Here is a 57,237-nt window from a genome sequence, read left to right as displayed (position 1 = left end):
TTTCGCTGGCGATAAGCCTGGCCAGAACACCAAGACCCAGTGGCTGCAGGCGAAGCAGATAAAGGTTTTCTACGGCGATTCGGATAACGATATCACCGCCGCCCGCGAAGCGGGCGCCCGTGGCATCCGCGTGCTGCGGGCCGCCAACTCCTCCTATAAGCCGTTGCCGATGGCTGGCGCGCTGGGCGAGGAAGTAATCGTCAATTCCGAATACTGATGACCGCCTGAACGCGATAAACGGCAGCGACGGCGCTGCCGTTTTTTTATGCAAAATCAGGGGTGGAAGGTTTTACCTTTTCACGTATTGCTGCACACTTAGAAGGATTCATTCGCAAAAGGAGTCAATGATGTGGTATCAGCAAACCCTGACGCTTGGGCCAAAATCCCGCGGTTTTCATCTGGTCACCGACGAAATCCTTGGCCAGATCCGCGGGCTGTCCGGGGTGAAGGTTGGCCTGCTGCACCTCCTGCTCCAGCATACTTCCGCTTCCCTGACGCTCAACGAAAACTGCGATCCCACCGTCCGCTACGACATGGAGCAGTATTTTCTCAACGCCGTACCGGACAATGCGCCGTATGAACATGACTATGAAGGCCCTGACGATATGCCGTCGCACATCAAATCATCAATGCTTGGCGTGTCGCTAATGCTGCCGGTCGAGGACGGACGCGTCAGGCTGGGAACCTGGCAGGGCATCTGGCTGGGGGAGCATCGGATACACGGCGGTTCGCGGCGCATCGTTGCGACGCTCATGGGGGAATAAAAGATGACAATTTCGGAGTTATTACAGTACTGCATGGCGAAACCGGGAGCAGAGCAGAGCGTCCACAGCGACTGGAAAGCCACGCAGATTAAGGTCTCAGACGTGCTGTTTGCCATGGTGAAGGAGGTTGAGGACCAGCGGCCGGCGGTCGCGCTGAAGGCGAGTCCGGAGCTGGCTGAGCTGCTGCGTCAGCAGCATCGCGATGTCCGGCCCAGCCAGCATCTCAATAAAGCGCACTGGAGCACCGTCTATCTGGATGGCTCGCTGCCGGATTCGCAAATCTACTACCTGGTCGATGCGTCTTATCAGCAGGCGGTGAAAATGCTGCCGGAGCCGGTCCGGCAGCAGCTTACCCGCTAATTATTTCAGCATGGGCTTGAGGAAGCGCGCGGTGTGCGAGGCTTCGCACTCGGCGACGGTTTCCGGCGTACCGGAGACCAGGATTTCGCCGCCGCCGCTGCCGCCTTCCGGGCCGAGATCGACAATCCAGTCGGCAGTTTTAATCACATCGAGGTTGTGCTCAATCACCACGATGGTATTGCCCTGATCGCGCAGCTGGTGCAGCACTTCCAGCAACTGCTGGATATCGGCGAAGTGCAGACCGGTGGTCGGCTCATCGAGGATATACAGCGTCTGGCCGGTACCGCGCTTGGACAACTCGCGCGCCAGCTTCACGCGCTGCGCCTCGCCGCCGGACAGGGTCGTCGCCGACTGGCCAAGGCGGATATAGGTCAGGCCGACGTCCATCAGGGTTTGCAGCTTACGCGCCAGCGCCGGCACGGCATCAAAGAATTCACGCGCCTCTTCAATGGTCATATCCAGCACTTCGTGGATGGTCTTACCCTTGTACTTAATCTCCAGCGTTTCGCGGTTATAGCGTTTGCCTTTGCACTGGTCGCACGGCACGTAGATATCCGGCAGGAAGTGCATTTCGACCTTGATCACTCCATCGCCCTGGCAGGCTTCGCAGCGCCCACCGCGAACGTTAAAGCTAAAGCGCCCCGGCGTATAGCCGCGTGAGCGAGACTCCGGTACGCCGGCGAACAGCTCGCGCACCGGGGTAAACACACCGGTATAGGTTGCCGGGTTGGAGCGCGGCGTCCGGCCGATCGGGCTCTGGTCGATATCGATCACTTTATCGAAATGTTCCAGCCCCTGGATATCGCGATACGGCGCTGGTTCGGCGATGGTCGCGCCGTTGAGCTGGCGCTGGGCAATCGGGAACAGGGTATCGTTGATCAGCGTGGATTTACCCGAGCCGGAGACGCCGGTGATGCAGGTAAACAGGCCCACTGGCAGGGTCAGCGTTACATCCTTCAGGTTGTTGCCGCGCGCGCCGGTCAGCTTGAGGACTTTCTCCGGGTTGGCGGGCACGCGCTGTTTCGGCACTTCAATTTTGCGTTTACCGCTCATGAACTGGCCGGTCAGGGATTCCGGGACCGCCATAATGGCCTCCAGCGGCCCTTCCGCTACTACCTGGCCGCCGTGAACGCCAGCGCCGGGACCGATATCGATCACATGGTCGGCGGCGCGAATGGCGTCTTCGTCGTGCTCAACGACGATCACCGTGTTGCCTAAATTACGCAGGTGGATCAGGGTGCCGAGCAGGCGTTCGTTATCGCGCTGGTGCAGGCCGATAGAGGGTTCATCCAGCACGTACATCACGCCAACCAGCCCGGCGCCAATCTGGCTTGCCAGACGGATACGCTGGGCTTCGCCGCCGGAGAGCGTTTCCGCCGAGCGGGAGAGCGTCAGGTAGTTGAGGCCGACGTTGACGAGGAATTTCAGACGATCGCCAATCTCTTTCAGCACTTTTTCGGCGATTTTCGCCCGCTGGCCGGAGAGCTTCAGATTGTTGAAGAAATCCATCGCATGGCCGATGCTCATATCGGAGATGGTCGGCAGCGGGGTGTTTTCCACAAACACGTGGCGCGCCTCGCGACGCAGACGCGTGCCGTCGCAGCTGGCGCACGGACGGTTGCTGATGAACTTCGCCAGCTCTTCGCGCACCGCGCTGGATTCCGTCTCTTTGTAACGGCGCTCCATGTTATACAGCACGCCTTCGAACGGATGGCGGCGCACCGAGGTATCCCCGCGGTCGTTCATGTATTTGAATTCAATACTTTCTTTACCTGAACCGTACAGCACCACTTTCTGCACGTTGGCGCTGAGGGTGCCCCATGGCGCTTCGACGTCGAATTTATAGTGCTCCGCCAGCGACTTCAGCATCTGGAAGTAGTAGAAGTTACGCCGATCCCAGCCGCGGATGGCGCCGCCCGCCAGCGACAGCTCGGGATTTTGCACCACGCGATCGGGATCGAAATATTGCTGCACGCCGAGGCCGTCGCAGGTCGGGCAGGCGCCCGCCGGGTTGTTAAAGGAGAACAGACGCGGCTCCAGCTCGCGCATGCTGTAGCCGCAGATCGGGCAGGCGAAGTTGGCGGAAAACAGCAGTTCTTCCGCTTTCTCATCATCCATATTAGCCACAATGGCGGTCCCGCCGGAGAGCTCCAGCGCGGTTTCAAACGACTCGGCCAGGCGCTGCGCCAGATCGTCGCGCACCTTGAAGCGGTCGATGACTACCTCAATGGTGTGCTTCTTCTGCAGCTCCAGCTTCGGCGGATCCGACAGATCGCAGACCTCGCCGTCGATCCGCGCGCGGATGTAGCCCTGACTGGCGAGGTTTTCCAGGGTTTTAGTGTGCTCGCCTTTGCGCTCTTTAATAATGGGCGCCAGCAGCATCAGGCGCAGGCCTTCCGGCTGGGCGAGGACATTATCGACCATCTGACTGACGGTTTGCGCCGCCAGCGGCACGTCATGATCCGGACAGCGCGGTTCGCCTACGCGGGCGTACAGCAGACGCAGATAGTCGTGAATTTCGGTAATAGTACCCACCGTCGAGCGGGGGTTGTGAGAGGTTGATTTCTGTTCGATGGAAATCGCCGGCGACAGCCCTTCGATATGGTCGACGTCCGGCTTCTCCATCAGCGACAGGAACTGTCGCGCATAGGCGGAGAGCGATTCGACGTAGCGACGCTGGCCTTCGGCATACAGGGTGTCGAAAGCGAGTGAAGATTTGCCAGACCCGGAAAGCCCGGTGACGACAATGAGTTTGTCGCGCGGGATAACGAGGTTGATGTTTTTGAGATTATGGGTGCGGGCGCCCCGAACTTCGATCTTATCCATTCACCTTTCCCGGTAGGTAGATACACGGATTGCCTGGTTTGCTTGAAGGACAAACGGCAGAAACGGCTAATTATGACACAATTTAACCTGAATGAATATACAGTATCGGAATGCAAATTCGGGTCCAGTGTGCAACAATGTCGTAGCCGGGTACTATCTCTGGAATCAGCCTCGCAGCTATTAAAATGCTACGTGGAAATGGTACACTCGCGCGTTTACACTATTAAGAAACGTATTCAGGAGACACGAACATGGCCAGCAGAGGCGTAAACAAGGTGATTCTCGTCGGTAATCTGGGGCAGGACCCGGAAGTACGCTACATGCCAAGTGGCGGCGCTGTCGCCAACTTCACGCTGGCAACTTCCGAATCCTGGCGTGACAAGCAGACCGGCGAAATGAAAGAGCAGACCGAGTGGCACCGCGTTGTGCTGTTCGGCAAACTGGCGGAAGTCGCTGGTGAGTATCTTCGTAAAGGCTCACAGGTGTACATTGAAGGCCAGCTGCGTACCCGCAAGTGGACCGATCAATCCGGTCAGGACAAATACACCACCGAAGTGGTGGTGAACGTGGGCGGCACCATGCAGATGCTGGGCGGCCGTCAGGGCGGCGGCGCACCGGCAGGCGGCGGCCAGCAGCAGGGCGGTTGGGGTCAGCCGCAGCAGCCGCAGGGCGGCAACCAGTTCAGCGGCGGCGCGCAGTCCCGTCCGCAGCAGCAGGCCCCGGCAGCGCCTTCCAACGAACCGCCGATGGACTTCGACGACGACATCCCGTTCTAAGGCTTGCCTTAGGCGCACTGTCTGCGCAGTCGAAAACAGAAAGCCCCGGTTTCGCCGGGGCTTTTTCTTTGTTATTCCTGCACCGTCATTTCAGGATGGAATTTGACCTACGGTAACGAGCGATTCAGATGACGGGCACCTGAGCGGTGGCGGCTGTCGCCACGCTGGGCTGCGGTTTGACTGGCTGCGCCACCGGCTCCTGCCGCGGTACGGCCGTCGCTTTCTGTTTGCGGGCCATGTCATCGACGATCAGCCGATAGGCGATGTAATACTTATAGATATTGCTGACGTAGGTTACCGTCTCGGCGCCAATTTTTTCTGCCGCCATATTTTCGACGTTACCGAACCAGACGTTCGGGTCAAATCCTCGCTGTTTAGTCATGGTGCGCAGGCGGGCGATACGCGCCGGACCCGCGTTATAGGAGGCAAAGGTAAACAGCGCTTTATCGAGCCGGGTCATGGGCTCATCGGCATAGTACCGATCCATCATCCAGCGCATGTATTTCACGCCGGCATGGATATTGGGATCCAGCTGTTTAATATCGCCCACCTTCAGCTCTTTTCCAGTGCTGGGCATCACCTGCATAACGCCGATGGCGCCGACGTGGCTCCGTACCGACTGATTCAGCCGCGACTCCTGGTATCCCTGGGCCGCCATCAGCAGCCAGTCGACGTCGTAACGATCGCCGTACTTGCGGAAGACATCTACCATCGCGAGGAATTTGCGTCGTTCCTTACTCGCCGCGGCATTTTTGACATATTTAGCATTTTTCAGGTAACGCAGCAGGAGAGTATTGCCCAGCGTGGTGCCCTGACGATTCTTTTTGACGAAGTTGTTCAGTACCGCCAGCAGCTGCGGGCTGTCTTTGCGTACCGCCCAGGCAATTTCGCCGCCCTCGCGCAGCACCACATTGTCATGGACCTGAATTTTTGGAAACACCTGTTTCCAGAACAACGCTTTATGCTGATCGATGACGATCAGCGGAATCAGCCCGGCGTTGAGCATTTCCAGCAGATCTTCATCCTCCAGCGCTTCCGGCGCCGCCTCCAGTATCACCGGTGGGCGCGACTCACCGGCAAATCGGGCGTTCAGCGCTTGCAGGCTGTCGTAATAGCTGGAGGAGCGGCGAACAAAGACGGTTTGACCAGAGAGTTGCTCCAGGCTGTCGACCTTCGGTGAAGCCGGGCCGGAGATCAGTAATTCTTTCACGTTGCTGTAGAGCGGCTGGGCGAAATCGACCTGTGCTTCCCGCGAGGGCGTGATAGTCAGATTGGCAGCCGCAATATCGCCTTTACCTTCATTAAGCGCGATAAAGAGATTGTCCCGACTGACCGGCACAAAAACGATATGCAGCTTCAGGTGGCGCTGTTTGAGCTTTTTATTCTTCGCTAGCTGTTTATTCAGATCGTTTTCCAGCGCGATAAAAATGTCGTGCGTCGCCCCGCGCTGGGTGCCTTTATCAATAAAAAAGAAGGTCTTGCTGTAGGTGGTTAATACCCGAATGGTACGACGGTCGATCATGCCAGGCAAATCGCCTCTCCATGGCCGTAGCATATCGTCGATATGAATCGACAGCGTGTTGTCTTCGGCTGCTGCCGGCGGCGCTTTTTCCGCCTCTACTGCCGGCAGCAGAGGAGCGAATAACAGTGTCGCGAGGCAGGTGAGCCAGGCGATAAACAGACGTGATAGCGAGTAGGCGTTCATGGAGGAATACTCCGCAGGGGATGTGATTATTTTAGCAGAACGGCCGCCGTTAGCTGGGAACGACAAGGGCGTAAAAAACATAACGATGCCGACAAATAGTTTTCTCCCATTTTATCGCTTACTATTAATGTGTTTTTATCTTTACTTTAACTATGGAGATAATATGGCGGAAATGTGTGTTTTTAATGATAAATAGAAAATAATGATGATGTTTTTATTTTATCTCTCCCCATCTGTTTTGTTGTAACCTTTTGATTGTTAGTGTTTATTTTATTTTTCTCCGATATTGATTATTATCATCTTGATAATGAATCTCATTTTTATTACCGTAACACGGCACATTACTCTAATGACACGCTGTCTGGATTACGCTATCAAAGAATAGCGCGCAGCGCTTTTTCTCTAATGATGAAACAGGGCACTTAATTTTATTATGCCTCACGCTTTTTTTTATTCCCATTAATGCCGGGAAGGCGCTGACCTGCGCCAAAATCTGGCGACGCGCTGAGGCAAGTATTTTATCCCATTGTTTTTTCAATTGGGGAAGGCGTTATGCCCGACAGCAACAGAAAACAGGGCATATTCTATGAAATACACGTCTCACTTCCCGCTGGGGATCGTCATTCCTCTGCTCGCCTGTAGCGTGCCGCTGCAGGCGGCAGAGAACATGACCGAACAATCGACGCCTGACGAGAGCGCCGCCACTGCCGAAAATCACGAGGAGACGATGGTCATAACCGCCGCCAGGCAGAACCTGCAGGCGCCGGGCGTGTCGACCATCACCGCAGAAGAGATCCGCAAACATCCCCCCGCCCGCGATGTGTCGGAGTTAATTCGTACGCAGCCCGGGGTAAACCTGACCGGCAACTCCACCAGCGGGCAGCGCGGCAACAACCGGCAAATTGATATCCGTGGCATGGGGCCCGAGAATACGCTGGTGCTGGTCGATGGTAAACCGGTGACCAGCCGTAACTCGGTGCGGTATGGCTGGCGCGGCGATCGTGACTCCCGCGGCGATACCAGTTGGGTGCCAGCGGAGATGATCGATCATATCGATGTGATCCGCGGCCCGGCGGCGGCGCGCTATGGTAATGGCGCGATGGGCGGGGTCGTCAACATCGTGACCAAACCGACCACGCGAGAATGGCACGGGTCGTGGAATACCTATATGAATGCTCCGCAGCACCGTAAAGAAGGGGCGACGAAACGTACTAACTTTAGCCTCAATGGTCCGCTGTCGGACAGTGTCAGCTTCAATCTCTGGGGTAATCTGAGTAAAACCCAGGCCGATGCACAGGATATTAACGCCGGGCATGAAGCGGAACGTACCGGTTCCTACGCCGGTTCTTATCCCGCCGGACGTGAAGGGGTGGTGAACAAAGATATTCACAGTAAGCTGCGCTGGGAGTTTGCCCCGATGCAGGCCCTGGAGTTTGAGGCCGGTTACAGCCGCCAGGGTAATCTCTATGCCGGCGACACACAAAACACCAATACCAGTACGCTGGTGAAGAGTATGTACGGGAAAGAGACCAACCGTCTCTACCGGCAAACTTACGGCGTAACATGGACCGGCGGCTGGGATAATGGCGTGACCAGCAATAGCTATGCCCAGTACGAACACACCCGTAACTCGCGAATGGATGAAGGGCTGGCGGGCGGTACGGAAGGGATCTTCTCCAGTAGCGAGTTTTCAGATATCGATCTGGCCGATGTCCTGCTACATAGTGAAGTGAATATTCCGTTTACGCTGGGGGTCGATCAGAATCTGACGCTGGGGACAGAATGGAATCAGCAGCGGATGAAAGATGGCGTATCGACAACCCAGGCGCTCTCTTACGGCACTATCGATGGCGTATCGGCTACCGGTCGTAGCCCGTACTCCAGCGCCGAGATCTTCTCGCTGTTTACCGAAGATAATATGGCGCTAACGGACAGCACCATGCTGACACCCGCTCTGCGCTTCGATCACCACAGCATCGTCGGCAATAACTGGAGCCCCTCACTGAACCTGTCTCAGGAGCTGACGGACGACTGGACGCTGAAGCTGGGCATTGCCCGCGCTTACAAGGCGCCTAACCTCTACCAGTTGAACCCGAACTATATTCTCTACAGCAACGGTCAAGGCTGTTACGCCAGTAGTTCCGCCTGCTATCTGATGGGGAATAGCGATCTGAAAGCGGAGACCAGCGTTAATAAAGAGATTGGTCTTGAGTACAAGCATGATGGCTATCAGGCGGGGATCACCTGGTTCCGTAACGACTATCACAATAAGATTGAGTCAGGGTATGCGGCGGTGGGTACCGCCAGCAACGGCACCACCAATATCTATCAGTGGGAAAACGTACCAAAGGCGTTAGTGGAAGGCCTGGAAGGAACGCTGAATCTGCCGGTGGGGGAGGCGGTTAACTGGAGCAATAACCTGACCTGGATGCTGCAGAGCAAGAATAAGACGACCGGCGACCGGCTGTCAGTGATCCCGCAGTTTACCCTGAACTCGACCCTAAGCTGGCAGGTTCGTGAAGATCTCTCCCTGCAGAGCACCTTTACCTGGTATGGCCGACAGAAACCAAAACGCTTCAATTATAAGGGCGAGGCGGTCAGCGGCAGCGAACTAAACGAAGTCAGCCCATACAGCATTGTCGGCCTCAGTGCGACCTGGGATGTGAACAAAAATCTGAGCTTCACCAGCGGGATAGATAACCTGTTTGATATCCGCCACTACCGGGCAGGGAATGCGCAAACGACCGGCAACGCGACGACGGGAGCTTATCTGTATGGCGCGGGTGCCGAGACCTATAACGAATCGGGGCGGACCTTCTTTATGAGCGTTAATACTCATTTCTGATGATCCTGATGAGGAGTAAACCGGGTGCAACGCGACCCGTTTTTTTTATTTCAGATGAGAGCGGAGGTGGCGGTTATAAATCGTGACAAAATCTTCACGCCCTCTATATTATTAGCTCAACATATCCTTTTATACTGATTTCCGTCGCGCAAGGTCGTTGATCCCGACCGGGTTCGATAATAGCATCCTGCTATTTCCCTTCTGTAATATCCCCTGTCCCCCTTCCATTCCCAACCGCAGCGATGCGGAGGAGGGGGACCTCCTTATTTTTGCCGCGTGATCTGATAGCGATACTGAGTGGGCGTGAGCGCATGATATTTTTTGAAGGTACGATTAAACGCACTGAGATCGTCATAACCGACCATCATACAAATATCGACGATTCGGTAACCAGGCGTCGTCAGCAATAAACGGCGACACAGCGACATGCGCTGCTGGCGGATATATTCCATTGGCGAACGATCAAAATAATGACGGAAGAGCCGAAACAAATGCCAGGGGGAATAACCAGAGATATCGCTCAGATCGTCGACGGTCAGTTTCTTATCCAGATTATTATCGATCCACAAGAGCAGGTCGCTTAATACCGATTGCTGGAGCGTTTTGCTACGCATAATTGCGGCCAATCCCATAACGCAGGGCTCCTCAGTGAGGAGCCCTGGGGTTTATTGAACAGTGAGTGTGCCGTGGCGAACCTGATAATTTTTTTGATTATCAGGGCCAATATAGTCGCTGGCGGGTTTTGCCAGCTGCAGATGACCAAAGGCGGTAGTTTGCTCTGCATGATAATTTTCGCCGTCATTCACGTCGCCGCGCCCGTTATAACGGGCAATAGCCGGGAAGGGATACACCGGACGAGTCGCGATAACAGCTGGAGCAGCGTCAGCGTAAGGCTGACTGACTTTCTGCACGCCGTGAAACTGCGTTTGCGCATCTGGTTTTTCTGTCATCGGCGGCAGGTCGGCAGCGGCTGTTGCCCGTTTGCCGGCCATGATCTCCTGCGGCGCGATGCCTTCCTCGGTCCAGCGCATCAGCGGGGTAAGGAGATCAATTTGATCGTAACCTTCGCCATTACCGCAATGGGCTACCCCAGGCAGCAGGAATAACCGCAGGAAGGTATCCGTTGCGGCATGGCCCATCTCTGCTTCTACGCCGCGATAATAGGCGATAGAAAAGGCCGGACTGACGGAGTCATCGGCCAGACCGTGCCAGAGGATAAGCTTGCCGCCGCGCTGTTGATAGGCATGAAGATTGGTATTTGCCGCGTTATAGAGCGGCGCCAGTTGGGCGACGGCGTCAAAATTCTGCTGGTTAAGCGGAAAATCCCGCATCGATTGGATCTTCTGTTTTTCTCCTGGCAGGAGCACGGATTGCAGAGCCGGTAGTACCATCATTTCCGACATTGAGTGGCCGGTCGGCGTCTCGGGCACCGGCCAGCGTAGCTCGGAACCCAGCGGCAGACCGCCCGCGACGAACTGGGCGCCGTGGCTGTCGTAAGCGCCGCGGTAGAGCTTTTTCACCACCTCGATCTCTTCCTGCGTCAGGCAGGTAGAACGATCCCGAGCATCGGCAGGACAGCGGGGGAGCCATGACTCAGAGAACTGACAGGCATACGGATTTTGCAGGATACCATCCTGCACGCCGGAAAGCGTCGGGCAGTGAGCCAGCACGGCCTGGTGAATCAGAGGAAGGCGATTTTTCAGCAGGATAGCGGTACCGTCCGGGCGCTGATTGGCGGCCACATTCCAGCCGTGGAAGAAGGAGTTCTGAAACTGGAAAAAGGCCGCTGGCGCGCCAGCGCTGATACCGTCAAAATCCTGCGGAAAGCGCTGCGCTTCCATCAATGCTTCGCGACCGCCGTCTGAGCAGCCCATAAAGTAGGCATACTTTGGCGGCTGGCGGTAAAGCGTCTGCATCACCGCTTTGGCCAGCACGGCGGTCAGGTGGTTGGCGCGCCAGGCAAAATCGATGCGCTTTTGCGGATCTTCGGCCCATGACGCATCCATCATACTGCCATGGTGCCCCATATCGGTTGCTGCCACCACAAACTCGCCGTTCATTGCCGGCAGGCAGCCGCTGGCATTCGACAGACTCAGGTTAATACTCCCGCACAGTCCGCCACAGCCGACCTGCAAAAAACGTTGACTCCAGCGTTGAGTCGGCAGGGCAATCTGCACGCCAATCTCAGGGGCGATAGTGGCGCTCACCTTGCACCAGCTTCCCTGCGCGGAGGTCTGCATTTCAGTGTGATTGATAGTGACCTTTGCGCCAACGGCCGCGCTGAAGTTGGTATCGCTTAGCGCATCGCATGTCAGCGCGGGAAGAACGATCGGCAGACTGGCGACAGCCTGCGTGGGTGAAGCGAACGATAACCCGAAGAGGGCGCAGAGGATGATGGGCAAGATTGTCTTGAGTAAGCGTGTCATACGCAGTTCCCTGTGGCTGATGATGGGAGGCGGCAGGATGGCTAAACCTATGCCTCACCTTCCCTGGCGAGGCGCCACTGCTTGGCTATTGTAGATAACGATAGACTTTCCTTGATGCCTTGATAAGGCGACCCTACTGTATTCTGCTATTTTGAGGAAAATATGGAGATGTTTGCCAACGGCGTCTGGCGGTGAATTCGGGGTAGAATGTTGTGATATCAGTTGCATAATTTATTCAATTTCTCTTCATTAAATCTGCTGGGTTGCAGGTTATTTTTCTCCCTGTTCCTGGTGATCCCAGAGAGCATCATTCCTAACGAGATCCTTCCCCCTTTCCATTAATAAGAAAGGGGGCTTTTTATTAATAAAACGTTCAGGCAAATCTAAATATAGTACTGGTGTTGGCCATTAGAACCATGCGCTTCAGAAAAAGTTCCATCATTAAATATATTTTTAAAGATGCTTTAACATCCATTTTTTCTCCATTTTGTCGCCATAATTGCATGTAATTCTGCGCCTCGCTCAGGTTATTTTCTGTCGCATATTTTAGAGATGCATCCTGAACAAATAAGCTCAACGCCAGCAGAACACTGCTATTGCTCATTATCTCGTAGACGACACATTCATGTTAAAAAAGACTCATATCATCAGCGGATTATTGATCGCCCCTTTAACGTTATATGCCGCAACATCATATCAAGTTGATGATATCCGTTTTGAAGGGCTACAGCGCGTGACCGTCGGGGCGGCGCTATTAAGTATGCCATTGCACGCGGGAGATGCGGTGACGCCAGAAGATGTCAGCGAGGCAGTGCGCGCGCTGTATGCGAGCGGCAATTTCGAAAATGTGCAGATCCTGCGCGATGGGAAAACGCTGGTGGTGCAGGTTAAGGAACGGCCCACTATTGCCAGCGTCAGTTTTTCCGGGAATAAGGCAGTGAAGGATGATGCGCTAAAGGAAAATCTCACCGCGTCCGGTATTTCTGCAGGTAGCGCACTGGACAGAAATTCGCTTAGCGAAATAGAAAAGGGGTTGCAGGATTTCTATTACAGCGCGGGGAAATACAGTGCGCAGGTTCACGCGGTGGTGACCCCGTTACCGCGTAATCGCGTTGACTTAACGTTCGTCTTTCAGGAAGGCATCGGCTTTGTTGAATAAATCAGATTTCGGGTAAGTCTCCCCCGTAGCGGGTTGTGTTTTCAGGCAATACGCACGCTTTCAGGCATACCTGCTTTCGTCATTTTGTTCAGCGCTCGTACCAGGGCCATAGCCTCCGCAACCTGACCATCGTAGTCACGCAGCGTCAGTGAACCCCCGAACAGCTGTTTTACCCGGTACATCGCCGTTTCCGCTATCGAGCGACGGTTGTAGTCTGTTGTCCATTTCCACCGCGCATTACTCCCGGTCATTCGCTGATTAGCCACTGCACGGTTACGGTCTGCATATTCACCGGGCCAGTAACCCGCACCTTTTCGGGGAGGGACAAGCGCGCTGATTTTCTTACGCCGCAGTTCATCGTGACATAGCCGGGTATCGTAAGCGCCATCGGCGGCGGCTGACCTGATTTTCCGGTGGGTTTGCCGGATTAACCCGGGGAAGGCCTCTGAGTCCGTAACGTTGTTCAGCGACAGGTCAGCGCAGATGATTTCATGTGTTTTACTGTCAACGGCGAGATGCAGCTTACGCCAGATACGGCGGCGTTCCTGGCCATGCTTTTTGACTTTCCACTCGCCTTCACCGAAGACCTTCAGCCCGGTGGAATCAATTACCAGGTGTGCGATTTCACCCCGGGTGGGCGTTTTGAAACTGACATTAACCGACTTTGCCCGCCTGCTGACACAGCTGTAATCCGGGCAGCGTAGCGGAACGTTCATCAGAGAAAAAATGGAATCAATAAAGCCCTGCGCAGCGCGCAGGGTCAGCCTGAATACGCGTTTAATGACCAGCACAGTCGTGATGGCAAGGTCAGAATAGCGCTGAGGTCTGCCTCGTGAAGAAGGCGCTGCCGACTCATACCAGGCCTGAATAGCTTCATCATCCAGCCAGAAAGTTATGGAGCCACGGTTGATGAGGGCTTTATTGTAGGTGGGCCAGTTGGTGATTTTGAACTTTTGCTTTGCCACGGAACGGTCTGCGTTGTCGGGAAGATACGTGATCTGATCCTTCAACTCAGCAAAAGTTCGATTTATTCAACAAAGCCGAAGGCATCTCGGCGAAAATCGCACAAATAAACATTATCGGTAATCAGGCGTTTCGGGAAGAGACGCTCCTGGACCAGCTTCAGCTACGTGATAATGTGCCGTGGTGGAACGTGGTAGCCGATAAAAAATACCAGAAGCAGAAGCTGGAAGCCGATCTGGAAACGCTGCGCAGTTTTTATCTCGATCGCGGCTATGCGCGCTTTGCTATCGAGTCCACGCAGGTCAGTATGACGCCAGATAAAAAATCCCTGTATATCACTATCGCCCTCAATGAAGGCGAACGTTATCGGGTCGACCGAACTCAGGTGACAGGCGATCTGGCTCAGCATGGGCCGGAGATCGAGGCGCTTGCCCAGCCGCTGGCGGGGGCATGGTATAGCGGGGCGCAAGTCACCACGGTTGAAAATGAGATCAAAAAGCATTTTGGTAAGTATGGTTATGCCTGGCCGCAGGTGACGTCCACGCCGGAAATCGATGATGCGCATCACCGCGTGGTGCTGCATATTCAGGTCAACGCGGGCCGCCGCTACTCGGTACGCCAGATCCGCTTTTCCGGTAACGACACCTCCCGGGACGCGGTGCTGCGTCGTGAAATGCGCCAAATGGAAGGGGCGTGGCTCAACAACGAAAAAGTCGATCAAGGGAAGGTACGTCTTGATCGAACGGGTTTTTTTGAGAACGTTGAACAGCAGATCGTTCCGGTCAATGGAACGGCGGATCAGGTCGATGTGGTCTACAAGGTGAAGGAGCGCAACACCGGCTCATTCAATGTGGGCCTGGGATTTGGTACGGACAGCGGCGTGAGCTATCAGCTTGGCGTGACGCAGGATAACTGGCTGGGAACGGGTAATAGCGTTAGCTTCAACGGGACGCGCAACAGCTACCAGTCTTATCTTGAACTGGGGGCGACGAACCCGTGGTTTACCGTAGATGGCATCAGCCTGGGCGGAAAGATTTTTTATAACAGCTATGATGCTTCTGATGCGGATGCCGGGAGCTATAACCAGCAGAGCTATGGTTTAGGTAGTACGCTAGGGTTTCCCATTAGCGAAAATAACTCCCTGAACCTGGGACTGGATTATGTCCATAATCGCCTGACCAATATGGATCCGGAGCTGACGACCTGGCGCTACCTCAGCTCTCGGGGAATCGAGCCCAGCGTGGTGACGAAAGATGGCGACAGCGGCGCAAAATATAGCGCCAACGATTATTTTGTGAGTCTTGGATGGGGCTACAACGATCTCGATCGCGGCTTCTTCCCGCGTGCGGGAAACAAGAGCAGCCTGAGCGGTAAAGTGACGCTCCCCGGTTCGGATAATAGCTACTACAAACTCTCTTTTGACACCGCCCAGTATCTGCCGCTGAGCGAGAACAAGCGCTGGGTCTGGATGGAACGCCTGCGCGCAGGCTATGCCGGCGGGTTAGACGGCAAAAGTGTGCCGTTCTACGATAACTTTTACGCTGGCGGTTCGTCGTCAGTGCGCGGATTTTCTTCTAACACCATTGGGCCTAAAGCGGCCTATTACCGCTGTAACGGTAGCGAAAGCAGCTATAGCGCCTGCCCGCTGGACGCCTCGTCTGATGCGGTCGGCGGGAATGCCATGGCGGTGCTGAACAGCGAATTTATCATTCCAACCCCCTTTGTGAATGACAAATACGCCGATAGTCTGCGAACCTCGCTGTTTGTTGACGCGGGGACGGTCTGGAGTACATCCTGGCACAACACCGCGCAGACGCTGGCGGCAGGGATCCCTGACTACGGCGATCCGAGTCATATTCGTCTCTCCGCGGGGATTGCCGTGCAGTGGATGTCTCCCCTCGGTCCACTGGTCTTCTCCTGGGCAGAGCCGTTTAAAAAGTACGATGGTGATAAAGCAGAACAGTTTCAGTTTAATATCGGCAAAACCTGGTAGGGCTCCAACGGGGCCTGATAGACCGGCGTGGCTATATTCTGTGGACTGTCCTCCGATATAGCGATTGAGCAGAATATACTCAACCGCTATGTCGATATTATCGCTAAGGAATGCGATCTGGCGGGACACCCGCGACATTTACCCGAGCGCGGTCTGCGGGCCTCGCGGACCTGGTGGCGTACGACGAGGTAACCGCGCAATAAATAGCTGCCTGCTACTATCCTCTCTTCTTGCCAAACCGCAGGTAATACTCAGCGCTGCATCATCTAATACCAATGACTGAGGCCTCATCCAGAGGGACTAAGACGTATTGTAAATTAAGTTTATATTATCTTATTTTTTATTATATTTTCTTTTTTAAGGGTAATTTGGCTGTTTTTCATCAGGCCTAACCATAAATTTAGAGAGGGAAATGAAACGTTACTAATAATGGAGTATGTCGTTAGGAATTGCCTTAAATCACATAATTGTCAGGGGTGCTTGCGATTTATAACAATGAATGCTATCACTATATATTGTAATAATTTGTAGCATCTTTATAAGGAAGGAATATGAAATGGACTATTCTTAATACCCTGATCTGCCCGCAATCTGGTATCGCCTTCTCGGCTATATCCAGTCTGCGTTTCTTGAAATTTATCATGTGGTACGAGGCTGATGTAATCCTGTTGCCCGGTGAGTCGATAAGACTCTATTCCTCGAGAGTTTTAATTAATGACCAGTATCATTCATTAAAAATCTATAATATTACGGTGTACGACGAGGCGCAGTGGGAAAAATTACGCGAGCGACCATCGTGCCCGTACCATGCCGGTGGCGAGCGGTCTGACTCCTGTTTTTACCAGTCCTTTTGCACGATTAAGCGTTGCCCGAATAATATTCCCCGCAGTGAACCCTGGCGTTAGCCAGTCCACGCCGCCGGTCAGACACCGACGGCGTGGCGTCATTTCGCCAGCAGGGCGGCCAGTCGAGGCTGGACGCTTGCGCAGCCGGCCAGCACGAGGTTGCCTCGCCGCAGGCCCGCATTGGCGAGAAACGCATTGCACGTTCCGCCCGCCTCCTCAATCAATAGCATGCCTGCCAGCGCATCCCAGCTGTTCATATGCGCTTCATAATAGGCGTGGAGCTGACCGGCGGCGACATGCGCCAGCATCAGGGCGCCCGCGCCAAAACGGCGATACTCCAGACCGGCGTCGAGCAGCGTGTCGATGGCCCGGGCGTAGTCGCTGGCCGGGGCCCGGCTGGAGCGCCCCATGCCGATCACCACCGCATCGGGCTCCGGCTCGCGTAGCGTCAGGCGCCGACCGTTGAGATACGCGCCTTCGCCGCGGGCGGCGAAGAAAAATTCATCGCGATCGGGGGCGTAAATGATGCCGAGCGACAGCTCGCCCTGGCACACTCGCGCCAGTGAGATGCACCAGTAATCCATGCCGAGGATAAAGTTGGTGGTGCCATCGACAGGATCCAGCACCCAGACGGTCTGGTCGTCGCCTTCAAAACCGCTCTCCTCCCCGAGGAAACCCTCCTCGGGAAAGTGGGCCTGCAGCCAGCCTTTAATCTCTTGTTCTACCGTGAGATCCGCCTGCGACACAAAGTCCTGGCGCGCTTTTTTATCGACCTGTAATCCCGCATCGCGCAGCGCCTGGGCGTGGGCGCCTGCCTGGCGAATCAAGGCGCATAATGACTCTCGTTGTGCTTCCGTCATAGTCCTGCTCTCAGATAACAAAGGGCGACGTGCGCCGGTGAATTAAGGTTACCTCCACCCAGGTGGTGCGTGAAGGTTGCGAAGGGTCGGCGGCGCGCTCCAGAAGCCGGGCGAGCGCCTGGCGGGCGATCGCCGCCACATCCTGATGTAGCGTGGTGAGCTGATAGCTATATTGCGCGGTCGTCGGCGTGTTATCAAAACCAATCAGCTGAAAATCCGCCGGAGCCTCTCTGCCGCGCTGGCGCATTCCATCGAGAAAGCCACAGGCAAGCTGGGCGTTGGCGCAGAAGATCCCCTCCAGCGCCTCGTCGGCGAGCGCCGCAGCCTGTAACCCGCCCGCGTAACCTTCTTGCTGACAGGCGAGGATCGCCAGGTGGCGTTCAACGTCCACTCCGCGCGTTTGCAGCGCCCGGCCGAACGCTTCCCCGCGCATGCGGCCGGCCCAGGTGGAAGGATGGTGGTTGAGCCAGCCAAAGCGCTGACAGCCGCTGCGCAGCAGTTGGTCGGCGGCCAGTTCGGCGCCGGCGGCGTTGTCAGAACAAACGTAATCCACGCCGGGGATCGTCGGCTGTCGATTAATGCCCACGACCGGAATATGCTGCTGGACGCAATCGTTCACCAGCGCCTCCGGCGGCTGGCCGGAGGTGACGATAACGCCGGAGACGCGAAACTGAGCGAAACGGCGCAAGGTCTGCGCCAGATCCTGCTCGCTGTGGATCTCGCTCACCAGCGCCTGAAAGCCTTGGCGCTGGATCTCGTTAAGCAGCGCATCAAGCAGGGTACTGCGAAAAGGATCGCTGATGCGCGAGACGATCACGCCGATTAAGTGGCTGCGCTGGCGGTTCAGCCCCTGGGCGAGGAAGTTAACCTGATACCCCAGCTCTTCGGCGGCGCGCAGTACCCGCGCCCGGGCGTCGGGAGAGATGCTGCCGTTGTTGCTCAACGCCCGGGACACCACTGCCCGGGAGACGCCCGCTCGCCGGGCAACATCCTGGGCGGTGACGCTGGGTTTGCGTGGGTTCATAGGAGGTACGTCTCGTCAGTGGGCGTGGGACGCGGCAGCGTTAAGGTGAGTCCATCCCGGGAAACGAATAAGCCCGGCCACGGCTGACAGGCCTGCTTTAGCGCCGACAGAGAAGCATCCTCGCAGTGATAGAGCCCCATCGCCGGGAGCTGCAGCGTTCTGAACAGCATCAGGCAGGAGGGGAAATCGCCATGCGAGGCGTCATCGTCCAGGGCTGCTACCGAGGCGCACTCCTGAAACGCCAGCCCGGCGCCGGCCATCAGGGCTATCGAGTCGGCGGTCGGTCGGCCATCGCCGCTGTAAAACAGCGTCTGCCCGGCAATGGTGATGCGGATGGCACGATTACTCAGCTCATGCTGGGTGGGGGCAGTGCGGATCTGCCAGTCCTGCCACGTCCAGGCTTCGCGGCATTCCTGCCAGTCGATGGTGAAACCAAGGTCCGCCTGCGGCCAGTTCGCCAGCGCGGCCAGCTGCATGAGCACCGGCTGCTGCGCCGGCTGGCAGTAGATAATGACTGGCTTCTGACGGGAATAACTTTTCCAGTGGTTCAGTAGCGCCGTCAGGCCGGTGCAGTGGTCCGGGTGAACGTGGGTGAAGTAGATCGCGTCGATATCGTTGACCTCGCCGCCGCGCTGCCAGAGCGCGCGGGGAACGGTGGGGCCGCAGTCGATTAACCACTGTTTGTTGTCCGCATCGATCACCCGCAGCGCGGAGGTATTTTGCGTGCAGGAAAAGGCGCTCCCGCAGCCAAGCACATCTATTTTCATTTACCCTCGCCAAAATTTTTTGCCGCTTAATTAAATTGTCATAAATACCCGACAAAGTAGGCTCACATCATGTCGATTCAACGTTGCATTTTTTTTACAGCCAAATGAACACGTGTTCACCTTGCTAAAAAAAATGCCGCAGCAGCGCTTTCAGGTAGCGAATATGAGTTATTTACAGATCTCCGGCCTTAAAATTAGTTATGGCGATAAGGTGGTTTTACATAATATCGATCTGGCGGTAGAGCAGGGAGAGATGATTGCTCTACTGGGCGCGTCGGGATGCGGAAAAACCACGCTGCTGAACGCCCTCTGCGGCTTTATTCCGGTGCAAAGCGGCGAGGTGGCTATTGCCAGCCGAACGATCACTCATCTTGCGCCGGAGCAGCGCAATATCACCATGGTATTTCAAAGCTACGCCCTGTGGCCGCACCTGACGGTAGCGCGCAATATCGGCTATGGCCTGAAGCTGCGCAAATGGCGCGGGGCGGATATCGCGCGGCGGGTGGCGGAGCTGCTGCGAATAGTCAATCTCGAAGGGCTTGGCGAGGTGAAAGTGACCGAACTGTCAGGCGGCCAGCGGCAGCGGGTGGCGCTGGCGAGAGCCCTGGCCATAGAGCCCCAGGTGCTGGTGTTGGATGAGCCGTTATCTAATCTGGATGCCAAAGTGCGCCTGAATGTGCGCCATGAAATTAAATCTCTGCAAAAGAGACTGGGGTTCACGTCATTAATTGTCACCCACGATCAGCAGGAAGCCTTAGTGATGGCGGACCGCATTGCGGTATTAAATCAGGGGCGTATTGAACAAACCGGCACGCCGGAAGAAATATATCAACGCCCCGCGACGCCCTTCGTCGCTGATTTTATGGGGGCCGATAATAAAATAATTTCCGGTGAATTATCCGCTGCCGCAATATCCGGTTTATCTGCCGCTCAGCAGGGTGACAACGTTATTTATTTTCGCAGCGCCGATGCCGCGCTCGCTGAATTAACGCAGCCTGCGCCGCAGGAGGGGCTGGCTCTGGAAGGCGTGGTGGAGCAAAGCGCGTTTCTGGGCAATCTGTATCGTCACAGCGTGCGCTGCCATGACCGCCTGCTGCTGGCGGATGCCGCGCAGTGCTGGCCGACAAAAAGCCGCGTTCGGCTCCATGTGCCAACGCCGGCCCTGCATATTTTTCCTTTACCACTATCACAGTGATATCAGCGTGTTCATTCTGGGGACAATCCATGTTGACTAAGACGAAAGCAGCGATCGTAACGACCCTCTTCCTGAGCCTTGGCGCACAGGCCGACACCATTCTCAACGTCGCCACCGCGGGCGATCAGAATATGGTGGATTATGTAAAAACCTGGCTGGGGCCAAAATTTGAAGCCGCTCATCCCGGCGTCAAGGTGCGGGTGATCGGTACCGGCCCCGGCGACGCCGGGTCGAATAAAATTAGCGAGAAGCTAACGGCCCAGCAGGAGAGCGGCGCGCAGCAGTGGGATATCGACGTCGCGGTAGTGCACCAGAAGGCGGGCGGTGAGCAGGTGGCAAAGGGATTGCTGCAAAAATACCGTCAGGATATTCAGACCGGCGGCATGGTAAGTTCGCCGAGCGCCACCCAGGCGCTGGGCGTTAACGTTGACGGATACGTGATGCCGATGTTCTTAAGCCAGACCGCTATCGCCTGGAACAGCGATCTGGTCACTACCCCGCCGACGTCGTATGACGAGCTGGTGGCCTGGACGCAGAAACACCCGCAGGCTTTTGGCTATAACGGCATCAAGAACGGCATGTCCGGCGTCAGCTTTGTGGTGGGCTGGATCTACGCCTACGGGACCGACGCCCAGCGTCTCTCCGCCGGGCCTTATGATAAAAGCGTCGAAAAAGGCTGGCAGCAGGCCTATGAGAAGCTAAAGGCGTTCAATAAAAACGTAACTTTCACCCCGGGCAACGCCGGGACGCTCGATATGCTGAGCCGGGGGGAAATTGCCATGGGCCCGGTGTGGGTCGATATGTTCTATAGCTGGAAAGATCAGGGCAAGCTGCCGCCGTCGATCAAGCTTGCTTTACTGGCGCCGGGCATGCCGGGCCAGCCGATGTATTACGTCATCCCGGCGAAGGCGGCGAATCCGCAGCTGGCGCGCGACTTTATCGCGCTAGCCACCAGCCCGGAAGTGCAGGCGCAGGGGATCGTCAAGCAGTTCAACTGGTATCCGGGCATCGACGCCGGGCAGGTGAAGCCGAAGCTGGATGCGGCGACCTGGCAAAAGCTGTTTGCCGAAATCTCGCCGGAAGCGCTGGCGAAGTATGGCAAAAGCTTCCCGATCGCCCCCTACTTTGACGATATCAAAGAGGGTTACGAAAGCCAGGTGGCTAATTAAACCTTTTCCAGCCCGGGCCGCCGTCCCGGGCGCTTGCTTGTGCTGACGCCAGGTTTATTATGTCCAGTTCATTAAAATATCTGCTGCTGGTTGCCCCGGCGGCGCTGATGATCGCGATCCTGTTTTTGTATCCGCTGGGGTTTTCGCTGGTCTCGGCGTTTACCGCGCCGGGACAGCCGTTCACCCTCGATCACTTCCGCAAGGTCTATGCGCTCTACGCCAGCGATGTGCTCTTTTCGCTGCTTATTGTGCTGATCTCGGTGGCGCTGTTAGCGCTGCTCGCCATTACCCTGTCGGCAGTGATTGCGCTGTCACCCTGCCGACCCGTTGTGCGTCTGCTGGGTTTTTTGTATCGCCTGCCGCTGTTTATTCCTTTTATCGTTGTTGCCCAGATGATGCGCACTTTTCTCGCCAAAAATGGCCTGATGAACAATGCGCTGGTGGCGGCCGACCTGGTCACGCCGCTGGAGACGCTCTCCTGGCTGGGATGGAAAGGGATAGTGATCACCTTTGTCTGGAAGCAACTGGCCTTTGCCACGCTGCTGATCTGCGGGGCGATGGCGGCGCTGGAGTCGTCGCAGATCCTTGCTGCACGTAATCTTGGCGCCTCCCGGCCGCGGATCCTGTTCGATATCATGCTGCCGCAGGTCCTGCCGACTATCGGCGTGGCGCTGGTGCTGTCGACGGTGACCATGATGTCGGTGCTGTCGGTACCGTTGATGATCGGCGTGGGAACCCCGACGATGCTAACCGTGGATATGGCGTTTCGCGTCAATTCCTATGGTGATTACGCGGTGGCGAATGCGCTTGGCGTGGTGTCGCTGGCGATCTGCGGCGCGCTGTCGTGGTTTTACCTGCGCCACAGCCTGCAGCAAAAAGGCGGTGAATCATGAAAGCGCTGGCCCTCGTATCAACCCCGGCATGGTGGGTGAAAGGGCGCCGTAAAGTGCGCGCCAGTCCGGTGCTGCAGACCCTGCTGCTGCTGTTTATGCTGCTGGCGATGTTTGGTCCGCTGCTGAACCTGTTGATCTGGACCGTAGCGGAAAGCTGGTATTTTCCCCATTCGCTGCCCAGCCGGTGGGGGCTGAAGTACTGGTATCAGGTTTTCAATCCATACAGCGATGTCTCCAGCTCGCTGTTAACCAGCGTGCTGATCGCTCTGTTATCGGTGGGGGTCTGTTTGCTGATTTCCGTACCCGCCGGCTATGCGCTTTCCCGGCGGAAAATGCCATTACGGATGCTGTTCATGCTGCTATTTCTTATCCCGCAGGCCTTTCCTAACCTGACGGTATACATGAATGTTGCCCGATTGTTTTATCAGTGGGGATTGAACGGCAGTATCGCAGGGGTGGTGCTGGTGCATAGCGTCCACGGTCTGATGTACTCGGTGTGGATCTGTGTGGCCGCGTTTTCAGCCATCGACCCGCTGCTGGCGCGGGCATCGCATAACCTGGGCGCCGGGCCGGTGTATACCTTCTGGCACATCGTGCTGCCGCAGGCGGCGCCGGGGATCGTTGCCGCCAGCATCTTTGTTTTTCTGGAGTCGCTGGATGAGTTTACCGGCACTTTCTTCGTCGGGGCGCCGGATATCACCACGCTGCCGCTGCTTCTCTATAATGCCAGCATGTCGGGTAACTATCAGGTCTCGTCGATTTCCGCGCTGATTTTGCTGGCCCCGTCGCTGCTCTTTATGGTGGTGATCCATAAATTTATGCGTCCGGAGATGATGGCGAAATTAGGGAAATAAGGGCTGCAGAAAACGAAAAAGCTTCCCGTCGGGAAGCTTTTTAACCTCAGGTCATCATCATTGGCCATTCTGGCGGCGTCTGACTCATGACTTCAATCATCACATCTTTGATATTGCCCCAGATTTTGGCCATATCAAGCAGGGTGATACCGAGCAAACCGGTGGCGAACCAGCAGGCGGCGGCCAGGCCGAGGCAGCTGCAGATCACCGCCAGACCGGCGTAATCGCTTTTGCGAAGCTGAATATTCAGTGAGCTGGCGAGAAACATCAGTACCGCGCTCACCAGGGGCCAGCGCAATAATACGACACTGGTAGTAATGGAAGCCATTAACCTATCCTCAAAGAAAGTCGGGAGCCATGGACGACCTGACGCGACTGACGATGGCATAGCGCTCTGGTCTCAACTGGCGTACTAGAGAGTGATGAAACGCCATTTCTGTTTCATCAACTTGTGTGAACTATATCACACTTGGCGCTTTATTCACCAGTCAAAAAATGAGCTTTTGCTGCGTTTAATAACTATGAAGTTTGTGTGGATATTGGTGAGCAACCCCGGGAAGCATATTTTCATTCACTGCCTAATGATTATTATTCTGCGGGTTTTATTACCTGTTCTTGTTTATTACACGGAGAAACCGAGTCAGATGCGCGTCTATTCTTAATCTTGCCGGAATATCTTCCGAATACCTGATAAATAAGTATTATTCATCACCATCAGAGGTAAAACTGACGCTCGTGAGGGCTGTCGGATGTCAGCTGATGTCTATCGCAATCGCGATTGCTAACGTGTTCGGGCTACCTTAATTAAGGCATATCGCATGGATGTAAGCGTAAATGGGTGACAGTGCGCCGCATAAGGCGCTAAGACTCATCGGAACAGGTTTGGTTATTTTATTGCCAGTGGTGCTGGCATTGTGGTTTGCCCAGCTGCGGGCTAAAGCCGAAACCATTGATCAATTACACTCATTTTCGCAGCTGGCGCTGCAAAAAACGGAAATGGTCATCCGGGAAGCGGATCAGGCTCGGGCTAAAGCCAGCCAGTATCGCGGTGAGTTGTGTTCAGCGGATCACCAGCGTTATTTACTGCATATTGTGCGCGGCCTGCTGTATGTGGAAGATCTGATCTACGCTAACGGCCAGCGCTTTATCTGTTCAACGTCCGTTCATCAGCAAACCGGCTGGCGGATGCCGGCGGCTAATTACACCAAAAAGCCGGATGTCGCGATTTACTATTACCGGGACACGCCGTTTTATCCGGGCTTTGCCATGAATTATATGCAGAAGGGGCCCTATGTTGTGGTGGTTAATCCCTTCTCGTACAGCTCGGTGATCGCCAGCGACCGCGATTTAGCCTATGGCGTTTTCGATACCAAAACCAACCTCTTTTTCTCGGTAAGTAACAATGTCGAGCCCGCGGAACTCCATGCGTTAATTCGCGAAGGCGATACCTTTTTTAATCAGAATGGCCGGGTGTATACGATCGCCCGCTCCGCTATTCGCCCCATCGCCGTCATTATGTCCACCTCGCGGGCCAGCTACTATCACAACTTTTGTGACCAGGCCAGTCTGACGCTGCCGCTGGGGATAATTTGCAGTATTTTACTGGTGCTGGTGTGGTCGCGCACCCGCCGACAGTATCACTCGCCGCGCAATATGCTGCAGCGGGCTCTGAGCTGCCGCCAGCTGCGCCTGCACTACCAGCCGATTATCGATATTAAAAATAACCGCTGCGTTGGGGCGGAAGCGCTGCTGCGCTGGCCTGGGTTTGACGGTCCGGTGATGAACCCGGCGGAGTTTATTCCGCTGGCGGAAAATGAAGGCATGATTGCCCAGGTCACGGACTACGTGGTGGATGAACTGTTTTATGAAATGGGTGAGTTTCTGGCCAGCCATCCACAGTTGTATATAGCCATCAATCTCTCTGCGTCGGATTTCCATTCGGCGCGGCTGATTTCACAGATCAGTGAGAAAGCGCACAGCTACGCGGTCTGTATCGGACAAATCAAAATCGAAGTGACCGAGCGCGGGTTTATCGACGTACCGAAGACCACGCCGGTGATCCAGGCGTTCCGCGAAGCAGGCTATGAAATTGCCATCGACGATTTCGGCACCGGCTACTCGAATCTGCATAATCTGCACGCGCTGAACGTCGATATCCTCAAAATCGATAAAACCTTCGTCGATACGCTCACCACCAACAACACCAGCCACCTGATTGCTGAACATATCATCGAGATGGCGCGCGGGTTGCGGTTAAAGACGATTGCAGAAGGCGTGGAGACGCCGGAGCAGGTAAGCTGGCTCTACAAGCGCGGCGTACAGTATTGCCAGGGCTGGCTGTTTGCGAAAGCGATGCCGGCGCGGGAGTTTATGCAGTGGTTAGCCAATGCTCCCGCGCCCGCGAACGTGCCTCAGCCGCCGCGTCACGCGGAGATCTGATGGCGATAGTCGCTGGGAGTGCGGTCAAACTCGCGGCGGAACACTCGGGAGAAGGTTTGCTGCGAGACGTAGCCCAGATCCATGGCGATATCAAAGATCGGCCGCTGGGTGGTTCGCAACGCTTCCGCCGCCAGCAGCAGGCGGCGCTGGCGAATATAGTCCCCCAGCGTCTGATGCATCACGGTACGGAACATCCGCTGCAGGTACCACTTCGAGTATCCTGACTTTCTGGCGACTATATCAATGTTAAGTGGTTGATCGATATGTTCATCAATCCATTCAATCAAAGTTTGAATAATATCCTGATGGGACATAAAGCGGCCTCTCTCAATTCTCGATTCGTCGTTTTGTCTGCAGGCGAGTATAATTCCTCAAGTTAACTTGAGGTAAAGCGCTTTATGGAAAAGAAATCACCCCGCATCAAAATGCTGTTGACGCCTGGAGAAGTGGCAAAACGAACCGGCGTGGCGGTCTCGGCCCTCCATTTTTATGAGAGTAAAGGATTGATCCACAGTCAGCGGAATGCCGGCAATCAGCGGCGCTACCGGCGTGACGTTCTGCGCGCGGTGGCGATTATCAAAATTGCGCAACGTATTGGCATCCCGCTGGCCACTATCGGCGACGCGTTTGGCGTGCTGCCGGAAGGGCACAATCTCAGCGCAAAAGAGTGGAAGATGCTGTCATCGCAGTGGCGTGAGGAGCTGGATCGGCGCATTCATACCCTGACGGCGCTACGCGACCAGCTCGACGGCTGTATCGGCTGTGGCTGTTTATCGCGACGCGACTGCCCGCTGCGCAACCCGGGCGATAAACTGGGGGAAGAGGGAACCGGCGCCCGGCTGCTGGAAGACGAGTGATAAAACTAAAGCGCCACAACTGGGCGCTTTAGTTGTTTTCCGGTCTTGGTCTTTCGCATTATCTCGCTGGTTCGCGAGAGGGTTTCCCCGACGTCGACGTCCCTCAGTATTGCGCAATCTGTTGATGGAGGTTCCGGTTTGCGTCGACACTTTAACTATGGCATCTGTCGTCGCTTTTTCCTCACTATTTTGCTGAAATTTTCCCGGCAATGAGCGCCTGTTTCTATAGTTAATTTGAACAAACTACGGGAGAGGCTCATGCTGACGGTACATCATCTTAATCAATCACGATCGCAACGCGTACTGTGGGCACTGGAAGAGCTGCAGCTGCCTTATCAGATAGTCCGCTATCAGCGGGAGAAAACGATGCTGGCGCCGGCGGCGCTGAAAAAAATCCATCCGTTGGGAAAATCACCGGTACTGGAAGACAACGGCTATGTGCTGGCGGAGTCCGGGGCGATCCTCGAGTATTTGCAGGAAACCTGGGACAGCGGCGGGTTGTTGAAGCCGCAGGGAATTGACGACAAACTGCAGTACCGCTTCTGGCTGCACTATGCCGAAGGCTCGCTGATGCCGCTGCTGTTAATGAAGCTGGTGTTCGCCAGCCTTGGCAAACCCCCTGTGCCCTTTGGCGTTCGCTCGCTGGGTTCGCTGCTGGGCAAGGGGATACAGAAAACGTGGCTCGATCCGCAGCTGGCCACCCATGCGCGGTTCATTGACGACCATCTTGCCGCGCGGCCATGGTTCGCTGGCGAGCGGCTGAGCATGGCCGATATCCAGATGAGCTTCCCGGTGATGGCATTGTTGGCGCGCGGCGGCATGCATGACCTTGTCCATATCGAGGCCTGGCGTCAGCGAGTGGAACAGCGACCGGCCTGGCAACGCGCCATCGAGCGCGGCGGCCCCTTCACCTTACCCGGCGCCTGAGATATCAGCGGATCCGATGACGTCGATAAATGAAAGCAACTCACTAAAAAATTGTTAGCGGATTGCGCATAGACGATAACGTTTGCGCATCGGCTGGTCATTTTCTGTTCGTCATAAGCGAAATTTAGCGAAATACGATAAACATCGGTTGAAAAGGGTTATCTAAAGGCCGGATAATCGTTTGCCTTTCTGTTTCGCTCCCCCTTTTTTCTGCTGTCCGGGGGAGGCGATAAGGTTGACCACCGTAGTGTATGCGCGGAGTTAAACGTTTGCTTTTTTGCGGCCCCCCTGGCGCTGCGATTCGGTACATGGAGATCGCGTTTAACTGGCAGTGGACGGTCCACCACGCATATCAACGAACGATAAAAATTTTCAGGGGAAGTTTTCTATGTCTACGCCTTCAGCGCGTACCGGCGGTTCATTGGACGCCTGGTTTAAAATTTCGGCGCGCGGCAGCACCGTGCGTCAGGAGATTGTTGCAGGTCTTACTACCTTTCTGGCGATGGTGTACTCCGTCATCGTGGTGCCGGGCATGCTCGGTAAAGCGGGCTTCCCGCCGGCCGCGGTGTTTGTCTCGACCTGTCTGGTAGCGGGCGTTGGCTCGCTGGCGATGGGATTATGGGCGAATCTGCCGATGGCGATCGGTTGCGCTATCTCGTTGACCGCCTTCACCGCCTTCAGCCTGGTGCTGGGGCAGCAGATCAGTATTCCGGTAGCCCTCGGCGCAGTATTCCTGATGGGGGTCCTGTTTACGGTGATCTCGGCAACCGGCATCCGCAGCTGGATCTTGCGTAACCTGCCGCAGGGCGTGGCGCACGGTACCGGGATCGGCATTGGCCTGTTCCTGCTGCTGATCGCCGCCAACGGCGTTGGTCTGGTGATCAAAAACCCGCTGGACGGTTTGCCGGTGGCGTTGGGCAACTTTGACAGTTTCCCGGTGGTGATGTCGCTGATTGGCCTCGCGGTGATCATTGGTCTGGAAAAAATGAAGGTGCCGGGCGGCATTCTGCTGACCATTATCGGCGTGTCGATTGTCGGCCTGATTTTCGATCCCAACGTCCATTTCTCCGGCATTTTCGCTATGCCATCTCTGAGCGATGGCCAGGGTAATTCCCTGATCGGCAGCCTGGATATCGTCGGCGCGCTCAACCCGGTCGTGCTGCCAAGCGTGCTGGCGCTGGTGATGACGGCGGTCTTTGACGCCACCGGTACCATCCGCGCAGTGGCTGGCCAGGCGAACCTGCTGGATAAGGACGGACAGATCATCAACGGCGGTAAAGCGCTGACCACCGACTCCCTGAGCAGCGTCTTCTCCGGTTTAGTCGGGGCGGCGCCGGCGGCGGTTTATATCGAATCGGCGGCGGGTACCGCGGCCGGTGGTAAAACCGGTCTGACCGCGGTGACGGTCGGTGTCCTGTTCCTGCTGATCCTGTTCCTCTCCCCGCTCTCTTATCTGGTGCCGGCCTACGCGACCGCGCCGGCGCTGATGTACGTTGGCCTGCTGATGCTGAGCAACGTGGCGAAAATCGATTTCAATGACTTTGTTGACGCGATGGCTGGCCTGATCACCGCGGTGTTTATCGTGCTGACCTGTAACATCGTGACCGGCATCATGATCGGTTTCGCGACCCTGGTTATTGGCCGTCTGGTCTCCGGCGAGTGGCGCAAACTGAACCTCGGCACGGTGATTATCGCTGTGGCGCTGGTGGTGTTCTACGCCGGCGGCTGGGCGATTTAAACCCTTCGTGCTCCTCACGGGCGGCTCAGGCCGCCCGTTTTATTTTTAAGCCACATCCTGTTTCCATTTGCGTTAATCTGGGTAGCGTATGATTCACAGGCACGACGCCTTACAGGTATAAAAGAAAACGCAGCAAACAGGGAACACATGGAAATATTCTTTACCATCCTCATCATGACCCTTGTGGTCTCACTCTCCGGGGTAGTGACGCGCGTACTGCCCTTTCAGGTTCCACTTCCACTGATGCAAATCGCCATTGGCGCGCTTCTGGCGTGGCCGACCTTTGGTTTGCACGTTGAATTTGATCCAGAGCTGTTTCTGGTACTGTTTATCCCGCCGCTGCTATTCGCCGACGGCTGGAAAACGCCAACCCGCGAATTTATTGAACACGGGCGCGAGATCCTCGGCCTGGCGCTAGCGCTGGTGGTCGTGACGGTGGTCGGCATCGGCTTTCTGATCTACTGGATTGTGCCGGGCATTCCGCTGATCCCGGCGTTCGCGCTGGCGGCCGTGCTGTCGCCGACCGACGCCGTGGCGCTTTCGGGCATCGTTGGGGAAGGGCGGATACCGAAGAAAATCATGGGCATTCTGCAGGGGGAGGCGCTAATGAACGACGCCTCCGGCCTGGTCTCGCTCAAGTTTGCCGTCGCGGTGGCGATGGGCACCATGGTCTTTACCGTTGGCGGCGCCACCGTAGAATTTCTGAAGGTGGCGATTGGCGGCGTGCTGGCCGGGTTTGTGGTGAGCTGGTCGTATGGCCGCTCGATGCGCTTCCTCAGCCGCTGGGGCGGGGATGAACCCGCCACGCAGATTGTCCTGCTGTTCCTGCTGCCGTTTGCCTCCTATCTGATTGCCGAACATATCGGTGTCTCCGGCATCCTGGCGGCGGTAGCGGCGGGGATGACCATCACCCGTTCCGGCGTGATGCGCACCGCGCCCTTGGCCATGCGCCTGCGCGCCAACAGCACCTGGGCAATGTTGGAGTTTGTCTTCAACGGCATGGTCTTCCTGTTGTTGGGCCTGCAACTGCCGGATATCCTCTCCAGTTCGCTGGTAGCGGCGGAGGCCGACCCCAACGTTGAGACCTGGATGCTGTTTACCGACATTATCCTGATCTATGCCGCGCTGATGCTGGTGCGTTTTGGCTGGCTGTGGTCGATGCGTAAGCTCAGTCAGCGCTTCCTGAAGAAGAAGCCGATGGAGTTTGGCTCCTGGACTACGCGCGAGCTGCTGATCTCCTCCGTTGCCGGGGTGCGCGGGGCGATTACCCTCGCCGGTGTGCTCTCCATTCCTCTGCTGCTGCCGGACGGGAATGTCTTTCCGGCGCGCTATGAACTGATTTTCCTCGCCGCCGGGGTGATCCTGTTCTCGCTGTTCGTCGGGGTGATTGCGCTGCCGATCCTGCTACGTCACATTGAATCGAGCGATAATGTGCAGCAGCGGAAAGAGGAGCGTCTGGCGCGCGCGGCAACGGCTGACGTGGCGATTGTGGCGATCCAGAAGATGGAAGAGCGTCTGGCGGCGGATACCAAAGAGAATATCGATACCCAGCTGCTGACCGAAGTCAGTTCGCGGGTGATCGGTAACCTGCGCCGGCGCGCCGATGGGCGTAACGACGTGGAAACCTCTATGCTCGAAGAGAGTCTGGAACGCCGCTTCCGCCTGGCGGCGCTGCGCTCTGAGCGCGGCGAGCTGTATCATCTGCGCGCCACCCGGCAGATCAGTAACGAGACGCTGCAGAAGCTGCTCCACGATCTCGACCTGCTGGAAGCGCTGTTAATCGAAGATCAATAACCTGTAATCCGGATAGCGCGACGCTTATTCGGACTACTGGCGAGACTGCAGTAAATGTGTAGCCCCGGTAAGCGTTAGCGCGACCGGGGGAAACCCGGGCAGCGGCGCAAGCGCCTGACCCGGGCTACCCCTTCCCTTGCGGAACGCGTTGTCACCAGAGAATTATTCCAGCCAGAACGCTTTGCTGCACGTCAGCCAGGCTTCAGCGCTGCGCGACATATATACGCCTTCCCGCCAAATCATCCCCAGCTCCCAGCGCAGCTCGCTTTGCAACGGGATCCAGCAAAAATTCTGCCGGTCGAGACGCTGGCAAATCGGTTCCGGCAGGATCGCTACGCCAATGCCCGCCTGCACCATGGCGGCGAGAAAATCCCACTGGCCGCTGCGCACTGCGATACGTGGCTTCACGTCATGCTCGGCAAACAGCCGCATCAGCTGCTGGCTAAGGGCAAATTCCTCGTTGTAGATAACCAGCGGATGCGACGCCAGCTCGGCCGGCGAGAGCGAGGTTTTACCTTCCCACTCCGCGGTCCTTGGCGTCAGGACGCACAGCGGGTGATTGAACAACGGCAGAATGGTGAGGCTGCTATCCTCCTCGACAGGCAGGGCGGTCATCGCCATATCAAGTTCGCCATTGCTGACCGCCTGCTGGACCGTCAGGCCGCCAAACTCGGCGATCTTCAGCTCGACGCCCGGATAGCGCTGGCGGAAGCGACTGATCGGCTCGGCCATCAGCATCCCGACCATCGGCGGAATGCCAAGCCGCAGCACCCCTTTATGCAGGTGGTTGATATCGCTCAGCTCTGACTCCAGCTGGCTGAACTCGCCCAAGATCGCCTGGCCGCGTTCAAAAACGACGCGCCCGGTATCGGTGAGCAGTAGTTTGCGGCCGTCGCGGATCAACAGCGTGCAGTTCAGCTCATCTTCGAGATTCTTGAGCATCTTGCTGATGGTGGGCTGTGTGACAAACAGCTTTTCCGCCGCGCGAGTAAAACTCTGCTGACGAACCACTTCAACGAAATAGCGCAGCGTTCGGATATCCATAATTATTCCCTGAGACTATACCTGCGATGATTTTAATTCATTTCTGTCCGCTTCGGCGGCTCTCTATACTGCTCGCCTGACTTCTTTTTTTCAGGACTATCGCACATGGCCTTCGCGCCAGCTCGCGTTGCCCCCGCCGTGGCGCAACGACTTCAGATCCCGGTACAGGTACTTCTCTACGTCGGGTTATTCATCTTCGCACAATATCTGGTGAACAGGTGGCAGGTACCGCTGCCGGCTAACCTGGTCGGCATGGTGATGCTCCTGCTGCTGATCGTCTGCCGGGTGATACCGGTAAGCTGGGTGCGCGCCGGCGCCCGCTGGCTGCTGGCGGAGATGCTGCTGTTTTTCGTCCCGGCGGTGGTCGCGGTGGTGAACTACGCCCAGCTGTTGATGGTCGATGGTTGGCGGATATTTCTGGTGATTGCCTTAAGCACGCTGATGGTGCTCGGCGCCACCGCCTGGGTCGTTGACAAGGTCTATCGTTACGAAGTGGGCAGGTTAAAAAAATGAGCGATGCCGTGCTGAGTATCCTGTGCCTGGTGGCGACGCTGGTCCTCTATTACGCCAACAAAAAACTGTATCGACGTTTTCATAAACTCCCTCTGATGCCGCTGGTGTTCACGCCGATCCTGCTGGTGCTGATTCTGGTGGTAGGCCACATCTCTTATCAGAGCTATATGGGAGAGACCCACTGGCTGCTGTGGCTGCTGGGCCCGGCGACCATCGCCTTTGCCGTTCCGGTGTATGAAAATGTCGCGGTGATTAAACACCACTGGATGTCGCTCAGCGCCGGGGTGGTGACGGCGGTAGTGGTGGCTGTCACCAGTTCCGTATGGCTGGCGCGCGGGTTTATGTTGTCTGATGAAATTCAGCGTAGCCTGGCGGTGCGCTCGGTGACCACGCCCTTTGCGCTGGCGGCGGCGAAACCGCTCGGCGGTCAACCCGATCTGGTGGCGCTGTTTGTGGTGATCACCGGCGTGTTTGGCATGGCGGTGGGAGATATGCTGTTTTTACGTCTTGCTATCCGGGAAGGGATGGCGAAAGGAGCCGGGTTCGGCGCGGCTTCCCATGGTGCGGGAACGGCGCGCTCGTATGAGCTGGGCCAGCAGGAGGGCGTGGTGGCCAGCCTGGTGATGATGCTGTCAGGCGTAGTGGTGGTGCTGGCTGCGCCGGTCGTCCGCTGGCTGCTGTTTTAACATTATCGCCAGAGTGAATGTTAATAAATATTGAGGAGAGGAATAGCTATCGGCTATTCCCTGTTTTTGTTATTGATGCATTTAACGGTTCATCATAAAAGATTAAGCCAATTCTTATATCAGCACTGACTTTGTAACTAAATGTTTCTCTGCATGCCCGTATTTAATTATGGGGCAAATATTATATAAATATCCAATTATCTTTGCGAATTTTATAACTTTATAACTCTTTGATTTTTATGGTTTTGAATATGGCCACGCATGCGTTGTGATGTTATATCGCAAAAAATCAATTTTTACATTAATAATTGAGTTCTTACCTCATGCTAGTTATTATTTTTACGCGAGCTTGTATTATTGAATGGATTCAAATGCTGGTCGTTTATTTATGAATAATATTAATTGTCATAAACCATATGTCATGTAAATACATGCATGACGCCGCGCTGCTTGAATTTCATTCTCTAATATCGCTGCATAAAGCAATTGACGGACTGATTGTCGTTTATAATGGATATGGGAATAAATATGAAGATGAGTAAAAAATTTCTGGCGGGTGCCCTGATTTTCTCTGCCTGCAGCGCGCTGTCTACCGTTGCGCAGGCTGATAACACCATTACCTTTAATGGTATTGTTTCCGATACCACCTGTACGGCGACCATTGATGGCGGTGTAACGGCTATTGATATGGGCACCACCTCAGTGGCGGATCTGAAAGCGTATACCTTCGGCGCTGCCAAGAACTTCTCCTTTAGCTTAGCTGATTGCCCGACCGCGGAAGAAGGTGGCAACAGTGTCGCCCGCGTCACTTTTGGCGGTGTTTCCGATACCGCGAACAGCGATTATTTTAAAAACCAGGCAACTGATGAGCCGGCAACCGGCGTCGCTGTGGCCCTTTTCGACGAAGCGGGCAATGTGATGAAGAATAACGAAGAGGGTTCTGATGTTGATATCTCTTCGGGTGCAGCAACCATTCCGTTCACCGTTAAAATGGTGAAATCGGGTGATGCCGATCCGACGAAAGGTACCGTTCAGACAACCGTGACTGGCTTTGTTGAATAAATCAGATTTCGGGTAAGTCTCCCCCGTAGCGGGTTGTGTTTTCAGGCAATACGCACGCTTTCAGGCATACCTGCTTTCGTCATTTTGTTCAGCGCTCGTACCAGGGCCATAGCCTCCGCAACCTGACCATCGTAGTCACGCAGCGTCAGTGAACCCCCGAACAGCTCTTTTACCCGGTACATCGCCGTTTCCGCTATCGAGCGACGGTTGTAGTCTGTTGTCCATTTCCACCGCGCATTACTCCCGGTCATTCGCTGATTAGCCACTGCACGGTTACGGTCTGCATATTCACCGGGCCAGTAACCCGCACCTTTTCGGGGAGGGATAAGCGCGCTGATTTTCTTACGCCGCAGTTCATCGTGACATAGCCGGGTATCGTAAGCGCCATCGGCGGCGGCTGACCTGATTTTCCGGTGGGTTTGCCGGATTAACCCGGGGAAGGCCTCTGAGTCCGTAACGTTGTTCAGCGACAGGTCAGCGCAGATGATTTCATGTGTTTTACTGTCAACGGCGAGATGCAGCTTACGCCAGATACGGCGGCGTTCCTGGCCATGCTTTTTGACTTTCCACTCGCCTTCACCGAAGACCTTCAGCCCGGTGGAATCAATTACCAGGTATGCGATTTCACCCCGGGTGGGCGTTTTGAAACTGACATTAACCGACTTTGCCCGCCTGCTGACACAGCTGTAATCCGGGCAGCGTAGCGGAACGTTCATCAGAGAAAAAATGGAATCAATAAAGCCCTGCGCAGCGCGCAGGGTCAGCCTGAATACGCGTTTAATGACCAGCACAGTCGTGATGGCAAGGTCAGAATAGCGCTGAGGTCTGCCTCGTGAAGAAGGCGCTGCCGACTCATACCAGGCCTGAATAGCTTCATCATCCAGCCAGAAAGTTATGGAGCCACGGTTGATGAGGGCTTTATTGTAGGTGGGCCAGTTGGTGATTTTGAACTTTTGCTTTGCCACGGAACGGTCTGCGTTGTCGGGAAGATACGTGATCTGATCCTTCAACTCAGCAAAAGTTCGATTTATTCAACAAAGCCACCGTGACTTATAACGTGACCTATCATTAATTCGGCTTCTTGTTGAATGGAGAAAGGGGAATCGCCTGCTATTCCCCTTAAATTAAACATATGAGATATCCTTTTTTTGCGATCGGTTTATTGCTGTCTTCTTCCTTCGCGCAGGCCAGCGTGGTCGTTGGCGGTACGCGTCTGGTTTTTGATGGTACGAAAAATAACGCTGTAATAACGGTTGAGAATAAAGATCAGAACAGCAATATCGTTCAGTCCTGGCTCTCGGTGGTTGATGCAGCCTCACCCGCCAAAGACGCATTTATTATTACGCCGCCGCTGTTTCGTCTCAAAGCCGGGGAGAAAGGATTTGTCCGCGTAGTTCGATCAGGAAAGAAATTACCCGACGATCGCGAGTCGATGTTTTGGCTCAATATTAAAGGGATCCCGGCAACAGAATATGTACCTGATAAAAATGTTGTACAGTTTGCGATTAATTCGAAAATAAAATTGATTTATCGACCCGCTGCGTTAAAAGGTAATACACCGGAAGCGTACGCTGAAAAATTACAGTGGGGGAAAGAGGGGACGTCGGTGACGGTAAAAAATAACTCACCGCTGTATATGAATTTCTCACAGGTTAGCCTTAACGGTAAAAATATTTCTGGCGCATGGTTTGCTGCCCCGTTTTCCACCTTAAAAATACCCGTGCAGAGTAGCCTGTCGGCGACAGGAAAAAAAGAGATCACATGGAGCGTGATTAATGATTATGGTATGTCAGGGAAGAAATATACCGCTATCATTCAGTAGCGTTGAGCTGCTATTTTCAACTAAAAGTATCTGCGTCGCTATTATTCTGTGCCTAAGTACTCTGCCCTCTCGCGCGGAGGCCGGCGAATATTTCAACCCAAATTTACTCGAAGTCGCCGAGAGTCCTGCGGCTTCGGTTGATCTATCCTATTTTTCGCAAGATGGCATACCGCCGGGCACCTATCACCTGGATGTTTACATCAACGATAAGTACGTCAGTTCAGACTCGCTGACTTTTCAGGAAATTAGCCATGACGCAGGCGCGACTGCTTCTCCCTGCCTGTCCGCGGAGTATCTGAATTCATGGTTGATTAATACCACCGCCTATCCGCAGTTGTTCGAGGCAGGGGAAACCTGCGCCCGGCTGTCGGCGATCCCCGGGATGACGTTCTCGGTATCTCTTGCCCAGCAGCGCATTGATTTTACCGTGCCGCAGGCCGCCATGCTGAATCGCCCCAGAGACTATATTCCCGAGAGCCAGTGGCAACAGGGGATCAATGCCGGTCTTCTCAACTATAGCGTCACCGGGCAGCGTAATGCGCCGCGGCATAACGGCGCCACTATCGACAGTCAGTTCGTCAGCCTGCAGCCTGGGCTGAATCTGGGACCATGGCGCCTGCGCAACTACAGCACCTATAGCCACAGCGATAACAACAGCCGCTGGGAGTCGGTTTACTCCTATCTTGCCCGCGATATTCACACCCTACGCAGCCAGCTGGTGGTCGGTAATACGTATACCTCTTCCGGCATTTTCGACAGTTTGAGTTTTACCGGTCTGCAACTCAGTTCAGACAAAGAGATGCTGCCGGATAGCCTGCATGGCTTTGCGCCGACGATTCGAGGGATCGCGCGCACCACCGCGGAGGTCTCGGTTTATCAGAATGGTTACAGCATTTATAAAACCACCGTCGCTCCCGGCGCCTTTGAAATTAACGATCTGTACGCCACCGGCAGCGCCGGCGACCTGTACGTCAACATTAAAGAGTCTGACGGCAGCGAGCAAAACTTTGTGGTGCCTTTCGCGTCGCTGGCGATCCTGCAACGTGAGGGCCAGCTGGACTATGCGCTGAGCAGCGGCAGGACGCGATCGGGCAGCTCCGACGATAAAGAATATAACTTTATTCAGTCTTCCCTGGCCTATGGCGCCACCAGCAACATCACTTTTTATACTGGTTTCCAGCAGGCGGAAGATAAATACACCAACCTGTTGTTAGGCGCTGGCTTTAACCTCGGTACTATCGGTGCGCTGTCGTTTGATGGCTCTCAGTCGTGGGCCGACGTGAAAACCAGCGATACGGCCTCGTCAACCAGTAAAGAGCAAGGGCAATCGTATCGCGTCCGCTTCAGTAAAAGCTTTCTGCAGACGGGCACCAGCTTTTCCGTGGCCGGTTATCGCTACTCCACCTCGGGATATTATTCGTTTCAGGACTTTGTCGATAACTCTTCCACACAGCGCGACTGCTGTACGCAGAGCGGCAGAACGAAAGGCCGGTTTGACGCATCGTTGTCGCAGACGCTGTTTGGCTATGGTTCGCTCTCGCTTTCGTTGGTCAATGAGACCTACTGGGACAGTTCGCGTATGGAATCGGTGGGCGTGGGCTATAGCGGGTCGATTGGCAAGGCCTCCTACTTTATTAACTATTCCTATAACCGCAATGTGCAAAGCACCGATGACAGCAGCAATAACCGGCCGGCCAGCGATACGGTCGTCTCCCTGACGTTAAGTATTCCGCTTGGCGAGACGCTCTCGGCAAATTACACCATGAACCATGGTCGGCATAACGATACCACGCACAGCGTGGGGCTCAACGGCTCGGCGTTCGAGGATCGTTCCCTGAACTGGAGCGTACTGGAAGGGTACAACACGCAGGATAAAAGCACCTCCGGCAACCTCAGCGTCAACTACCAGGGCTCGAAAGGGGATGTGGCTGGCGGCTATGGCTACGACCGCTACAGCAATCACTACAACTATTCGCTGCGCGGGGGCATGGTCGCCCATGCGGGCGGACTCACGCTATCACGCTTTCTGGGCGAGAGTTCTGCGCTGGTCGAAACGCCTGGCGTCAGCGATGTGACAGTGCGCGGTCAGACAAACGTGACGACGGATGCCGCCGGATATGCGGTGGTGCCTTACGTCCGTCCGTACCATCGTAACAGCCTGGCGCTGGATGAACAGGAAATACCTGGCGCTGAAGTGGATAACGTCGCCAGAACGGTGGTTCCGACGCGCAATGCGATCGTCAAAGTGAAGTACGACACGCGAATTGGCTATAAGGCGATGCTCACCCTGCGTACCCGCAATGGCGTGGTGCCTTTCGGCGCGCTGGTGACCCTCGATAATGATCACGGTAGCGCGTCGCGCAGCAATATCGTTGGCGATGAGGGGCAGGTGTATCTAACGGGGCTGCAGAAAAAAGGCCAGCTGTTAGCGCGCTGGGGGGAGAAAAGCAGTGAGCAGTGCACCGTTCATTATGACTTCTCCGGCATGGCCCTTGGCGACGATATTCTGTTCTATCAGGCCGAATGTCGGTAATGGATGCAGGTTTTCAACATGGAAGAGGGGCTGATATGAATATGCGAGACGGCAGCACAAGGGGCCTCCTGGTGGCCATTTTGCTGCTCTCCCTTCCGGCGCTGGCTTATGAGGGCAGCAGCACGGTCAATTTTAACGTCACGGGCACCATCGAAGCGCCTTCCTGTGAGGTGGCCGTGGAGCCGTCGAACAGTATCGATTTAGGCACCGTCTCCTCGCAGACGTTCTCCGGACATGCCGGGGCGAGCGGCGCCAGCGTGCCGGTTAAGCTGGTCTTTTCCAGCTGTTCCGCCGATGCGTCGGCGGTGACCATCGCGTTTAGCGGCACCAGCTTCGATAGCACCCACGCTTCAATCTATAAAAACTTCCAGACTGGCAGCAACGGTGCCAGCGGCGTCGGTTTGCAGCTGCAGAGCATGGCCGACCAGCAGCCCCTTGGCCCCGGCGACCAGTATCTCTATACCTTTGGGGACGATGCGGATATCCATACCTTTAATATGGTGGCACGTATGTTTTCGCCTTATGGCCAGGTAAGGTCCGGGATGGTCGGGTTTACCGCCACGTTCGATGTGGCCTACAAATAACGTTTCGACAGGGATGGGTATGAAAAAACTGATCTTATTGCTCATATTGGCACTGTGTCCCGTCTATAGCTGGGCGGCCTGCACGGGAATCAACTATGGCGATGTCTCGATGACCAACCTGCCGGAAAAGATCCTGGTCAATGCCGGGAGCTATACCGCAGGGACGGTACTGTATGACTCGGGGAAGATTACGCGCTCGCAAACGGAATTGCTTAACTGTGAGGGGAGCACCTACGCGGTTTTTGCCTGGTCCTCGAACAATGCCGGGGCACTGATAGGGGATAATATCTATGCCACCTCGGTGCAGGGGATCGGTATCCGCGTCAAGGTGTGGCTCAATATCAGCGGTGAATATGGCGATGACACCGATGATTTCAGCCCCGACTCGCAGGTGCATTATATTGGTGATGTGAATTATTACCTCGGAAAGCCGACAGGTCTTTTCGACTCTTTCGCGTCGACTCATTATACCCCAGCGTATCAGCTGCAGCTGGTGGCCACCGGCGGCGCCATCGCCAGCAAGAGTCAATTATCGTTCAGCGACCCGGTGGCCACGGTATCGGCCAAGGATAAAAAGGGGACCATCGCTATTTCACAACTGCACATCAGCGGCACCACCAGCATCCAGCTAATCCCGATGGGGTGTATTGTCGGTAGCAATAATCTCAGTTTTTCCATGGGCAGCATCAATGCCAGTGAGTTTAATACCGCGACGAAGGTGGGTAGCGCGCGGCAGTCTCTGAGCCTCTCCTGCGAGCCGGGAACTAACGTTTCGATGCGTGTAGCGGCTGCTTCTGCAAGCGGGGATAACCCTGACAATACGGTGATGGCCCTCACGGCGGAACAGAATGCCGCCACTGGCGTGGGAGTGCAGTTAAATTTGAATGGCAAAGCACTGCCGTTAAATACCGATATCAGCCTCTATACTTCGAGCCGCGCGACGGTGACCAACAGCGGCGCGGATGCCAGCTACAGCTATTTCACCAACCCCGACAGCCCCGGAGGCGCAGCGGCCATGCAGACGCTCGCCTTATCCACTAACTATTACAGGACGGGGAGCGCGGTGACCGCGGGGACAGCCAACGCCACCGGGGTGATCACCTTTACTTATAACTGAGGGGGAGAATCCCTTCCCCGAACGATGCCGGGGAAGGTAGAGGACAATTAATGCGCCTGGCCGCGTTCGATACCGATCCCGGTTTGTGAACGGATAAACTGGGCGCGGAACTGCTCGCGCTCGCGCATCCCTTCCGGTGAGTTATCGGTGGCGGAGAAGACCCAGATGCCAATGAACGCGATGGCAATGGAGAACAGCGCCGGATATTCATACGGGAACAGCGCTTTCTCATGGCCGAGGATCTGCACCCAAATGGTGGGGCCGAGGATCATAAGAATGACCGCAGTCAGCAGGCCCAGCCAGCCGCCGACCATCGCGCCGCGGGTGGTCAGCTTCGACCAGTACATCGACAGCAGAATAATCGGGAAGTTACAGCTGGCGGCGATGGAGAAGGCCAGGCCGACCATGAAAGCAATATTCTGATTTTCAAACAGAATACCCAGCAGAATGGCCACCACCCCAAGGATCAGCACGGTGATCTTGGAGACCTTCAGCTCCTGACGCTCGGTCGCGCCCTTGCGGAAGACGTTGGCGTACAGGTCGTGCGACACCGCTGACGCGCCGGCGAGGGTCAGGCCCGCCACCACCGCCAGGATAGTGGCGAAGGCTACCGCAGAGATAAAGCCGAGGAACAGGTTGCCGCCAACCGCATCCGCCAGGTGCACCGCCGCCATGTTATTGCCGCCGATAAGCTGTCCGGCCGCGTCTTTAAACGCCGGGTTCGCGCCGACCAGCATGATGGCGCCGAAGCCGATGATAAAGGTCAGGATATAGAAATAGCCCATAAAACCGGTGGCGTAGAAGACGCTTTTACGCGCTTCTTTGGCGTCGCTCACGGTAAAGAAGCGCATCAGAATATGCGGCAGGCCAGCAGTACCGAACATCAGACCCAGACCCAGAGAGAGCGCAGATATCGGATCTTTTACCAGTCCGCCGGGACTCATAATCGCCGCCCCTTTCGGGTGGACCGCCATCGCCTCGGTAAACAGGTTATTGAAGCTGAAGCCGACGTGCTTCATGACCATAAAGGCCATAAAGCTGGCGCCGCACAGCAGCAGAACCGCTTTAATAATCTGCACCCAGGTAGTCGCCAGCATGCCGCCGAACAGGACATAGAGCACCATCAGCACGCCAACCAGCACTACGGCGACATGGTAATTAAGGCCGAACAGCAGCTGGATTAGCTTGCCGGCGCCCACCATCTGGGCAATCAGATACAGGGCCACCACCACCAGCGAACCGCAGGCGGAGAGGGTGCGGATCGGCCCCTGCTTCAGGCGGTAAGAGGCGACATCGGCAAAAGTATAGCGGCCAAGATTGCGCAGACGTTCAGCAATTAGAAACAGGATAATCGGCCAGCCGACGAGAAAGCCCAGCGAGTAGATCAGCCCATCGTAGCCGGAGGTATACACCAGCGCGGAGATACCGAGGAACGACGCCGCTGACATAAAGTCGCCGGCAATCGCCAGCCCGTTCTGGAAGCCGGTAATATTGCCGCCGGCGGTGTAGTAATCGCTGCGCGAACGCACCCGTTTTGAGGCCCAGTAGGTGATGTACAGCGTCAGGGCGACGAAAATCAGGAACATGACAATCGCCTGCCAGTTGGTCGGCTGGCGCTGTACCGCGCCGGTAATAGCGTCTGCGGCGTGGGCGCCGAGGGGCAGCAGCGTGGCGGCGAGCGCCGTCAGGACTCTCTTGATCATGCTTTTACCTCGTTGAGAACGCTTTTGGTCAAACGGTCGAATTCACCGTTAGCTCGCCAGACATAAATACCGGTCAGGATAAACGAAATGACGATCACGCCAATGCCGAGCGGGATCCCGCGGGTGACGCTGGTTCCGGCGTGCAGCGGGGTGCCGAGCCAGCCGGGTGCAAAGGCGATAAGCAAAATAAAGCCCACGTAGATCACTAACATAATCACTGACAGAATGGCGGCAAACCGTTGCCGTGATGCAACTAACTCCCTGAAATGCGCACTATTTTCTATCCGCTGACAAAGTTGTTCATTCATCTTAGCGTCTCCAGAGGTCTCCCTTTCGTCATCCACTCGGCGGACGCTGGCGACAGCAACCCCTCCGGCGACGGAGCCGGGACAGGTGTTGCTGACGGCGTTCCTGCGAGTGAAATCCTGGGGGAGGGACTTATTTTTATCCTCTCCCCGGAAGGGGAGAGGGTGTAGGGAATCGGTCCTTACTTACGATGGCATGGTAATGGCCTGCTTCTCTTCGAGCAGTTTTTCCACGACGCCAGGATCGGCGAGGGTCGAGGTATCGCCGAGGTTGCTGGTGTCGCCTGCGGCAATCTTACGCAGAATGCGGCGCATGATTTTGCCCGAGCGGGTTTTCGGCAGCGAATCGGTCCAGTGCAGCACATCCGGCGTCGCCAGCGGACCGATCTCTTTGCGTACCCAGTTACGCACTTCGGCATACAACTCCGGCGTCGGTTCTTCGCCGTGATTGAGCGTCACGTAGGCATAGATGGCCTGGCCTTTGATGTTATGCGGGATCCCCACCACCGCCGCTTCGGCGATTTTTGGGTGCGACACCAGCGCCGATTCGATCTCGGCGGTCCCCAGACGGTGTCCGGAGACGTTCAGGACGTCATCCACCCGGCCGGTGATCCAGTAATAGCCATCTTCATCACGACGCGCGCCGTCGCCGCTAAAGTACATATTTTTGAAAGTGGAGAAGTAGGTTTGCTCAAAGCGCTCATGGTCGCCGAACAGGGTACGCGCCTGGCCGGGCCAGGAGTCGGCGATGGCGAGGTTGCCTTCGGTGGCGCCATCCAGCGGCAGGCCTTCGTTATCCACCAGCACCGGCTGGACGCCGAAGAACGGACGCGTCGCGGAGCCGGCCTTCAGCTCAATCGCGCCCGGCAGCGGAGTGATCATAAAGCCGCCGGTTTCGGTCTGCCACCAGGTGTCCATCACCGGGCACTTCTCGTTACCGATCTTCTTCCAGTACCACTCCCAGGCTTCCGGGTTAATCGGTTCGCCGACCGAGCCAAGAATGCGCAGCGAGGAGCGGTCTGTGCCTTCGATAGCTTTGTCGCCTTCCGCCATCAGGGCGCGAATAGCCGTCGGGGCGGTATAGAGAATGCTGACCTTATGCTTATCGACGACCTGGCACATGCGCGCCGGCGTAGGCCAGTTCGGCACTCCTTCGAACATCAGGGTGGTGGCGCCGCAGGCCAGTGGGCCGTACAGCAGATAGCTATGGCCGGTGACCCAGCCCACGTCGGCGGTGCACCAATAAATATCGCCCGGATGGTAGTCGAAAACGTATTTAAAGGTGGTGGCCGCATAGACCAGATAGCCGCCGGTGGTGTGCAGCACCCCTTTCGGTTTACCGGTGGAGCCGGAGGTATAGAGGATGAACAGCGGATCTTCGGCGTTCATTTCGACGGGCCGGTGTTCGGCGCTGGCGTTCGCAATCAGGTCGCTCCACCACAGATCGCGGCCTTCCTGCCAGTCGATATTGCCGCCGGTGCGTTTCAGGACCACCACGTGCTCAATGCTTTTCACGTTCGGGTTTTTCAGCGCGTCATCGACGTTTTTCTTCAGCGGGATGGCGCGACCGGCGCGCAGCCCTTCGTCAGCGGTGATCACCAGGCGTGAGCTGGAGTCGATAATGCGTCCGGCCACCGCCTCCGGCGAGAAGCCGCCGAAAATGACCGAGTGGATTGCTCCGATGCGGGCGCAGGCCAGCATCGCCACCGCGGCTTCCGGCACCATCGGCATATAGATAGCAACCACGTCGCCTTTTTTAATCCCGAGGTCGAGCAACACATTGGCGAAACGGCACACGTCGGCATGCAGTTCACGGTAGGTGATGTGCTTGCTTTGGCTGGCGTCGTCGCCTTCCCAGATGATGGCGGTTTGATCGCCGCGTTCGGCGAGGTGGCGGTCGAGACAGTTAGCGGCGAGGTTCAGGGTGCCATCTTCATACCATTTGATGGAAATATTACCCGGTGCGAAGGAGGTGTTCTTTACACGGGTATAGGGCCGCATCCAGTCAAGGATCTTGCCCTGCTCGCCCCAAAATGTATCAGGGTCGGTTATGGATTGTTGGTACTGCGCCTTGTACTGATCCGGGTTAATCAGGCAACGTTCCGCAATATTAGCGGGAATAGGGTGTTTGTGAATTTGGCTCATGGCTTTTTTTCTCCTTTGAACTTGTTAAATATATGTCAAACAAACGTTAAGAGTAGGGGTTTTGACAGCTTTGTTTGTTAATTGGGGGGCAGATCACGCAATGATTAAACTGGGTGAAATTTCATCAAATGAAACTTTGAAGAGAAATAATTACGCAAATGAATTTATAGAAACGGAAGCTGTGAAAATTTTTTTATTACAAATACTTATGCAATATAACTGGGGGAAATTCGCTGCTTTATGCATAAAAGCAGAGGAAAGCCCTGTTCTTAAAGGCTTGCGCAGCATGCCGTGCAAATGATACTGATATTGCGCGTTAAATAACCCCACAAAGCAACGCAACACAATTCATACCCCCTGCAGTGGGTACCATGACGAAAAGGAATGGTGCCTTTCATTGAGGAAGTCAGTAGTGAAGAAAACAAAAAAAGTCAGTCTGGCCTGGCAAATTTTGCTAGCCCTGGTGCTGGGTATCCTTCTGGGCAGTTATCTGCATTACCACGCTGAAAGTCGCGATTGGTTAATTAGCAATTTGCTGACGCCGGCGGGCGATATCTTTATCCATCTGATTAAAATGATCGTGGTCCCGATTGTCATTTCGACCCTGGTGGTCGGGATTGCCGGCGTGGGTGACGCCAAACAGTTAGGGCGGATCGGTGCCAAAACCATTATCTATTTCGAAGTGATCACCACGGTGGCGATTGTGCTGGGTATCACCCTGGCCAACGTCTTCCAGCCGGGGACGGGCATTGATATGTCGCAGCTGGCGGCAGTTGATATTTCGAAATATCAGAACACCACCGCCGAAGTGCAGAGCCATGCGCACGGCCTGATGGGCACCATCCTGTCGCTGGTGCCGACCAATATCGTGGCATCGATGGCGAAAGGCGATATGCTGCCGATTATCTTCTTCTCGGTGCTGTTTGGCCTGGGGCTCTCCTCGCTGCCGGCGACCCACCGTGAGCCGCTGGTGACGGTCTTCCGCTCTATCTCCGAGACCATGTTTAAAGTCACCCATATGGTGATGCGCTATGCGCCGGTCGGGGTATTCGCCCTGATTTCGGTAACCGTCGCCACCTTCGGTTTCGCCTCGCTGTGGCCGCTGGCCAAGCTAGTGTTGCTGGTTTACTTTGCGATCCTGTTCTTCGCGCTGGTGGTGCTGGGGATTGTCGCGCGCCTGTGTGGTTTGAGCATCTGGATCCTGATCCGCATCCTGAAAGATGAGCTGATTCTGGCTTATTCTACCGCCAGCTCGGAGAGCGTACTGCCGCGCATTATTGAGAAGATGGAAGCCTACGGCGCGCCGGCGTCGATCACCAGCTTTGTGGTGCCGACCGGTTACTCCTTCAACCTCGATGGTTCAACGCTGTATCAGAGCATCGCGGCGATCTTTATCGCCCAGCTGTACGGTATTGACCTCTCTATCTGGCAGGAGATTACCCTGGTGCTGACCCTGATGGTGACCTCGAAAGGGATCGCCGGCGTGCCGGGCGTCTCCTTCGTGGTGCTGCTGGCCACCCTGGGTAGCGTCGGGATCCCGCTGGAAGGGCTTGCCTTTATTGCCGGCGTCGACCGTATCCTCGATATGGCGCGTACCGCGCTGAACGTGGTGGGTAATGCGCTGGCGGTGCTGGTTATCGCCAAGTGGGAGCATAAGTTCGATCGCAAAAAAGCGCTGGCCTATGAACGCGAAGTGCTGGGCAAGTTTGATAAAACCGCCCAATAAAACACAAAGCCCGGCGCGATAGCGCCGGGCTTTTTCTTATCCTTTACTAATCCGGTCAAACTCTTCGCAGCCGGTATCAAACCCCTCCAGGCAACTGACGTTGAGCCAGTGCAGCGCCTTCTGCTTATTCGGTTCGATAAAGCCTTTCTCTCCCTGCTGGAACATCATCCCGGCCCAGTATTCGGCATAGCCGGTGCGGGAAAGTGATGAACTGCCTTTAAAGTATTCACTTGCTTTCACATCATCCTCCGGGCCGTGTACGCCGCTGGCGTAGATCAGCCCCAGCAGCATCTGGGCATCTACCGCCGCATCGCTTTCGCTATCCCGGGCAGCATCCTGCAGCAGCGTGATGGCGTGCGCTACGTCGGTGGCGCCAGCCTGACGGTTGACCAGCACCCGCGCGAGGACGATCTCTCCGGATTTACTGCCGGCCTCGACGGCTTTTTCCGCCAGCTGGCGGGCCTGCGGATAGTCCGCCTGTTGGGGGTTACGGATTTTGAGCTGCGCCAGCAGCGCCAGCGCATCGCCATCGCCCTGGGCGGCCGCCTTCTGCGCCCAGTATTCGGCTTTTTGATAATCGCCGGAGCTGACCCAGGTATCGGCAAGGTAATATTGCGCGCGTCGATCGCCGGCTTCGGCCTGCTGTTGATACTGACTGCCAGGTTCGGTGGCCACCGCTGCGCCGCTGGTGAAAACCAGTAGAAATAAAAAGAGGTATTTCATTTGTATTTATTATCAGTAAGGAACATAGCGCGCAGTATAAAGGGAGGCGAAAAAGAAGAAAATGGCGGGTATCGGTAGGTAAGGCCGATTTGCGCTACCTGACCGTAGGCCCGCGCCAGCGCAGCGCCGCCGGGCGACAGACTGCGGACACGGAGCCGCTTGTGTGCCGGGTGGCGGCTGCGCCTGACCCGGCCTACGGATGGAGATGCTCCTGCCAGCCGTAGGCTCGCGCCAGCGCAGCGCCGCCGGGCGACAGACTGCGGACACGGAGCCGTTTATGTGCCGGGTGGCGGCTACGCCTGACCCGGCCTACGCATCGCGCGAGCCGGGTCAGACCGCCGAACCTTAACCCATCGCGCTTTCGCGCAGGCGGGATTTCAGCTTGTTGTACTCGTCGATCACGTACTGTTCCGCGGCGCGCTGATCGGCAATCCGCTCAACGTTGACCGCGCAGTACTTGTACTCCGGCGTTTTGGTTATCGGACTCAGGTTCTCTGAGACCAGTTCGTTACAGGCGCCGATCCACCACTGGTAGGTCATGTACACCGCGCCTTTATTCGGCCGATCGCTGACCTGCGCGCGGGTGATGATGCGCCCCTTACGCGAATTGACCCATACCAGCTCTTCATCTTCAATGCCTAGCCGTTCGGCGTCGGCGGTGTTGATTTGCGCATAGCCTGGTTCATCCGCCAGCGCCGCCAGCGCCGCGCAGTTACCGGTCATTGAACGGCACGAGTAATGGCCGACCTCGCGCACCGTCGACAATACCATCGGGTACTCATCGGTAAGCTTATCGATCGGCGCGACCCAGTCGCAGGTGAAGAACTGCGCCAGTCCGTTCGGGGTATCGAACTTCTCTTTAAACAGATATGACGTCCCCTGATCGGCGTCGGACTCATCGCGGCACGGCCACATGACATAGCCGAGCTCACCCATTTTCTCGTAGGTGGCGCCGTAGAAGTCCGGGCACAGATGCCGCAACTCGTCCCAGATCTCCTGGGTGTTGTTGTAGTGCATCGGATAGCCCATCCGGGTGGCGATTTCGCTGATGATCTGCCAGTCGGTTTTCAGGTCCCACTTCGGCTCCACCGCTTTAAAGAAGCGCTGGAAGCCGCGGTCCGCTGCGGTATACACGCCTTCGTGCTCGCCCCACGAGGTGGACGGCAGGATGACGTCAGCCGCGGAGGCGGTTTTGGTCATGAAAATGTCCTGGACGATAACCAGTTCCAGATCGTCGAACGCTTTGCGGACCGCCGAGAGTTCGGCGTCGGTCTGCAGCGGATCCTCACCCATAATGTACGCCGCCCGCACTTCACCGTGCGCCGCGCGGTGCGGCAATTCGCTGATGCGATAGCCGGTATGCGCAGGCAGGCTTTCCACGCCCCAGGCTTTGGCGAATTTCTCGCGGTTCTCCGGGAACTTGACGTACTGATAGCCCGGATAGGTATCCGGTAGCGCACCCATATCGCAGGCGCCCTGAACGTTGTTCTGGCCGCGTACCGGGTTGACGCCGACGCTCGGCTTGCCGAGGTTGCCGGTGAGGATCGCGAGGCTGGTCAGCGACCGCACCGTCTCCACGCCCTGGTAGAACTGGGTGACGCCCATGCCCCACAGGATGGCGGCGGATTTGGCGCTGGCATACATCCGGGCGCAGGCGCGGATCTCCTGGGCGCTGACCCCGGTGATCTCCTCCACCGACTCCGGCGTATAGCCTTCAACGATTTTGCGATACTCCTCGAAGCCTTCGGAACGGCTAGCGACGAAGGATTTATCGTACAGATCCTCTTCAATAATCACGTGGCCAATGGCGTTGAGCAGCGCGATGTTCGAGCCGTTCTTCAGCGCAATGTGCATATCGGCGATGCGCGCGGTTTCAATTTTGCGCGGGTCGCAGACGATAATTTTCGCCCCGTTGCGTTTAGCGTTAATGACGTGATTCGCCACGATAGGGTGGGAATCCGCCGGGTTGTAACCGAAGATAAACACCAGATCGGTGTTATCAATCTCCGTGATGGCATTACTCATGGCGCCGTTACCGACCGACTGGTGCAGACCTGCAACCGAAGGGCCGTGTCAGACGCGAGCGCAGCAGTCGACGTTATTGGTACCAATAACGGCGCGCGCGAATTTTTGCATCACATAGTTGGTTTCATTACCGGTGCCGCGGGAGGAGCCGGTGGTTTGGATCGCATCCGGGCCATATTTGGCTTTAATGGCGCTGAGGCGGGTGGCGACGTAATCCAGCGCCTCGTCCCAGGAGACGGCTTCCAGCTTGCCGCCGCGTTGACGGCGGATCATGGGGGTTTTCAGGCGCGGCGTTAGGATCTGGGTATCGTTAATGAAGTCCCAGCCATAATAGCCCTTCAGGCACAGGGTTCCTTGGTTGGTTTTCCCCTGCGCCGCTTCAGCCCGAACGATTTTGCCGTTATCGACCACCAGGTTGATTTTGCAACCTGATGCGCAATACGGGCAAACCGTGACGACTTTTTTCATCGGTCTTGCTCCAGTTATTCAATGGGCGCGTTTGCGCTATCGCGCCGTCACTATGCATCTTCTATGCCATATTTTCATTGTGGGTATTCCTTGATGATACGCGGGTTTTTTGGGCGGAATGCTGACGAAAAACAGCCTGTCGACAGATTTGACGTGTCGATACCCTGGAGATGTGACGGCGCTTGAAAAAATGTCACCGGGAGAGGAATTTGTCGGCGCAGGCTTGCAGAATCGATCAGACTGACACTAATTCCCGGCGGGCAGAGGCAAAAATGAAACCAGTCATTTTAGTGGTGGATGATGACAGGGCAATGGGCGAGCTGCTCAGCGATGTGCTCGGCGCGCACGCGTTTGAAGTGCTTGTCAGCCAGACCGGCAACGACGCGCTGGCGACGGTGGCGCAGCGGGCGGATATCGCGCTGGTCTTACTGGACATGATCCTGCCGGATACCCATGGCCTGCAGGTGCTCCAGCAGCTGCAGCGCACGCGGCCTGAGCTGCCGGTGGTGATGCTCTCCGGTCTGGGCAGTGAGTCTGATGTGGTGGTGGGCCTGGAGATGGGCGCCGATGATTACATCGCCAAACCGTTCAGCTCGCGGGTGGTGGTCGCCCGGGTGAAAGCGGTACTGCGACGCAGCGGGGCGCTGGCCGGCGAGGCGTCGGGCGCCGGTGCTGGCCTGACGTTTAACGGCTGGCGGCTGGATACCACGCGCTGTGAACTGTATAACCCGCAGCAGCAGGCGATCCCGCTGACCCAGGGAGAATATGGCCTGCTGCTGGCGCTGGCGCAGAACGCGCGCCGGGTATTGAATCGCGAACAGCTGCTGGCGCTGACCCATAACGAAAGCACCGAGGTATTCGACCGGACCATCGATGTGCTGATCATGCGCCTGCGGCGCAAAATTGAGCTCAACCCGCATCAGCCGACGTTGATTAAAACCCTGCGCGGTCTGGGCTATGTCTTTTCCGCCGACGTGACCCACAGCGAGAAGGCGGCGTAGGGCGGGTTTGCTGCCAACCCGCTGTTGACTTTATTTGGCGCAGGGAGTTTACTTTTTTTATTAAAGTGACACTCTGGGTTAATCTATGGTAACAAAATTAAACTGGCTGCTGCAAAACAGCGCTCCCGGAGATGTGATCCTTCAGTCCTGGTTAAGCCAGCATGCCATCTCTCCCTCTCTGGCCTTTAAATACGCGCAAAGTGGCTGGTTAAAAAAAAGAGGCAACGGCGTATATGCGCGTGCGGGACGTGAGCCGGAGTGGAACGATGCATTAGCATGTTTGCAAAATCAGCTTGCCGCTCCGGTGTATGTTGCGGGGCTCAGTAGCTTAGTCTGGCAGGGCCGTTCACACTATCTACAGCTAAAACAAAACCAGTGCTGGCTTAGTGTGGAAAATAAAGCGCTGCTGCCGAAATGGTTCAGGGAATTCCCGGGTGTGGAGTGGATAGTCATATCGGGGAAAAAACTGCCGGTGCTGGATGATAGATACCGTGTAACGCTTGATATAAAAGGGAAAAAACTCATCGGCAGTGCGCCAGAACTGGCTGCTTACGAGTTGCTGAGCGCGGTGCCGGGGACCCTCTCATTTAACCACGCTGCAGAGCTTTTCCAGGGGCTGGTTAATCTTAATCCTCGTAAAGTAGAGTATCTTCTTTCCGTCAGCCAGTCCGTGCAGGCCAAGCGTTTGTATCTCTTCTTCGCCAGTTTTTACGAGCATGGCTGGCTCAAACGAATCGATAGCCAAAAAATCGATCTGGGAGCGGGCAAGCGGCAAATCGTGGAAAATGGAAAGTTCAATGCTCAATACCAAATCACAGTGCCTGAACGCTTTCAAAAGGAATAAAAAATATGGATATACAGGCGCCTTATTATCGGCAGGTTGCTCTGCTAATGCAGGTTTTACCCTATGTTGCTGTCGAACGGGAATTTGCGCTGAAAGGTGGCACTGCCATCAATCTCTTTATCCGCGATTTCCCTCGATTATCGGTGGATATCGACCTCGCCTGGGTGCCCCTGGAAAGCAGAGCCATCGCTTTACCTCATATACGGGATGCGCTTGCACGTATTGCCGCCAATCTGCAACAACAGGCAGGTATGAGCGCTGTATTACAAGCTAATCGTTCAGATGAGATGCGTGTCATTGTTACTACCGATAGCGCGCAAATAAAGATAGAGGTTTCACCGGTCGCCCGGGGAACATTATATCCACCACAGGAGCGAGAAGTGGTGGGGGCGGTAGAGGACGTTTTTGGCTATGCCAGCCTTCCAGTGGTTTCGTTGCCTGACCTCTACGGTGGAAAATTATGCGCGGCGCTGGATCGCCAGCATCCCAGAGATTTTTATGACGTGAAATTACTTCTTGATGCGCAGGAGCTTGACCGTCCCATTTTCAATGGGTTTATCGCGTATTTACTGAGCCATAATCGGCCTCTGGCTGAAGTGCTGAATCCTCGCTGGAAAGATATTGCTGAACCTTTTTACCGTGAATTCAGCGGGATGACATTTGAGACGATAGCCCTGGAGGAACTGACAGCAGTCCCCAACAGGATGATTGCTGCGTTAAAATCCTGTTTCACACAACAGGATGTCGATTTTTTACTGTCATTTAAACGAGGCGAACCAGACTGGCGTTTAGCGCCGGAAATGCGTATTCAGGATTTGCCTGCCGTGCAGTGGAAATTGCGCAATATTCATCAGATGCCAGCGATAAAACGCGCTGAGTCATTAGATAAACTGGAAAAGGTGCTGGCCGAGTGGCGCAGTTAGTTACCTGGCCCGCCCTTGTTGAACTCAGCGTAAAACAGGCGTGATTTGAATAAACCGTATCCCTTTTCTCGCCATGAAACGCCGTTCTCCTGTGGCATCGCCCTGATAGCGGGATCTACTCGATCTAAACATTCTGCAACTGAATAAACGCCTGCAGCTCAGGGAGCGTTTTGGCGCCGTCGATCGCATTGGCGGCCTGCAGGCTGGCGCGGGCGCAAGCGTGAGCCAGCTGCAGACTGGCGGTTAACGGCCAGCGTTCGTGGCTGCCGTACAGCAGGCCGGCGCAGAAGGCGTCCCCCGCGCCGACGCTGCCGATAATCTCCTCCGGCGGCAGCCGCCATGACGGTACCCAGCGCCCGGCTTCGGTACGGGAAACGCCCCATGCCCCCTCCGGACAATGGATCACTACCCGCTGGCGTACGCCGGCGTCAAGCAATGCGCTGGCGGCGCGGGCGATATTGGCGACGTGCGGCTCGCCGTTGGGTAGACGAATCTCCAGCCCGCTAAACTCGCTGGCTTCCAGTTCATTGATGGTCAGGTAGTCAAGATGCTTCAGCGCCGGCAGGACCAGCGGCCGGTAGCGCGGGTCGCCCTTGCGCGACACCAGATCGAGGGACACCTCATAGCCTCGCTCGCGCATCTGCGCCAGCAGTCGCGCGCTGCGGGTGCCGTACACTTCATCGGGGCGATCGAGGCTTTCGAGCAGCAGCAGATAGCCGAGATGGAAAATTTTCAGCGGCGCATCCAGCGGCTCAAAAGCCGGGAGATCAAGCAGGCGGTTGGCGCCGGGAGAGTGAAAGAAAGTGCGCTGGCCTTCGGCGTCGGTCATCACCTGGGTCATCGAGGTGGGGGCGGAGCTGGTGCGCTGTACGAGCTGGCGATTGATATGGTACTGATCGAGCATGGCGGTGATGTAGTCGCCATCGTTATCCTCGCCAATCAGGCCGACCGCCTGCAGCGGCAGCCCGGCGTGCATTTTGGCCAGGGTCAGCAGGACATTCAGCGGCGCGCCGCCGGTGGCGCGTTCGCTATGGACAATTTCCACCAGCCAGCCGCGCTCCGGCCACTGCCCGATCTGGTGGACATGATCGACCAGCATGTTGCCTGCGGCAATAATGCCTTTCCGTTCCATGATTGCTACTCCGCGCCGTCATATTCGTTAAGCGTAGCGCACAATCGGCGGAACGATTGTGCGCCTGGTTGCGCTTATTTCACGGTCCAGCCTTTGTAAGAGCTGACGTTATTTTTGTCGATCATCGTCACCGGGATCAGTACCGGCGCGGTCGGCGCAGGTTTGCCCTGCAGGATGTCGTAGCCAATCTCCACCGCCTTCGCTGCCATCACCTGTGGGTCCTGCGCTGGGGTGGCGACGAACAGCGAGTTCTTACGCTTCAGCGCCTCTTCGCCGTCCGGGCTGCCGTCGACGCCGACGATGAAGAACTCGCTGCGCTGCGCCTGTTTCGCTGCCAGATCGGCACCAATCGCCGTCGGATCGTTGATCGCGAACACGCCGTCAATCTTCGGATTGGCCGCCAGCAGGGAGGTCATCACCTCCAGGCCGCCTTCCCGGCTGCCTTTGGCGTTCTGGTTGGCGGAGAGGATTTTAATGTCCGGGTGTTTTTTGAACTCCGTTTCGCAGCCTTCGACGCGGTTTTGTACGGCGGAGACCGGCGGCCCGTTGATGATCACCACGTTGCCTTTGTTGTTCAGGCGGTCGCTAATGTATTTACAGGCCAGCTCGCCCGCCTGGGTGTTATCGGAGGTGATGGTGGCGTCGGCCCCTTCGGCGGCGACGTCAACCGCCACCACCACGATCCCGGCCTCTTTGGCCCGCTTCACCGCCGGGCCAATGCCTTTCGAATCGGCGGCGTTGAGGATGATCATATCGACTTTGGCGGCGATAAAGTTATCGATCTGCGCCACCTGCTGGCCCAGATCGTAGCCGCTGGAGACCAGCGTCACTTTGACGTTATCCCCCGCCAGCTTGCGGGCCTCCAGCTCCGCCCCTTTGGTGATCTGTACAAAGAACGGGTTGGCAAGGTCGCCCACCGTCACGCCAATCGCTTTCAGCTCTTTGGCCGACGCAAAAGGGGAGGCGGCCAGCAGCGCGCCAGCACACAGCGCGGTGACTATCGGTTTTAAACGCATTCGCTTTTCCTCGCAGGTAAGATGTTGTTGTTATGCACTTTGATGATGTCGGGTACGGTATTTGTCGATCAGCACCGCAATGATGATCACCGCCCCTTTGATCACCAGTTGCCAGAAGTAGGAGACCCCCATCAGGGTCATGCCGTTATTGAGGGTGGCGATAATTAGCGCCCCCACCAGTGTACCGGTGATGGTGCCGATACCGCCGACGAAGCTGGTGCCGCCGAGAATGACCGCGGCGATGGCGTCCAGCTCGTAGCCGACGCCGAGGTTGCCGTTGGCGCTGTACAGCCGCGAAGCGCTCATCACCCCGCCAAGGCCGGAGAGCAGGCCGCTCATGCCATAGACAAACAGCAGCACCAGCCAGACTTTGATGCCGGTCAGCCGCGCCGCCTGCATGTTGCCGCCCACCGCGTAGATATGCACCCCAAGGGTGGTGCGGCGCAGGATAAACCAGCACACCGCGATCACCGCCAGGGCGATGACTACCAGCCAGGGCACCGGGCCGAGGTAGTCATTGCCGATCCACTCGAAGCTGATATCGGAGTTGATCACCGTGGTGCCGTCGGCCAGCAGATAGGCGGCGCCGCGCAGCGCCGTGTAGGTGCCGAGGGTGACGATAAACGGCGGTAGCCCGGCGAAGGCGACCAGCGCGCCGTTGAACAGGCCGAGCAGCAGGCCGAGCATCAGCGCCGCCGGAATCGACAGCAACGCAAACGCCGGGATCAGCGACACCACCATCGCGGCCACTGCGGTGGTGCCAAGGATGGAGCCGACGGAAAGGTCAATGCCGCCGGTGAGGATGATGAAGGTCATTCCCGCCGCCAGCACAATATTGATCGAGGCCTGGCGGGTGATATTCAGCAGATTGCTTTCCGTGAAAAAGTTGGGGGCGATAAAGCCGAAAACGGCGACGATCAGGATGAGGATCGGCAGAATGCCGACGGTCTGCATCAGGTCGCCCATCAACATTTTTTTCGCCGAAGCGGATTTCGCGACCGGCGCGGAGGTCTCTTTCGGTATGCTCATAGTTGCCCTGCCTTAAGGTGAGAATCGGTCACGCCGGTGGCCAGCGTCATGATACTTTCCTGGCTAATATCACCGGCCTGTAGCTCGCCGGCGATAACGCCCTCGCGCATCACATAGACCCGGTCGCTCATGCCCACCACTTCGGGCAGCTCGCTGGAGATCATCAGAATGGCGACGCCCTGGCGCGCCATGTCGTTCATGATGCGGTAAATTTCGCTTTTCGCGCCGACGTCGACGCCGCGGGTGGGTTCATCGAGGATTAGAATGCGCGGGCCAATCGCCACCCAGCGCGAAATTAACAGCTTCTGCTGGTTGCCGCCGGACAGTCCGCCGGCGCGCACCTGGGCGTGCGGCACGCGGATGTTAAGCAACTGGATGGCGTCATCGGAGATGGTTTGCGCCTTCCGGCGGTTGAGCATCCCCCAGGTCGCGTCGCGCTCCAGCGTCGCCATGGTGATGTTTTCCTGGGCTGCCAGTTCGAGAAACACCCCCTGTTCTTTGCGGTTTTCGGTCAGAAAGCCGATCCCGAGGTCGATGGCTTCCCGCGGCGAGTGGATCACCACCGGCTCGCCGTCAATCTCAATCACCCCGGCGGTGGCTTTGCGCACCCCGAAGATCAGCTGTGCCAGTTCGGAACGCCCGGCGCCGACCAGCCCGGCGAGGCCGACGATTTCGCCGGCATGCACCACCAGGCTGCTGGGCTTAACCTTGCCGCCATCGGTCAGATCCTCGACCCGCAGGCGCGGCTGGCCGCGGGGAATGTCCCGTTCTTTATTGAACAGATCGCTGAGCGGCCGACCGACCATCATGCGCACCAGCTCCGGCGCGTTGAGCTTGTCGCGCACCAGGCTGCCGACATACTGCCCATCGCGCAGAACGCTGACCCGGTCGGAGAGCTCATATACTTCCGCCATGCGGTGGCTGATATAGATGATCGCCATCCCCTCATCGCGCAGGCGCAGGATGAGCTCGAACAGGCGCTGGGTTTCCCGCGAGGAGAGGGCGGCGGTGGGTTCATCCATCACCAGAATGCGGCTTTGACGGTGCAGGGCGCGGGCGATCTCCACCTGCTGCTGTTCGGCGATGGTCAGGGTCATCACCCGGTCGCTGGCTTTGAACTGGGCGCCGAGACGGTCGATCACCGCCTGCGCCTGGCTGAGCATGGCTTTGCGCTGCACCAGACCACCGCGCGCCAGCTCGCTGCCGAGGAAAATGTTTTCCGCGACGGTCAGGTTCGGCGCCAGCTGCATCTCCTGGTAGATCAACGTGATCCCGGCGGCCAGCGCGTCCTTGGGGCCGCGGATCGTTTGCGGTTTTCCGTCGATCAGGATCTCGCCGCTGGTGGCGGTATAGGCGCCGGCGAGGATCTTCATCAGCGTGCTTTTTCCGGCGCCGTTCTCCCCCATCAGGGCATGGATCTCGCCGGGCCAGACCGTCAGGTCGACGCCCTTCAGCGCGTAGAATTTGCCAAAAGCTTTGGCGATATGGCGCATTTCCAGTACCGGGGTGGCGGTCATCGCGGCGCTCCTGTCTGTAAGAACAATAGCTGCAGTCCACCACCGGAAAATAAATGCAGAATGTCAGAATCCATTCATATTTGTCATAGTGATAAATAGTTAACCGCGATCACAGTTACGCGGCGTCATTTTCTGCACCG

At 56.3% G+C, this 57,237-nt stretch carries 50 protein-coding genes and 2 pseudogenes (1 of these 52 cut by a window edge); 30 read left to right on the top strand and 22 right to left on the bottom strand.

The annotated features are described in order from the left end of the window. The 3 genes from aphA to ACR809_RS23900 all read left to right on the top strand — a co-directional run. On the top strand, nucleotides 1–217 hold the 3' portion of the coding sequence (aphA, locus tag ACR809_RS23910) for an acid phosphatase AphA (RefSeq protein WP_004177847.1). 497 nt of this gene lie to the left of the window's left edge; the window shows 217 of its 714 coding nt (coding positions 498–714); its start codon lies off the left edge, out of view; it ends in the stop codon at nucleotides 215–217. 130 nt (nucleotides 218–347) lie between these two features. Next, nucleotides 348–764, top strand: a complete 417-nt coding sequence (locus ACR809_RS23905) for a secondary thiamine-phosphate synthase enzyme YjbQ (RefSeq protein ID WP_002884951.1) — start codon at nucleotides 348–350, stop codon at nucleotides 762–764. A gap of 3 nt (nucleotides 765–767) precedes the next feature. After that, nucleotides 768–1,124: an MmcQ/YjbR family DNA-binding protein gene (locus tag ACR809_RS23900; RefSeq protein ID WP_002884953.1), complete on the top strand. Its 357-nt coding sequence runs from the start codon at nucleotides 768–770 to the stop codon at nucleotides 1,122–1,124. On the opposite strand, the gene uvrA is transcribed toward ACR809_RS23900, so the two are convergent. After that, complete coding sequence (gene uvrA, locus ACR809_RS23895; RefSeq protein WP_122051613.1) at nucleotides 1,125–3,950, bottom strand: excinuclease ABC subunit UvrA; 2,826 nt, start codon at nucleotides 3,948–3,950, stop codon at nucleotides 1,125–1,127. A gap of 251 nt (nucleotides 3,951–4,201) precedes the next feature. Here uvrA and ssb1 point away from each other — a divergent pair, with 251 nt between their 5' ends. Then, nucleotides 4,202–4,726, top strand: coding sequence for a single-stranded DNA-binding protein SSB1 (gene ssb1 / locus ACR809_RS23890; RefSeq protein WP_004151744.1), 525 nt, complete (start codon nucleotides 4,202–4,204; stop codon nucleotides 4,724–4,726). A gap of 124 nt (nucleotides 4,727–4,850) precedes the next feature. Here the strand turns inward: ssb1 and ACR809_RS23885 are convergent, their stop codons facing one another. After that, nucleotides 4,851–6,431, bottom strand: coding sequence for a lytic transglycosylase F (locus ACR809_RS23885; RefSeq protein ID WP_122051612.1), 1,581 nt, complete (start codon nucleotides 6,429–6,431; stop codon nucleotides 4,851–4,853). 586 nt (nucleotides 6,432–7,017) lie between these two features. On the opposite strand from ACR809_RS23885, the gene ACR809_RS23880 reads away from it, so the two are divergent. After that, on the top strand, nucleotides 7,018–9,276 hold the full coding sequence (locus tag ACR809_RS23880; RefSeq protein ID WP_004177845.1) for a TonB-dependent siderophore receptor: 2,259 nt from the start codon (nucleotides 7,018–7,020) through the stop codon (nucleotides 9,274–9,276). A 263-nt stretch (nucleotides 9,277–9,539) separates the two neighbouring features. On the opposite strand, the gene ACR809_RS23875 is transcribed toward ACR809_RS23880, so the two are convergent. The 3 genes from ACR809_RS23875 to ACR809_RS23865 form a co-directional block, all read right to left on the bottom strand. Further along, nucleotides 9,540–9,908, bottom strand: a complete 369-nt coding sequence (locus ACR809_RS23875) for a helix-turn-helix transcriptional regulator (protein WP_004177844.1) — start codon at nucleotides 9,906–9,908, stop codon at nucleotides 9,540–9,542. Nucleotides 9,909–9,941: 33 nt separating this feature from the next. After that, nucleotides 9,942–11,702 (bottom strand): tannase/feruloyl esterase family alpha/beta hydrolase, encoded by a 1,761-nt coding sequence (locus tag ACR809_RS23870; RefSeq protein ID WP_122051611.1) that lies wholly within the window; start codon nucleotides 11,700–11,702, stop codon nucleotides 9,942–9,944. 373 nt (nucleotides 11,703–12,075) lie between these two features. Beyond that, nucleotides 12,076–12,306, bottom strand: coding sequence for a potassium:proton antiporter (locus tag ACR809_RS23865; protein WP_004192625.1), 231 nt, complete (start codon nucleotides 12,304–12,306; stop codon nucleotides 12,076–12,078). Between the two features lie 21 nt (nucleotides 12,307–12,327). Between ACR809_RS23865 and ACR809_RS23860 the strand changes: the two are divergent. Next, nucleotides 12,328–12,846: pseudogene (locus ACR809_RS23860) on the top strand (POTRA domain-containing protein); the annotation flags it as partial. A 56-nt stretch (nucleotides 12,847–12,902) separates the two neighbouring features. On the opposite strand, the gene ACR809_RS23855 reads toward ACR809_RS23860, so the two are convergent. Next, on the bottom strand, nucleotides 12,903–13,871 hold the full coding sequence (locus tag ACR809_RS23855) for an IS5-like element IS903B family transposase (protein ID WP_162992539.1): 969 nt from the start codon (nucleotides 13,869–13,871) through the stop codon (nucleotides 12,903–12,905). Between the two features lie 14 nt (nucleotides 13,872–13,885). On the opposite strand from ACR809_RS23855, the pseudogene bamA reads away from it, so the two are divergent. Both bamA and iraM read left to right on the top strand, forming a co-directional pair. Further along, nucleotides 13,886–15,817, top strand: a pseudogene (bamA, locus tag ACR809_RS23850) (outer membrane protein assembly factor BamA); the annotation flags it as partial. A 551-nt stretch (nucleotides 15,818–16,368) separates the two neighbouring features. Beyond that, nucleotides 16,369–16,722 carry an anti-adapter protein IraM gene (iraM, locus tag ACR809_RS23845; protein WP_002885039.1) on the top strand — a complete coding sequence of 118 codons (354 nt, stop codon included), beginning with the start codon at nucleotides 16,369–16,371 and terminating at the stop codon, nucleotides 16,720–16,722. A gap of 38 nt (nucleotides 16,723–16,760) precedes the next feature. Here the strand turns inward: iraM and ACR809_RS23840 are convergent, their stop codons facing one another. From ACR809_RS23840 to ACR809_RS23830, 3 genes are read right to left on the bottom strand one after another with little or no spacing between them, the layout of a single operon-like run. Then, nucleotides 16,761–17,522, bottom strand: coding sequence for an inositol monophosphatase family protein (locus ACR809_RS23840; RefSeq protein ID WP_122051610.1), 762 nt, complete (start codon nucleotides 17,520–17,522; stop codon nucleotides 16,761–16,763). Between the two features lie 10 nt (nucleotides 17,523–17,532). Next, nucleotides 17,533–18,546: a LacI family DNA-binding transcriptional regulator gene (locus ACR809_RS23835; protein WP_040217687.1), complete on the bottom strand. Its 1,014-nt coding sequence runs from the start codon at nucleotides 18,544–18,546 to the stop codon at nucleotides 17,533–17,535. Further along, nucleotides 18,543–19,313 carry an MBL fold metallo-hydrolase gene (locus ACR809_RS23830; RefSeq protein WP_002885048.1) on the bottom strand — a complete coding sequence of 257 codons (771 nt, stop codon included), beginning with the start codon at nucleotides 19,311–19,313 and terminating at the stop codon, nucleotides 18,543–18,545. The genes ACR809_RS23835 and ACR809_RS23830 overlap by 4 nt, the downstream gene beginning before the upstream one ends. Before the next feature lie 163 nt (nucleotides 19,314–19,476). Here ACR809_RS23830 and ACR809_RS23825 point away from each other — a divergent pair, with 163 nt between their 5' ends. From ACR809_RS23825 to ACR809_RS23810, 4 genes are read left to right on the top strand one after another with little or no spacing between them, the layout of a single operon-like run. Next, complete coding sequence (locus ACR809_RS23825; RefSeq protein WP_122051663.1) at nucleotides 19,477–20,508, top strand: ABC transporter ATP-binding protein; 1,032 nt, start codon at nucleotides 19,477–19,479, stop codon at nucleotides 20,506–20,508. Between the two features lie 29 nt (nucleotides 20,509–20,537). Then, nucleotides 20,538–21,677, top strand: a complete 1,140-nt coding sequence (locus tag ACR809_RS23820) for an ABC transporter substrate-binding protein (RefSeq protein WP_023317420.1) — start codon at nucleotides 20,538–20,540, stop codon at nucleotides 21,675–21,677. A gap of 59 nt (nucleotides 21,678–21,736) precedes the next feature. After that, entirely contained in the window at nucleotides 21,737–22,570 is an 834-nt protein-coding gene (locus tag ACR809_RS23815) for an ABC transporter permease (RefSeq protein WP_004177833.1), read from the top strand. Then, entirely contained in the window at nucleotides 22,567–23,424 is an 858-nt protein-coding gene (locus ACR809_RS23810; protein ID WP_060568095.1) for an ABC transporter permease, read from the top strand. Before ACR809_RS23815 ends, ACR809_RS23810 begins: the two co-directional genes overlap by 4 nt. Nucleotides 23,425–23,470: 46 nt before the next feature. Here ACR809_RS23810 and ACR809_RS23805 read toward each other — a convergent pair whose 3' ends face one another. Beyond that, a complete protein-coding gene (locus ACR809_RS23805) occupies nucleotides 23,471–23,752 on the bottom strand; it encodes a YjcB family protein (RefSeq protein ID WP_004177826.1) in 282 nt (93 codons plus the stop codon). 506 nt (nucleotides 23,753–24,258) lie between these two features. On the opposite strand from ACR809_RS23805, the gene ACR809_RS23800 reads away from it, so the two are divergent. Further along, nucleotides 24,259–25,863 (top strand): EAL domain-containing protein, encoded by a 1,605-nt coding sequence (locus ACR809_RS23800; RefSeq protein ID WP_004177824.1) that lies wholly within the window; start codon nucleotides 24,259–24,261, stop codon nucleotides 25,861–25,863. Here ACR809_RS23800 and soxS read toward each other — a convergent pair. Next, complete coding sequence (soxS, locus tag ACR809_RS23795) at nucleotides 25,848–26,177, bottom strand: superoxide response transcriptional regulator SoxS (RefSeq protein ID WP_004151738.1); 330 nt, start codon at nucleotides 26,175–26,177, stop codon at nucleotides 25,848–25,850. The two genes, ACR809_RS23800 and soxS, sit on opposite strands and share 16 nt — an antisense overlap. Before the next feature lie 84 nt (nucleotides 26,178–26,261). On the opposite strand from soxS, the gene soxR reads away from it, so the two are divergent. The 4 genes from soxR to ACR809_RS23775 all read left to right on the top strand — a co-directional run bounded on the left by soxR (nucleotide 26,262) and on the right by ACR809_RS23775 (nucleotide 31,179). Next, nucleotides 26,262–26,720: a redox-sensitive transcriptional activator SoxR gene (gene soxR, locus ACR809_RS23790; RefSeq protein ID WP_002885077.1), complete on the top strand. Its 459-nt coding sequence runs from the start codon at nucleotides 26,262–26,264 to the stop codon at nucleotides 26,718–26,720. A gap of 258 nt (nucleotides 26,721–26,978) precedes the next feature. Then, nucleotides 26,979–27,647, top strand: coding sequence for a glutathione S-transferase family protein (locus ACR809_RS23785; RefSeq protein ID WP_002885078.1), 669 nt, complete (start codon nucleotides 26,979–26,981; stop codon nucleotides 27,645–27,647). A 388-nt stretch (nucleotides 27,648–28,035) separates the two neighbouring features. Next, the gene (locus ACR809_RS23780; protein WP_002885079.1) at nucleotides 28,036–29,385 is read left to right on the top strand and encodes an NCS2 family permease; all 1,350 of its coding nucleotides are present in this window, start codon (nucleotides 28,036–28,038) and stop codon (nucleotides 29,383–29,385) included. A gap of 147 nt (nucleotides 29,386–29,532) precedes the next feature. Continuing rightward, entirely contained in the window at nucleotides 29,533–31,179 is a 1,647-nt protein-coding gene (locus tag ACR809_RS23775) for a Na+/H+ antiporter (RefSeq protein ID WP_002885082.1), read from the top strand. 162 nt (nucleotides 31,180–31,341) lie between these two features. Here ACR809_RS23775 and ACR809_RS23770 read toward each other — a convergent pair whose 3' ends face one another. Continuing rightward, a complete protein-coding gene (locus ACR809_RS23770; protein ID WP_002885085.1) occupies nucleotides 31,342–32,223 on the bottom strand; it encodes a LysR family transcriptional regulator in 882 nt (293 codons plus the stop codon). 105 nt (nucleotides 32,224–32,328) lie between these two features. Here ACR809_RS23770 and ACR809_RS23765 point away from each other — a divergent pair, with 105 nt between their 5' ends. From ACR809_RS23765 to ACR809_RS23755, 3 genes are all read left to right on the top strand, one after another. Continuing rightward, a complete protein-coding gene (locus ACR809_RS23765) occupies nucleotides 32,329–32,736 on the top strand; it encodes a CidA/LrgA family protein (protein ID WP_002885086.1) in 408 nt (135 codons plus the stop codon). After that, nucleotides 32,733–33,422: an LrgB family protein gene (locus ACR809_RS23760; RefSeq protein ID WP_122051609.1), complete on the top strand. Its 690-nt coding sequence runs from the start codon at nucleotides 32,733–32,735 to the stop codon at nucleotides 33,420–33,422. The genes ACR809_RS23765 and ACR809_RS23760 overlap by 4 nt, the downstream gene beginning before the upstream one ends. A gap of 510 nt (nucleotides 33,423–33,932) precedes the next feature. Beyond that, nucleotides 33,933–34,484 (top strand): fimbrial protein, encoded by a 552-nt coding sequence (locus ACR809_RS23755; RefSeq protein ID WP_162992564.1) that lies wholly within the window; start codon nucleotides 33,933–33,935, stop codon nucleotides 34,482–34,484. A gap of 41 nt (nucleotides 34,485–34,525) precedes the next feature. On the opposite strand, the gene ACR809_RS23750 is transcribed toward ACR809_RS23755, so the two are convergent. Next, nucleotides 34,526–35,494: an IS5-like element IS903B family transposase gene (locus ACR809_RS23750; protein ID WP_162992557.1), complete on the bottom strand. Its 969-nt coding sequence runs from the start codon at nucleotides 35,492–35,494 to the stop codon at nucleotides 34,526–34,528. Between the two features lie 122 nt (nucleotides 35,495–35,616). On the opposite strand from ACR809_RS23750, the gene ACR809_RS23745 reads away from it, so the two are divergent. From ACR809_RS23745 to ACR809_RS23730, 4 genes are read left to right on the top strand one after another with little or no spacing between them, the layout of a single operon-like run. Further along, on the top strand, nucleotides 35,617–36,306 hold the full coding sequence (locus ACR809_RS23745; protein ID WP_004210006.1) for a fimbrial assembly chaperone: 690 nt from the start codon (nucleotides 35,617–35,619) through the stop codon (nucleotides 36,304–36,306). Next, complete coding sequence (locus ACR809_RS23740) at nucleotides 36,260–38,839, top strand: fimbria/pilus outer membrane usher protein (protein WP_023288133.1); 2,580 nt, start codon at nucleotides 36,260–36,262, stop codon at nucleotides 38,837–38,839. The genes ACR809_RS23745 and ACR809_RS23740 overlap by 47 nt, the downstream gene beginning before the upstream one ends. Before the next feature lie 35 nt (nucleotides 38,840–38,874). Beyond that, nucleotides 38,875–39,423 carry a fimbrial protein gene (locus ACR809_RS23735; protein WP_004151734.1) on the top strand — a complete coding sequence of 183 codons (549 nt, stop codon included), beginning with the start codon at nucleotides 38,875–38,877 and terminating at the stop codon, nucleotides 39,421–39,423. A gap of 19 nt (nucleotides 39,424–39,442) precedes the next feature. Further along, nucleotides 39,443–40,540 carry a type 1 fimbrial protein gene (locus ACR809_RS23730; protein WP_064143783.1) on the top strand — a complete coding sequence of 366 codons (1,098 nt, stop codon included), beginning with the start codon at nucleotides 39,443–39,445 and terminating at the stop codon, nucleotides 40,538–40,540. Between the two features lie 47 nt (nucleotides 40,541–40,587). Here ACR809_RS23730 and actP read toward each other — a convergent pair whose 3' ends face one another. From actP to acs, 3 genes are all read right to left on the bottom strand, one after another. Further along, a complete protein-coding gene (gene actP, locus ACR809_RS23725; protein WP_024623073.1) occupies nucleotides 40,588–42,240 on the bottom strand; it encodes a cation/acetate symporter ActP in 1,653 nt (550 codons plus the stop codon). Continuing rightward, entirely contained in the window at nucleotides 42,240–42,551 is a 312-nt protein-coding gene (locus ACR809_RS23720; protein ID WP_004177812.1) for a DUF485 domain-containing protein, read from the bottom strand. Before ACR809_RS23720 ends, actP begins: the two co-directional genes overlap by 1 nt. Before the next feature lie 183 nt (nucleotides 42,552–42,734). Next, nucleotides 42,735–44,693: an acetate--CoA ligase gene (gene acs, locus ACR809_RS23715; RefSeq protein WP_002885145.1), complete on the bottom strand. Its 1,959-nt coding sequence runs from the start codon at nucleotides 44,691–44,693 to the stop codon at nucleotides 42,735–42,737. Between the two features lie 100 nt (nucleotides 44,694–44,793). Between acs and ACR809_RS23710 the strand changes: the two genes are divergently transcribed. Beyond that, a complete protein-coding gene (locus ACR809_RS23710) occupies nucleotides 44,794–44,994 on the top strand; it encodes a hypothetical protein (protein WP_004226113.1) in 201 nt (66 codons plus the stop codon). Between the two features lie 111 nt (nucleotides 44,995–45,105). After that, nucleotides 45,106–46,419 (top strand): glutamate/aspartate:proton symporter GltP, encoded by a 1,314-nt coding sequence (gene gltP / locus ACR809_RS23705; protein WP_004146659.1) that lies wholly within the window; start codon nucleotides 45,106–45,108, stop codon nucleotides 46,417–46,419. Nucleotides 46,420–46,455: 36 nt separating this feature from the next. Here the strand turns inward: gltP and ACR809_RS23700 are convergent, their stop codons facing one another. After that, complete coding sequence (locus ACR809_RS23700) at nucleotides 46,456–47,142, bottom strand: tetratricopeptide repeat protein (protein WP_004151733.1); 687 nt, start codon at nucleotides 47,140–47,142, stop codon at nucleotides 46,456–46,458. A gap of 205 nt (nucleotides 47,143–47,347) precedes the next feature. Here ACR809_RS23700 and ACR809_RS23695 point away from each other — a divergent pair, with 205 nt between their 5' ends. Beyond that, nucleotides 47,348–47,491 carry a hypothetical protein gene (locus tag ACR809_RS23695; protein ID WP_162992563.1) on the top strand — a complete coding sequence of 48 codons (144 nt, stop codon included), beginning with the start codon at nucleotides 47,348–47,350 and terminating at the stop codon, nucleotides 47,489–47,491. On the opposite strand, the gene ACR809_RS23690 is transcribed toward ACR809_RS23695, so the two are convergent. Beyond that, the gene (locus tag ACR809_RS23690; protein WP_012737173.1) at nucleotides 47,488–49,635 is read right to left on the bottom strand and encodes a formate dehydrogenase H subunit alpha, selenocysteine-containing; all 2,148 of its coding nucleotides are present in this window, start codon (nucleotides 49,633–49,635) and stop codon (nucleotides 47,488–47,490) included. The genes ACR809_RS23695 and ACR809_RS23690 overlap by 4 nt on opposite strands. Before the next feature lie 272 nt (nucleotides 49,636–49,907). Here ACR809_RS23690 and ACR809_RS23685 point away from each other — a divergent pair, with 272 nt between their 5' ends. The 3 genes from ACR809_RS23685 to ACR809_RS23675 all read left to right on the top strand — a co-directional run bounded on the left by ACR809_RS23685 (nucleotide 49,908) and on the right by ACR809_RS23675 (nucleotide 52,403). Continuing rightward, the gene (locus ACR809_RS23685) at nucleotides 49,908–50,636 is read left to right on the top strand and encodes a response regulator transcription factor (protein ID WP_023288135.1); all 729 of its coding nucleotides are present in this window, start codon (nucleotides 49,908–49,910) and stop codon (nucleotides 50,634–50,636) included. A gap of 85 nt (nucleotides 50,637–50,721) precedes the next feature. Further along, complete coding sequence (locus ACR809_RS23680; RefSeq protein ID WP_122051607.1) at nucleotides 50,722–51,480, top strand: type IV toxin-antitoxin system AbiEi family antitoxin; 759 nt, start codon at nucleotides 50,722–50,724, stop codon at nucleotides 51,478–51,480. Nucleotides 51,481–51,485: 5 nt separating this feature from the next. Continuing rightward, a complete protein-coding gene (locus ACR809_RS23675; protein WP_004146663.1) occupies nucleotides 51,486–52,403 on the top strand; it encodes a nucleotidyl transferase AbiEii/AbiGii toxin family protein in 918 nt (305 codons plus the stop codon). Between the two features lie 124 nt (nucleotides 52,404–52,527). Here the strand turns inward: ACR809_RS23675 and ACR809_RS23670 are convergent, their stop codons facing one another. The 4 genes from ACR809_RS23670 to ACR809_RS23655 form a co-directional block, all read right to left on the bottom strand. Then, nucleotides 52,528–53,535, bottom strand: a complete 1,008-nt coding sequence (locus ACR809_RS23670) for a carbohydrate kinase family protein (protein ID WP_004178300.1) — start codon at nucleotides 53,533–53,535, stop codon at nucleotides 52,528–52,530. A gap of 74 nt (nucleotides 53,536–53,609) precedes the next feature. Beyond that, nucleotides 53,610–54,551 (bottom strand): ABC transporter substrate-binding protein, encoded by a 942-nt coding sequence (locus tag ACR809_RS23665; RefSeq protein ID WP_002885156.1) that lies wholly within the window; start codon nucleotides 54,549–54,551, stop codon nucleotides 53,610–53,612. A 30-nt stretch (nucleotides 54,552–54,581) separates the two neighbouring features. Then, entirely contained in the window at nucleotides 54,582–55,580 is a 999-nt protein-coding gene (locus tag ACR809_RS23660) for an ABC transporter permease subunit (RefSeq protein WP_002885172.1), read from the bottom strand. Then, nucleotides 55,577–57,097 (bottom strand): sugar ABC transporter ATP-binding protein, encoded by a 1,521-nt coding sequence (locus tag ACR809_RS23655; protein WP_122051606.1) that lies wholly within the window; start codon nucleotides 57,095–57,097, stop codon nucleotides 55,577–55,579. The genes ACR809_RS23660 and ACR809_RS23655 overlap by 4 nt, the downstream gene beginning before the upstream one ends. Between the last annotated feature and the right edge of the window lie 140 nt (nucleotides 57,098–57,237).

This window comes from Klebsiella sp. CD33 (assembly GCF_051992865.1).
GTDB lineage: Bacteria > Pseudomonadota > Gammaproteobacteria > Enterobacterales > Enterobacteriaceae > Klebsiella > Klebsiella pneumoniae.
Note: the sequence above shows the minus strand (reverse complement) of the source record. Positions and strands in the feature narration are given on the sequence as shown.

Excerpts from the sequence above, each read along its gene's own strand:
- ACR809_RS23905 (WP_002884951.1), top strand. The coding sequence starts at position 348 with ATGTGGTATCAGCAAACCCTGACGCTTGGGCCAAAATCCCGCGGTTTT.
- ACR809_RS23900 (WP_002884953.1), top strand. The coding sequence starts at position 768 with ATGACAATTTCGGAGTTATTACAGTACTGCATGGCGAAACCGGGAGCA.
- uvrA (WP_122051613.1), bottom strand. The coding sequence starts at position 3,950 with ATGGATAAGATCGAAGTTCGGGGCGCCCGCACCCATAATCTCAAAAAC.
- ssb1 (WP_004151744.1), top strand. The coding sequence starts at position 4,202 with ATGGCCAGCAGAGGCGTAAACAAGGTGATTCTCGTCGGTAATCTGGGG.
- ACR809_RS23885 (WP_122051612.1), bottom strand. The coding sequence starts at position 6,431 with ATGAACGCCTACTCGCTATCACGTCTGTTTATCGCCTGGCTCACCTGC.
- ACR809_RS23880 (WP_004177845.1), top strand. The coding sequence starts at position 7,018 with ATGAAATACACGTCTCACTTCCCGCTGGGGATCGTCATTCCTCTGCTC.
- ACR809_RS23875 (WP_004177844.1), bottom strand. The coding sequence starts at position 9,908 with ATGGGATTGGCCGCAATTATGCGTAGCAAAACGCTCCAGCAATCGGTA.
- ACR809_RS23870 (WP_122051611.1), bottom strand. The coding sequence starts at position 11,702 with ATGACACGCTTACTCAAGACAATCTTGCCCATCATCCTCTGCGCCCTC.
- ACR809_RS23865 (WP_004192625.1), bottom strand. The coding sequence starts at position 12,306 with ATGAGCAATAGCAGTGTTCTGCTGGCGTTGAGCTTATTTGTTCAGGAT.
- iraM (WP_002885039.1), top strand. The coding sequence starts at position 16,369 with ATGAAATGGACTATTCTTAATACCCTGATCTGCCCGCAATCTGGTATC.
- ACR809_RS23840 (WP_122051610.1), bottom strand. The coding sequence starts at position 17,522 with ATGACGGAAGCACAACGAGAGTCATTATGCGCCTTGATTCGCCAGGCA.
- ACR809_RS23835 (WP_040217687.1), bottom strand. The coding sequence starts at position 18,546 with ATGAACCCACGCAAACCCAGCGTCACCGCCCAGGATGTTGCCCGGCGA.
- ACR809_RS23830 (WP_002885048.1), bottom strand. The coding sequence starts at position 19,313 with ATGAAAATAGATGTGCTTGGCTGCGGGAGCGCCTTTTCCTGCACGCAA.
- ACR809_RS23825 (WP_122051663.1), top strand. The coding sequence starts at position 19,477 with ATGAGTTATTTACAGATCTCCGGCCTTAAAATTAGTTATGGCGATAAG.
- ACR809_RS23820 (WP_023317420.1), top strand. The coding sequence starts at position 20,538 with ATGTTGACTAAGACGAAAGCAGCGATCGTAACGACCCTCTTCCTGAGC.
- ACR809_RS23815 (WP_004177833.1), top strand. The coding sequence starts at position 21,737 with ATGTCCAGTTCATTAAAATATCTGCTGCTGGTTGCCCCGGCGGCGCTG.
- ACR809_RS23810 (WP_060568095.1), top strand. The coding sequence starts at position 22,567 with ATGAAAGCGCTGGCCCTCGTATCAACCCCGGCATGGTGGGTGAAAGGG.
- ACR809_RS23805 (WP_004177826.1), bottom strand. The coding sequence starts at position 23,752 with ATGGCTTCCATTACTACCAGTGTCGTATTATTGCGCTGGCCCCTGGTG.
- ACR809_RS23800 (WP_004177824.1), top strand. The coding sequence starts at position 24,259 with ATGGGTGACAGTGCGCCGCATAAGGCGCTAAGACTCATCGGAACAGGT.
- soxS (WP_004151738.1), bottom strand. The coding sequence starts at position 26,177 with ATGTCCCATCAGGATATTATTCAAACTTTGATTGAATGGATTGATGAA.
- soxR (WP_002885077.1), top strand. The coding sequence starts at position 26,262 with ATGGAAAAGAAATCACCCCGCATCAAAATGCTGTTGACGCCTGGAGAA.
- ACR809_RS23785 (WP_002885078.1), top strand. The coding sequence starts at position 26,979 with ATGCTGACGGTACATCATCTTAATCAATCACGATCGCAACGCGTACTG.
- ACR809_RS23780 (WP_002885079.1), top strand. The coding sequence starts at position 28,036 with ATGTCTACGCCTTCAGCGCGTACCGGCGGTTCATTGGACGCCTGGTTT.
- ACR809_RS23775 (WP_002885082.1), top strand. The coding sequence starts at position 29,533 with ATGGAAATATTCTTTACCATCCTCATCATGACCCTTGTGGTCTCACTC.
- ACR809_RS23770 (WP_002885085.1), bottom strand. The coding sequence starts at position 32,223 with ATGGATATCCGAACGCTGCGCTATTTCGTTGAAGTGGTTCGTCAGCAG.
- ACR809_RS23765 (WP_002885086.1), top strand. The coding sequence starts at position 32,329 with ATGGCCTTCGCGCCAGCTCGCGTTGCCCCCGCCGTGGCGCAACGACTT.
- ACR809_RS23760 (WP_122051609.1), top strand. The coding sequence starts at position 32,733 with ATGAGCGATGCCGTGCTGAGTATCCTGTGCCTGGTGGCGACGCTGGTC.
- ACR809_RS23755 (WP_162992564.1), top strand. The coding sequence starts at position 33,933 with ATGGATATGGGAATAAATATGAAGATGAGTAAAAAATTTCTGGCGGGT.
- ACR809_RS23745 (WP_004210006.1), top strand. The coding sequence starts at position 35,617 with ATGAGATATCCTTTTTTTGCGATCGGTTTATTGCTGTCTTCTTCCTTC.
- ACR809_RS23740 (WP_023288133.1), top strand. The coding sequence starts at position 36,260 with ATGATTATGGTATGTCAGGGAAGAAATATACCGCTATCATTCAGTAGC.
- ACR809_RS23735 (WP_004151734.1), top strand. The coding sequence starts at position 38,875 with ATGAATATGCGAGACGGCAGCACAAGGGGCCTCCTGGTGGCCATTTTG.
- ACR809_RS23730 (WP_064143783.1), top strand. The coding sequence starts at position 39,443 with ATGAAAAAACTGATCTTATTGCTCATATTGGCACTGTGTCCCGTCTAT.
- ACR809_RS23720 (WP_004177812.1), bottom strand. The coding sequence starts at position 42,551 with ATGAATGAACAACTTTGTCAGCGGATAGAAAATAGTGCGCATTTCAGG.
- acs (WP_002885145.1), bottom strand. The coding sequence starts at position 44,693 with ATGAGCCAAATTCACAAACACCCTATTCCCGCTAATATTGCGGAACGT.
- ACR809_RS23710 (WP_004226113.1), top strand. The coding sequence starts at position 44,794 with ATGATTAAACTGGGTGAAATTTCATCAAATGAAACTTTGAAGAGAAAT.
- ACR809_RS23700 (WP_004151733.1), bottom strand. The coding sequence starts at position 47,142 with ATGAAATACCTCTTTTTATTTCTACTGGTTTTCACCAGCGGCGCAGCG.
- ACR809_RS23695 (WP_162992563.1), top strand. The coding sequence starts at position 47,348 with ATGCTCCTGCCAGCCGTAGGCTCGCGCCAGCGCAGCGCCGCCGGGCGA.
- ACR809_RS23685 (WP_023288135.1), top strand. The coding sequence starts at position 49,908 with ATGAAACCAGTCATTTTAGTGGTGGATGATGACAGGGCAATGGGCGAG.
- ACR809_RS23680 (WP_122051607.1), top strand. The coding sequence starts at position 50,722 with ATGGTAACAAAATTAAACTGGCTGCTGCAAAACAGCGCTCCCGGAGAT.
- ACR809_RS23675 (WP_004146663.1), top strand. The coding sequence starts at position 51,486 with ATGGATATACAGGCGCCTTATTATCGGCAGGTTGCTCTGCTAATGCAG.
- ACR809_RS23670 (WP_004178300.1), bottom strand. The coding sequence starts at position 53,535 with ATGGAACGGAAAGGCATTATTGCCGCAGGCAACATGCTGGTCGATCAT.
- ACR809_RS23665 (WP_002885156.1), bottom strand. The coding sequence starts at position 54,551 with ATGCGTTTAAAACCGATAGTCACCGCGCTGTGTGCTGGCGCGCTGCTG.
- ACR809_RS23660 (WP_002885172.1), bottom strand. The coding sequence starts at position 55,580 with ATGAGCATACCGAAAGAGACCTCCGCGCCGGTCGCGAAATCCGCTTCG.
- ACR809_RS23655 (WP_122051606.1), bottom strand. The coding sequence starts at position 57,097 with ATGACCGCCACCCCGGTACTGGAAATGCGCCATATCGCCAAAGCTTTT.